Source organism: Pseudomonas sp. GW821-FHT02H06, from assembly GCF_059421525.1.
The window spans coordinates 229,910-287,580 of the sequence record NZ_JBWKVD010000006.1 but is presented as its reverse complement, the minus strand read 5'-3'; the positions used below and the strand labels follow the sequence as shown (position 1 = coordinate 287,580).

Annotated in this window: 47 protein-coding genes (2 of these 47 running past the window's edge); 23 read left to right on the top strand and 24 right to left on the bottom strand. The window is 60.5% G+C overall.

The window, feature by feature from the left end:
• The 4 genes from prpB to prpF form a co-directional block, all read left to right on the top strand.
• On the top strand, positions 1–656 hold the 3' portion of the coding sequence (gene prpB, locus AC07VF_RS13115; protein ID WP_282371831.1) for a methylisocitrate lyase. It extends 235 nt beyond the left edge of the window; the window shows 656 of its 891 coding nt (coding positions 236–891); its start codon lies beyond the left edge, outside the window; the stop codon is at positions 654–656.
• 54 nt (positions 657–710) lie between these two features.
• The gene (gene prpC / locus AC07VF_RS13110) at positions 711–1,838 is read left to right on the top strand and encodes a bifunctional 2-methylcitrate synthase/citrate synthase (RefSeq protein WP_282371832.1); all 1,128 of its coding nucleotides are present in this window, start codon (positions 711–713) and stop codon (positions 1,836–1,838) included.
• Between the two features lie 62 nt (positions 1,839–1,900).
• Positions 1,901–4,495: a Fe/S-dependent 2-methylisocitrate dehydratase AcnD gene (acnD, locus tag AC07VF_RS13105; RefSeq protein WP_495009578.1), complete on the top strand. Its 2,595-nt coding sequence runs from the start codon at positions 1,901–1,903 to the stop codon at positions 4,493–4,495.
• A 51-nt stretch (positions 4,496–4,546) separates the two neighbouring features.
• Complete coding sequence (prpF, locus tag AC07VF_RS13100; RefSeq protein WP_495009579.1) at positions 4,547–5,737, top strand: 2-methylaconitate cis-trans isomerase PrpF; 1,191 nt, start codon at positions 4,547–4,549, stop codon at positions 5,735–5,737.
• Positions 5,738–5,800: 63 nt separating this feature from the next.
• Here prpF and ppsR read toward each other — a convergent pair whose 3' ends face one another.
• Positions 5,801–6,619, bottom strand: coding sequence for a posphoenolpyruvate synthetase regulatory kinase/phosphorylase PpsR (gene ppsR / locus AC07VF_RS13095; protein WP_074887131.1), 819 nt, complete (start codon positions 6,617–6,619; stop codon positions 5,801–5,803).
• Positions 6,620–6,768: 149 nt separating this feature from the next.
• Here ppsR and ppsA point away from each other — a divergent pair, with 149 nt between their 5' ends.
• The 8 genes from ppsA (at position 6,769) to AC07VF_RS13055 (ending at position 15,073) form a co-directional block, all read left to right on the top strand.
• Positions 6,769–9,144 carry a phosphoenolpyruvate synthase gene (ppsA, locus tag AC07VF_RS13090; RefSeq protein ID WP_495009580.1) on the top strand — a complete coding sequence of 792 codons (2,376 nt, stop codon included), beginning with the start codon at positions 6,769–6,771 and terminating at the stop codon, positions 9,142–9,144.
• Between the two features lie 171 nt (positions 9,145–9,315).
• Entirely contained in the window at positions 9,316–10,311 is a 996-nt protein-coding gene (locus AC07VF_RS13085; protein ID WP_495009581.1) for an alpha/beta fold hydrolase, read from the top strand.
• A gap of 221 nt (positions 10,312–10,532) precedes the next feature.
• The gene (gene rraA, locus AC07VF_RS13080) at positions 10,533–11,021 is read left to right on the top strand and encodes a ribonuclease E activity regulator RraA (RefSeq protein WP_172612638.1); all 489 of its coding nucleotides are present in this window, start codon (positions 10,533–10,535) and stop codon (positions 11,019–11,021) included.
• A 51-nt stretch (positions 11,022–11,072) separates the two neighbouring features.
• Complete coding sequence (locus AC07VF_RS13075) at positions 11,073–12,068, top strand: zinc transporter ZntB (protein WP_423572454.1); 996 nt, start codon at positions 11,073–11,075, stop codon at positions 12,066–12,068.
• 86 nt (positions 12,069–12,154) lie between these two features.
• A complete protein-coding gene (locus tag AC07VF_RS13070) occupies positions 12,155–12,424 on the top strand; it encodes a CrfX protein (protein WP_423572455.1) in 270 nt (89 codons plus the stop codon).
• A 2-nt stretch (positions 12,425–12,426) separates the two neighbouring features.
• Positions 12,427–13,251: a mechanosensitive ion channel family protein gene (locus AC07VF_RS13065; protein WP_037011040.1), complete on the top strand. Its 825-nt coding sequence runs from the start codon at positions 12,427–12,429 to the stop codon at positions 13,249–13,251.
• Positions 13,252–13,340: 89 nt separating this feature from the next.
• Positions 13,341–13,931 carry an RNA polymerase sigma factor SigX gene (gene sigX / locus AC07VF_RS13060; protein WP_065988497.1) on the top strand — a complete coding sequence of 197 codons (591 nt, stop codon included), beginning with the start codon at positions 13,341–13,343 and terminating at the stop codon, positions 13,929–13,931.
• A gap of 107 nt (positions 13,932–14,038) precedes the next feature.
• On the top strand, positions 14,039–15,073 hold the full coding sequence (locus AC07VF_RS13055; RefSeq protein WP_037011036.1) for an OmpA family protein: 1,035 nt from the start codon (positions 14,039–14,041) through the stop codon (positions 15,071–15,073).
• A 162-nt stretch (positions 15,074–15,235) separates the two neighbouring features.
• Here the strand turns inward: AC07VF_RS13055 and AC07VF_RS13050 are convergent, their stop codons facing one another.
• The 4 genes from AC07VF_RS13050 to AC07VF_RS13035 all read right to left on the bottom strand — a co-directional run bounded on the left by AC07VF_RS13050 (position 15,236) and on the right by AC07VF_RS13035 (position 20,271).
• The gene (locus AC07VF_RS13050) at positions 15,236–16,888 is read right to left on the bottom strand and encodes a bifunctional protein-serine/threonine kinase/phosphatase (protein WP_495009620.1); all 1,653 of its coding nucleotides are present in this window, start codon (positions 16,886–16,888) and stop codon (positions 15,236–15,238) included.
• Positions 16,889–16,939: 51 nt separating this feature from the next.
• Positions 16,940–18,151, bottom strand: a complete 1,212-nt coding sequence (locus AC07VF_RS13045; RefSeq protein ID WP_172612634.1) for a nitrate/nitrite transporter — start codon at positions 18,149–18,151, stop codon at positions 16,940–16,942.
• Positions 18,152–18,474: 323 nt separating this feature from the next.
• Positions 18,475–19,050, bottom strand: a complete 576-nt coding sequence (locus AC07VF_RS13040; protein ID WP_172612633.1) for an ANTAR domain-containing response regulator — start codon at positions 19,048–19,050, stop codon at positions 18,475–18,477.
• Positions 19,051–19,062: 12 nt separating this feature from the next.
• Positions 19,063–20,271: a CmpA/NrtA family ABC transporter substrate-binding protein gene (locus tag AC07VF_RS13035; RefSeq protein ID WP_495009582.1), complete on the bottom strand. Its 1,209-nt coding sequence runs from the start codon at positions 20,269–20,271 to the stop codon at positions 19,063–19,065.
• 273 nt (positions 20,272–20,544) lie between these two features.
• Between AC07VF_RS13035 and AC07VF_RS13030 the strand changes: the two genes are divergently transcribed.
• Positions 20,545–21,576: a quinone-dependent dihydroorotate dehydrogenase gene (locus tag AC07VF_RS13030; RefSeq protein WP_495009583.1), complete on the top strand. Its 1,032-nt coding sequence runs from the start codon at positions 20,545–20,547 to the stop codon at positions 21,574–21,576.
• Positions 21,577–21,723: 147 nt separating this feature from the next.
• On the opposite strand, the gene rmf is transcribed toward AC07VF_RS13030, so the two are convergent.
• On the bottom strand, positions 21,724–21,939 hold the full coding sequence (gene rmf, locus AC07VF_RS13025; RefSeq protein ID WP_074887169.1) for a ribosome modulation factor: 216 nt from the start codon (positions 21,937–21,939) through the stop codon (positions 21,724–21,726).
• A 571-nt stretch (positions 21,940–22,510) separates the two neighbouring features.
• Between rmf and rlmKL the strand changes: the two genes are divergently transcribed.
• A complete protein-coding gene (gene rlmKL, locus AC07VF_RS13020; RefSeq protein ID WP_192172447.1) occupies positions 22,511–24,781 on the top strand; it encodes a bifunctional 23S rRNA (guanine(2069)-N(7))-methyltransferase RlmK/23S rRNA (guanine(2445)-N(2))-methyltransferase RlmL in 2,271 nt (756 codons plus the stop codon).
• Between the two features lie 103 nt (positions 24,782–24,884).
• Here the strand turns inward: rlmKL and AC07VF_RS13015 are convergent, their stop codons facing one another.
• The gene (locus AC07VF_RS13015; RefSeq protein WP_423572464.1) at positions 24,885–25,277 is read right to left on the bottom strand and encodes a RidA family protein; all 393 of its coding nucleotides are present in this window, start codon (positions 25,275–25,277) and stop codon (positions 24,885–24,887) included.
• A 283-nt stretch (positions 25,278–25,560) separates the two neighbouring features.
• On the opposite strand from AC07VF_RS13015, the gene AC07VF_RS13010 reads away from it, so the two are divergent.
• Complete coding sequence (locus AC07VF_RS13010) at positions 25,561–27,105, top strand: EAL domain-containing protein (protein WP_495009584.1); 1,545 nt, start codon at positions 25,561–25,563, stop codon at positions 27,103–27,105.
• A 97-nt stretch (positions 27,106–27,202) separates the two neighbouring features.
• Here AC07VF_RS13010 and AC07VF_RS13005 read toward each other — a convergent pair whose 3' ends face one another.
• The 8 genes from AC07VF_RS13005 to AC07VF_RS12970 form a co-directional block, all read right to left on the bottom strand.
• Positions 27,203–27,469 (bottom strand): hypothetical protein, encoded by a 267-nt coding sequence (locus AC07VF_RS13005; protein ID WP_192172450.1) that lies wholly within the window; start codon positions 27,467–27,469, stop codon positions 27,203–27,205.
• A gap of 162 nt (positions 27,470–27,631) precedes the next feature.
• Positions 27,632–28,054: a cupin domain-containing protein gene (locus AC07VF_RS13000; RefSeq protein ID WP_346627759.1), complete on the bottom strand. Its 423-nt coding sequence runs from the start codon at positions 28,052–28,054 to the stop codon at positions 27,632–27,634.
• Positions 28,055–28,257: 203 nt separating this feature from the next.
• On the bottom strand, positions 28,258–28,572 hold the full coding sequence (locus tag AC07VF_RS12995) for a hypothetical protein (protein ID WP_192172452.1): 315 nt from the start codon (positions 28,570–28,572) through the stop codon (positions 28,258–28,260).
• Between the two features lie 102 nt (positions 28,573–28,674).
• Positions 28,675–30,105, bottom strand: a complete 1,431-nt coding sequence (locus AC07VF_RS12990) for a DUF2723 domain-containing protein (RefSeq protein WP_495009585.1) — start codon at positions 30,103–30,105, stop codon at positions 28,675–28,677.
• Between the two features lie 37 nt (positions 30,106–30,142).
• Positions 30,143–31,117 (bottom strand): lysylphosphatidylglycerol synthase transmembrane domain-containing protein, encoded by a 975-nt coding sequence (locus tag AC07VF_RS12985; protein ID WP_495009621.1) that lies wholly within the window; start codon positions 31,115–31,117, stop codon positions 30,143–30,145.
• Between the two features lie 8 nt (positions 31,118–31,125).
• Positions 31,126–31,866 carry an SDR family oxidoreductase gene (locus AC07VF_RS12980; RefSeq protein WP_495009622.1) on the bottom strand — a complete coding sequence of 247 codons (741 nt, stop codon included), beginning with the start codon at positions 31,864–31,866 and terminating at the stop codon, positions 31,126–31,128.
• A gap of 8 nt (positions 31,867–31,874) precedes the next feature.
• The gene (locus AC07VF_RS12975) at positions 31,875–33,191 is read right to left on the bottom strand and encodes an FAD-binding oxidoreductase (RefSeq protein ID WP_495009586.1); all 1,317 of its coding nucleotides are present in this window, start codon (positions 33,189–33,191) and stop codon (positions 31,875–31,877) included.
• A complete protein-coding gene (locus AC07VF_RS12970) occupies positions 33,188–34,639 on the bottom strand; it encodes a UbiA family prenyltransferase (protein ID WP_192172456.1) in 1,452 nt (483 codons plus the stop codon). Before AC07VF_RS12970 ends, AC07VF_RS12975 begins: the two co-directional genes overlap by 4 nt.
• A 377-nt stretch (positions 34,640–35,016) precedes the next feature.
• On the opposite strand from AC07VF_RS12970, the gene norR reads away from it, so the two are divergent.
• Positions 35,017–36,573, top strand: a complete 1,557-nt coding sequence (gene norR, locus AC07VF_RS12965; protein WP_495009587.1) for a nitric oxide reductase transcriptional regulator NorR — start codon at positions 35,017–35,019, stop codon at positions 36,571–36,573.
• Positions 36,574–37,463: 890 nt separating this feature from the next.
• Here the strand turns inward: norR and hyoA are convergent.
• Positions 37,464–41,849: an NACHT domain-containing antiphage protein HyoA gene (gene hyoA, locus AC07VF_RS12960; protein WP_495009588.1), complete on the bottom strand. Its 4,386-nt coding sequence runs from the start codon at positions 41,847–41,849 to the stop codon at positions 37,464–37,466.
• Positions 41,850–42,652: 803 nt separating this feature from the next.
• The gene (locus AC07VF_RS12955) at positions 42,653–44,086 is read right to left on the bottom strand and encodes an MFS transporter (protein WP_495009589.1); all 1,434 of its coding nucleotides are present in this window, start codon (positions 44,084–44,086) and stop codon (positions 42,653–42,655) included.
• A 114-nt stretch (positions 44,087–44,200) separates the two neighbouring features.
• On the opposite strand from AC07VF_RS12955, the gene AC07VF_RS12950 reads away from it, so the two are divergent.
• A complete protein-coding gene (locus AC07VF_RS12950) occupies positions 44,201–45,520 on the top strand; it encodes an Nramp family divalent metal transporter (RefSeq protein WP_463584143.1) in 1,320 nt (439 codons plus the stop codon).
• Between the two features lie 48 nt (positions 45,521–45,568).
• Here the strand turns inward: AC07VF_RS12950 and AC07VF_RS12945 are convergent, their stop codons facing one another.
• Together AC07VF_RS12945 and AC07VF_RS12940 are read right to left on the bottom strand one after the other, a co-directional pair.
• Positions 45,569–46,027, bottom strand: a complete 459-nt coding sequence (locus AC07VF_RS12945) for a DUF2214 family protein (RefSeq protein WP_282373354.1) — start codon at positions 46,025–46,027, stop codon at positions 45,569–45,571.
• 353 nt (positions 46,028–46,380) lie between these two features.
• Positions 46,381–47,511 (bottom strand): peptidase C39 family protein, encoded by a 1,131-nt coding sequence (locus AC07VF_RS12940; protein ID WP_495009590.1) that lies wholly within the window; start codon positions 47,509–47,511, stop codon positions 46,381–46,383.
• Positions 47,512–47,600: 89 nt separating this feature from the next.
• Between AC07VF_RS12940 and AC07VF_RS12935 the strand changes: the two genes are divergently transcribed.
• On the top strand, positions 47,601–49,184 hold the full coding sequence (locus tag AC07VF_RS12935) for a RimK family ATP-grasp domain-containing protein (RefSeq protein WP_192172462.1): 1,584 nt from the start codon (positions 47,601–47,603) through the stop codon (positions 49,182–49,184).
• 4 nt (positions 49,185–49,188) lie between these two features.
• Positions 49,189–50,121 (top strand): magnesium transporter CorA family protein, encoded by a 933-nt coding sequence (locus tag AC07VF_RS12930; protein ID WP_192172463.1) that lies wholly within the window; start codon positions 49,189–49,191, stop codon positions 50,119–50,121.
• 44 nt (positions 50,122–50,165) lie between these two features.
• Here AC07VF_RS12930 and pbpG read toward each other — a convergent pair whose 3' ends face one another.
• The 3 genes from pbpG to AC07VF_RS12915 form a co-directional block, all read right to left on the bottom strand.
• Complete coding sequence (gene pbpG, locus AC07VF_RS12925) at positions 50,166–51,122, bottom strand: D-alanyl-D-alanine endopeptidase (protein ID WP_407073228.1); 957 nt, start codon at positions 51,120–51,122, stop codon at positions 50,166–50,168.
• Between the two features lie 331 nt (positions 51,123–51,453).
• Entirely contained in the window at positions 51,454–51,636 is a 183-nt protein-coding gene (locus AC07VF_RS12920) for a hypothetical protein (protein ID WP_122538145.1), read from the bottom strand.
• Positions 51,637–51,878: 242 nt separating this feature from the next.
• Entirely contained in the window at positions 51,879–52,226 is a 348-nt protein-coding gene (locus AC07VF_RS12915; protein WP_192172466.1) for a hypothetical protein, read from the bottom strand.
• 227 nt (positions 52,227–52,453) lie between these two features.
• Here AC07VF_RS12915 and AC07VF_RS12910 point away from each other — a divergent pair, with 227 nt between their 5' ends.
• Positions 52,454–53,266, top strand: a complete 813-nt coding sequence (locus AC07VF_RS12910; protein ID WP_346628943.1) for a shikimate 5-dehydrogenase — start codon at positions 52,454–52,456, stop codon at positions 53,264–53,266.
• Positions 53,267–53,475: 209 nt separating this feature from the next.
• On the opposite strand, the gene AC07VF_RS12905 is transcribed toward AC07VF_RS12910, so the two are convergent.
• Positions 53,476–54,165, bottom strand: a complete 690-nt coding sequence (locus AC07VF_RS12905) for a YceH family protein (protein ID WP_495009591.1) — start codon at positions 54,163–54,165, stop codon at positions 53,476–53,478.
• A gap of 109 nt (positions 54,166–54,274) precedes the next feature.
• On the opposite strand from AC07VF_RS12905, the gene AC07VF_RS12900 reads away from it, so the two are divergent.
• Both AC07VF_RS12900 and AC07VF_RS12895 read left to right on the top strand, forming a co-directional pair.
• Positions 54,275–54,784 (top strand): DUF1993 domain-containing protein, encoded by a 510-nt coding sequence (locus AC07VF_RS12900; RefSeq protein ID WP_192172469.1) that lies wholly within the window; start codon positions 54,275–54,277, stop codon positions 54,782–54,784.
• A gap of 157 nt (positions 54,785–54,941) precedes the next feature.
• Positions 54,942–56,099 (top strand): MFS transporter, encoded by a 1,158-nt coding sequence (locus AC07VF_RS12895; RefSeq protein WP_495009592.1) that lies wholly within the window; start codon positions 54,942–54,944, stop codon positions 56,097–56,099.
• Here the strand turns inward: AC07VF_RS12895 and nhaR are convergent.
• Positions 56,096–56,992, bottom strand: a complete 897-nt coding sequence (gene nhaR, locus AC07VF_RS12890; RefSeq protein WP_122538157.1) for a transcriptional activator NhaR — start codon at positions 56,990–56,992, stop codon at positions 56,096–56,098. The genes AC07VF_RS12895 and nhaR overlap by 4 nt on opposite strands.
• Positions 56,993–57,110: 118 nt before the next feature.
• Between nhaR and AC07VF_RS12885 the strand changes: the two genes are divergently transcribed.
• Positions 57,111–57,671 carry the 5' portion of a TerC family protein gene (locus tag AC07VF_RS12885; protein WP_192172472.1) on the top strand. Its footprint extends 204 nt past the window's final position, so only the first 561 of its 765 coding nucleotides appear in the window; its start codon is at positions 57,111–57,113; its stop codon lies off the right edge, out of view.

Genomic DNA, 57,671 nt, shown 5'->3' with positions numbered 1-57,671 from the left:
GCGACCTGCCGCTGTTGGTGGACGTCGACACCGGCTTCGGTGCCTCGGCGTTCAACGTGGCGCGCACGGTGAAGTCGATGATCAAGTTCGGCGCGGCGGCGATGCACATCGAGGACCAGGTTGGCGCCAAGCGCTGCGGTCACCGGCCCGGCAAGGAAATCGTCTCGCAGCAGGAGATGGTCGACCGCATCAAGGCGGCGGTTGATGCGCGAACCGACGACAGTTTCGTGATCATGGCGCGCACCGATGCGCTGGCGGTGGAAGGGCTGGAGTCTGCTCTGGACCGCGCCGCTGCGTGCATCGAAGCGGGCGCGGACATGGTTTTCCCGGAAGCGATCACCGAGCTTGAGATGTACAAGCTGTTTGCCTCCCGGGTGAAGGCGCCGATCCTCGCCAACATCACCGAATTCGGCTCGACGCCGCTGTTCACCACCGACGAGCTGAAGTCCGCTGAAGTGGCGCTGGTGCTGTACCCGCTGTCGGCGTTCCGGGCGATGAACAAGGCGGCGGAAAACGTTTACACCGCGATTCGTCGCGACGGCACCCAGAAGAACGTCGTCGACACCATGCAGACGCGCATGGAGTTGTACGAGCGCATCGACTACCACGCATTCGAGCAGAAGCTCGATGCCCTGTTTGCGCAGAAGAAATCGTAGAAAAGCCGCAAATGAATTGCCGATTCCCACACAACTACAAGACTGGAGACAGCAATGGCTGAAGCAAAAGTATTGAGCGGCGCAGGCCTGCGAGGCCAGGTAGCCGGACAGACCGCGTTGTCCACCGTCGGCCAGGCCGGCGCCGGATTGACCTACCGCGGCTATGACGTGCGTGAACTCGCCGCCGACGCCCGATTCGAAGAAGTCGCGTACCTGCTGCTGTACGGCGAACTGCCAACCCAGGCGCAGCTCGACGGTTACCTGAAGAAACTTCAGGGCCTGCGTGACCTGCCCCAGGCGCTGAAAGAAGTGCTCGAGCGCATTCCCGCCGACACCCACCCCATGGACGTCATGCGCACCGGCTGCTCGATGCTCGGCAATCTCGAGCCCGAAGCCGGTTTCGCCCAACAGCTCGATTCCACCGACCGCCTGCTCGCCGCGTTCCCGGCGATCATGTGCTACTGGTACCGCTTCAGCCATGACGGCAAGCGCATCGATTGCGTCACTGACGAGGTGTCCATCGCCGGGCACTTCCTGAAGCTGTTGCGGGACAAGGCGCCGAGCGAACTGCACCGCAAGGTCATGGACGTGTCGCTGATTCTCTACGCCGAGCACGAATTCAACGCCTCGACCTTCACCGCCCGGGTCTGCGCGTCGACCCTGTCCGATCTGTTTTCCTGCATCACCGCAGCCATTGGCACGTTGCGCGGGCCTTTGCACGGCGGCGCCAATGAAGCGGCGATGGAGATGATCCAGAAGTTCTCGTCGGCCGAAGAAGCCACCCAGGGCACCTTGGCGATGCTCGAACGCAAGGACAAGATCATGGGCTTCGGTCACGCGATCTATAAGGACAACGACCCGCGTAACGAGGTGATCAAGGGCTGGTCGAAAAAGCTCGCGGAGGAGGTGGGCGACACGGTGTTGTTCCCGGTCTCCGAAGCCATCGACAAGACCATGTGGGAGCAGAAGAAGCTGTTCCCCAACGCCGACTTCTATCACGCCTCGGCGTACCACTTCATGGGCATCCCGACCAAGCTGTTCACCCCGATCTTCGTCTGCTCGCGCCTGACCGGCTGGGCCTCCCACGTGTTCGAACAGCGCGTCAACAACCGCATTATCCGACCGAGCGCCGAATACATCGGCGTCGAACAGCGCAAATTCGTGCCCATCGAACAGCGCTGATGGGGAAAGGAGAGTTCCACGGGGCTCTCCACCCGTAACTTTTCCGTGATCGAGTCCTGACGATGAACACTGAATACCGCAAAGCCCTGCCCGGCACTGCGCTGGATTACTTCGACGCCCGCGCGGCGGTCGATGCGATCAAGCCCGGCGCCTACGCCACGCTGCCGTACACCTCCCGCGTGCTCGCTGAAAACCTGGTGCGCCGTTGCCATCCGACGACGCTGACGGCCTCGCTCACGCAATTGATCGAACGCAAGCGCGACCTCGACTTTCCGTGGTTTCCGGCGCGCGTGGTCTGCCACGACATCCTCGGTCAGACCGCGCTGGTGGACCTCGCCGGCTTGCGCGATGCCATTGCCGACATGGGCGGCGACCCCGCGCAGGTCAATCCCGTGGTGCCCGTGCAGTTGATCGTCGACCACTCGCTGGCCGTCGAATGCGGTGGCTACGACCCGGACGCGTTCAGCAAGAACCGGGCGATTGAAGACCGTCGCAACGAAGACCGCTTCCACTTCATCAACTGGACCAAGCAGGCGTTCAAGAACGTCGAAGTGATCCCGCCGGGCAACGGCATCATGCATCAGATCAATCTGGAGCGGATGTCGCCGGTGATCCAGACGCTGAATGGCGTCGCCTTCCCGGATACGCTGGTCGGCACTGACAGCCATACGCCTCACGTGGATGCGCTGGGCGTCGTCGCCATTGGTGTCGGCGGCCTTGAAGCCGAGAACGTCATGCTCGGCCGCGCCTCGTGGATGCGCCTGCCGGACATCATCGGCGTCGAACTGTCAGGCCGTCCGCAGCCGGGCATTACCGCCACCGACGTGGTGCTGGCGCTCACCGAATACCTGCGTCAGCAAAAGGTCGTTGGCGCGTACCTTGAGTTCTACGGCGAAGGGGCCCGCGCGCTGACCCTCGGCGACCGTGCGACCATCTCGAACATGGCCCCCGAATACGGCGCGACCGCCGCCATGTTCAGCATCGATCAGCAGACGATCGACTACCTCAGACTGACCGGTCGCGAAGACCAGCAAGTGCAGTTGGTCGAGACCTTCGCCCGCCATACCGGGCTGTGGGCCGACAGCCTGGTCACGGCCGAATATGAGCGCGTGCTGCGTTTCGACTTGTCCAGCGTCGTGCGCAACATGGCCGGGCCGTCCAACCCACACGCACGTGTAGCCACTTCTGATCTCGCCGCCAAAGGCATTGCAGCGCCGTGGGAGGAAACCCCGGGCGAAATGCCGGACGGCGCGGTGATCATTGCCGCCATCACCAGTTGCACCAACACCAGCAACCCGCGCAACGTCATCGCCGCAGGTTTGCTGGCGCGCAACGCCAATCGCCTGGGTCTGACGCGCAAACCCTGGGTCAAGTCGTCCCTCGCGCCCGGATCGAAAACCGTCGCGCTGTACCTCGACGAAGCGGGGCTGACCGGCGAGCTGGAGCAACTGGGTTTCGGCATCGTCGCGTTCGCCTGCACCACCTGCAACGGCATGTCCGGCGCGCTGGACCCCGTGATCCAGCAGGAAATCATCGACCGCGACCTGTACGCCGCGGCGGTGCTGTCGGGCAACCGCAACTTTGACGGGCGCATTCACCCTTACGCCAAACAGGCCTTTCTTGCCTCGCCGCCGCTGGTGGTGGCCTACGCCATCGCCGGAACGATCCGCTTCGATATCGAGAAAGATGTGCTGGGTCTTGGCCCGAACGGCGAAGAAATCCGCCTGAAAGACCTCTGGCCGAGTGACGCCGAGATCGATCAGGTGGTGAAGGCCTCGGTCAAGCCGGAGCAGTTCCGTCAGGTGTACATCCCGATGTTCGCCATCCACGAAGATACCGGGCCGAAAGTCGCGCCGCTGTACGACTGGCGCCCGATGAGCACCTATATTCGCCGACCGCCGTACTGGGAAGGCGCCCTGGCCGGGGAGAGAACCCTCAAGGGCATGCGTCCGCTGGCGGTGTTGCCGGACAACATCACCACCGATCACCTGTCGCCGTCCAACGCAATCATGCTCGACAGCGCGGCCGGCGAATACCTGGACAAAATGGGCCTGCCGGAAGAGGACTTCAACTCCTACGCCACCCATCGCGGCGACCATCTCACAGCCCAACGCGCCACGTTTGCCAACCCCAAACTGTTCAATGAAATGGTGGTGGAGAACGGCAAGGTCAAGCAGGGTTCCTACGCGCGGATCGAGCCGGAAGGCCAGGTCACGCGGATGTGGGAGGCCATCGAAACCTACATGGCGCGCAAGCAGCCGCTGATCATCATTGCCGGCGCCGATTACGGCCAGGGTTCGTCCCGGGACTGGGCCGCCAAGGGCGTGCGCCTGGCGGGTGTCGAAGTCATCGTCGCCGAAGGCTTCGAGCGCATCCACCGCACCAATCTGGTGGGCATGGGCGTGCTGCCGCTGGAGTTCAAGCCGGGCACCAATCGCCTGACCCTGGGCATCGATGGCAGTGAAATCTACGACGTGATCGGCGCGCGCACGCCGGGTGCCACGCTGACGCTGATCATCCAGCGCAGGAACGGCGAGCGCGTTGAGGTGCCGGTGACCTGCCGCCTCGACACGGGGGAAGAGGTGTTGATCTACGAAGCCGGGGGCGTATTGCAACGCTTCGCCCAGGACTTCCTCGAATCCTCGGCCGTCGCCTGAGCCGACGCGCGCTCTGCTCTCTATATAAGAAAGGACAAGAAGGAACAGTTCATGGCTTCCACAGCACAGATCAAGATTCCCGCGACCTACATGCGCGGTGGCACCAGCAAGGGCGTGTTTTTCCTCCGGGACGATCTGCCCGAAGCCGCGCAAACCCCCGGCGCTGCCCGTGACGCCTTGTTACTGCGGGTGATCGGCAGCCCCGACCCCTACGCCAAGCAGATCGATGGCATGGGCGGCGCGACGTCGAGCACCAGCAAAACGGTCATTCTGTCGAAGAGCGAGAAAGCCGATCACGACGTCGATTACCTGTTTGGTCAGGTCGCCATCGACACGCCTTTCGTCGACTGGAGCGGTAATTGCGGCAACCTGTCGGCGGCGGTCGGCCCGTTCGCCATCAGCAACGGTCTGGTTGACCCGTCGCGCATCCCCCGCAACGGCGTGGCGGTGGTGCGCATCTGGCAGGCCAATATCGGCAAAACCATCATCGCCCACGTGCCGATGACCGACGGCGCGGTGCAGGAAACCGGCGATTTCGAGCTCGACGGCGTGACCTTCCCGGCGGCGGAAGTGCAGCTGGAGTTCATGGACCCGGCCGCGGACGAGGAGGGCGCTGGCGGCTCGATGTTCCCAACCGGCAATCTCGTGGATGAGCTTGAGGTGCCGGGTGTAGGGACGTTCAAGGCGACGATGATCAATGCCGGCATCCCGACCATCTTCGTCAACGCCGCTGACATCGGCTATAAGGGCAGCGAGTTACAGGACGCGATCAACAGCGACCCGAAAGCCCTGAGCATGTTCGAAACGATCCGCGCCTATGGGGCCGTGCGCATGGGGCTGATCGGCACTGTCGAGGAGGCAGCGACGCGTCAGCACACGCCCAAAGTGGCGTTCGTGGCCGCGCCCGCTGAATACCTGTCTTCCAGCGGCAAGCGCGTCACACCCGAAGATACTGATTTGCTGGTCCGCGCCATGTCCATGGGCAAGCTGCACCACGCCATGATGGGCACCGCGGCAGTGGCCATTGGCACGGCGGCAGCGATTCCGGGGACGTTGGTCAACCTGGCAGCGGGCGGCGGCGAACGCAGCGCCGTGCGCTTCGGCCACCCCTCCGGAACCCTGCGCGTAGGCGCTGAAGCGGTGCTGGTCGACGGCGAATGGCAAGTCAAAAAAGCCATCATGAGCCGCAGCGCACGGGTATTGATGGAAGGTTGGGTGCGCGTGCCGGGTGACAGCTTCTGACCGAACGGCAAGGCCTGACTCCGTCAACTTGCAGCTTGTAGCTTCAAACTTGCCGCTGCTCAGCTACTTAAACCGCCGCTCGACGCCTTTCTCCACCAAAACCTTCGCCGAGATTTCCTCGACCGAAAAATGCGTGGAGTTGATGTGCGGGATGTTTTCGCGGCGGAACAGGCCCTCGACTTCGCGCACCTCGAACTCGCACTGGGCGTAGCTGGCGTAGCGGCTGTTGGGTTTGCGTTCGTGGCGGATGGCGGTGAGGCGGTCGGGGTCGATGGTCAGGCCGAACAGCTTGTCCCGGTGCAGCTTCAGCGCAGCAGGCAACTGCAGGCGCTCCATGTCGTCTTCGGTCAGCGGGTAATTGGCCGCGCGGATACCGAATTGCATGGCCATGTACAGGCAGGTCGGGGTTTTGCCGCAGCGTGACACGCCCACCAGAATGATGTCGGCCTTGTCGTAATAATGGGTTCTGGCGCCGTCGTCGTTGTCCAGCGCGAAGTTCACCGCCTCGATCCGCTCCATGTAGTTGGAGTTGTGCCCGATGGAGTGGGATTTCCCCACCGAGTAGGACGAGTGTGAACTAAGCTCCAGCTCCAGCGGGGCGAGAAAGGTCGAGAAGATGTCGATCATGAAGCCGTCGGAGGTCGCGAGAATCTCGCGGATGTCCTGATTGACGATGGTGTCGAAGATGATCGGGCGGGCTTCGTCCTTCTCGGCGGCCTTGTTGATTTGCTGCACCATGGCCCGCGCCTTCTCGACGCTGTCGATATAGGGGCGCGTGAACTTGTTGAATGTAATGTTTTCAAATTGCGCTAGCAGGCTCTGGCCAAGGGTTTCGGCGGTGATGCCGGTGCCATCGGAGATGAAAAAAGCGGATCGTTTCATTTGCGCCCCGGGGCCTTAAGCTGAAGACAATTTGTGGATATGATAGGCCGGCTTGCGGGCCATGACTGGCCGCAGTCTACCCGTTTTCAATCGCCGCGATTCCCGCACCAAAGCATTTCCAACAATAACCGGTTAGTGGAGAGATCACCTTGGTAGAGTACGTAGTTTCCCTCGATAAGCTCGGCAAACATGATGTTGAGCACGTGGGGGGCAAGAACGCATCCCTCGGCGAGATGATCAGCAACCTGGCGGGCGCAGGCGTGTCCGTTCCCGGTGGCTTTGCCACTACCGCTCAGGCGTACCGTGACTTTCTTGAGCAGAGTGGCCTGAACGATCATATCCATCAGGCCCTCGACGCGCTGGATGTCGACGACGTCAACGAGTTGGCCAGAACCGGCGCCAAGATCCGTCAGTGGATCATGGAAGCTGAATTCCCCGAGAAGCTCAACGCCGAAATCCGCACCGCCTTCGCCGAGCTCTCGGCGGGCAACCCGGACATCGCGGTGGCCGTGCGCTCTTCCGCTACCGCTGAAGATTTGCCGGACGCCTCCTTCGCCGGTCAGCAGGAAACCTTCCTGAACATCCGTGGCGTCGAAAACGTGATCCGCGCGGCGAAAGAAGTGTTCGCCTCGCTGTTCAACGACCGCGCCATTTCCTACCGCGTGCATCAGGGTTTCGACCACAAGCTGGTGGCGCTGTCCGCTGGCGTGCAGCGCATGGTGCGTTCTGAAACCGGCAGCGCTGGCGTCATGTTCACCCTGGACACCGAATCCGGTTTCCGCGACGTGGTTTTCATCACCGGCGCCTACGGTCTGGGCGAGACGGTCGTCCAGGGCGCGGTCAACCCGGACGAATTCTACGTTCATAAAAACACCCTTGAAGCCGGTCGCCCGGCGATCCTGCGCCGCAACCTGGGCAGCAAGGCGATCAAGATGATCTACGGCGAAGAAGCCAAGGCCGGCAAATCGGTCAAGACCATCGACGTCGACCTGGCCGACCGCGCGCGTTTCTGCCTCAGCGACGAGGAAGTCAGCAACCTGGCACGCCAGGCCATGATCATCGAAAAGCACTACCAGTGCCCGATGGACATCGAGTGGGCCAAGGACGGCGACGACGGCCAGCTGTACATCGTGCAGGCGCGTCCGGAGACCGTGAAAAGTCGCAGTTCGTCCAATGTCATGGAGCGTTACCTGCTGAAGGAGAAGGGCACCGTTCTGGTGGAAGGCCGCGCCATCGGCCAGCGCATCGGCGCCGGCAAGGTACGGATCATCAAGGACGTGTCCGAGATGGACAAGGTCCAGCCCGGCGACGTGCTGGTCTCCGACATGACCGACCCGGACTGGGAACCGGTCATGAAGCGCGCCAGCGCTATCGTCACCAACCGCGGCGGGCGCACCTGCCACGCCGCGATCATTGCCCGCGAGCTGGGCATTCCGGCCGTAGTGGGTTGCGGCAATGCCACCGAACTGTTGCAGGAAGGTCAGGGCGTCACCGTGTCCTGCGCCGAGGGCGACACCGGTTACATCTTCGAAGGCGAGCTGGGCTTCGACATCAAGCAGAACTCCGTCGACGCCATGCCTGACCTGCCGTTCAAAATCATGATGAACGTCGGCAACCCCGATCGCGCGTTTGATTTCGCCCAGCTGCCCAATGCCGGTATCGGCCTGGCGCGTCTGGAATTCATCATCAACCGCATGATCGGCGTGCACCCCAAGGCGCTGCTGAACTACGCCAACCTGCCCCAGGACATCAAGGAAAGCGTCGACAAGCGCATCGCCGGTTACGACGATCCGGTTGGCTTCTACGTCGAGAAACTGGTGGAAGGCATCAGCACCCTGGCCGCGGCCTTCTCGCCGAAGAAAGTCATCGTGCGCCTGTCGGACTTCAAGTCCAACGAATACGCCAACCTGATCGGCGGCAAGCTCTACGAACCGGAAGAAGAAAACCCGATGCTGGGCTTCCGTGGCGCGTCGCGTTACATCAGCGAAAACTTCCGCGACTGCTTCGAGCTGGAGTGTCGCGCCCTCAAGCGCGTGCGCAACGAGATGGGCCTGACCAACGTCGAAATCATGGTGCCGTTCGTCCGCACCCTGGGCGAGGCGAGCCAGGTTATCGATTTGCTTGCTGAGAACGGTCTGGCCCGTGGCGAGAACGGTCTGCGCGTGATCATGATGTGCGAACTGCCGTCCAACGCCCTGATGGCCGATGAATTCCTCGAGTTCTTCGACGGTTTCTCCATCGGCTCCAACGACCTGACTCAGCTGACCCTGGGCCTGGACCGTGACTCCGGGATCATCGCCCACTTGTTCGACGAGCGTAATCCTGCGGTCAAGAAGCTGCTGTCCTACGCCATTCAGGCCTGCAACAAGGCCGGCAAATACATCGGCATCTGCGGCCAGGGCCCGTCCGATCACCCGGATCTGGCGCGCTGGCTGATGGAACAGGGCATCGAAAGCGTTTCTCTGAACCCCGATTCGGTACTGGAAACCTGGTTCTTCCTGTCCGAAGAGGACGCTCCAACCTGATGCAGATCGAGTAAGATGCCGGCCCGTTTCCATGGGCCGGTTTCCCGAGAGGGCGGTTTTTAACGAATCCGCCCTTTTTTGTGGGTGATTTTCAGCGCGCAGGCAGCGTCAACCTGCTGTTCCGCGCAACCGCCATTCACCCATCCACCAAGAGCGTCCAGCAAAAGCACCATGCAAAGCAGCAGTCATCTCTTTCCCGTGGCCCTGATCAGTGCCGAGCGTCGTGGCGACCTGACCGAGGACGTCTACCGTTTGAAACCCGGCAACAGCCCGGATTTCACTGTCGAAATCGCCGTCACCCGGCTGGGTCTTGTGGCTGCACCGGATGCCCGAGGCGTGCCGGTGGTCCTGCTGCACGGCAGCTTTTCCAATCGGCGCTTCTGGTACTCGCCCAAGGGCATCGGCCTGGGCGCGTATCTGGCCCGCGCCGGGTTCGATGTGTGGATCCCGGAAATGCGCGGTCACGGCCTGTCGGCGCGCAACAGTGCGTACAAAACCAATTGCGTGGCCGATTACGCACGCTTTGATCTGCCGGCCATCGCGGCGTTCGTGCGCGAGCAGACCGGCGAGGCGCCCCACTGGATCGGCCACTCCCTGGGCGGCACGACCCTGGCTGCAGCATTCGGCGGGCAGTACCTGACGGCGGACGACGCGGCCTCGGTGGCTCTGTTCGGCAGTCAGGTCACCCGAAGCCACTGGCCGCTGAAAGTACCGCCACTGCAATGGGCTGCACGGCTGCTGCTCAAGCGCTTCGAGCACGTGGCAGGCCCGCGTTTCAAGCGCGGCCCGGAAGACGAGCCCATGGGCGTCCTGCTGGAAAGCATGCGCTGGCATAGCCTGTTCGGCGGCTTCGGGCACAAGAAGGAGGACTGGTGGGCCGGGCTGCAACAGGTGACGGTCCCGCTGCTGTGCGTGGCTGGCGCTGGCGATCATCAGGACCCGGCATGGGCCTGCCGCGAGCTCTTCGAGCGGTTCGGCAGCGAAGACAAGACGTTTCTCGTCCTGGGCCGCGAACAGGGTTTCAGTGAAGACTTCGGCCACGTGCCGATGCTGGTCAGCAAAGCCGCGCAAACCCAGGTGTGGCCTCGCGTGGCGGACTGGTTGAACCGCCATGTTCCGGTGGTAAAGGCTGAATCAACGCTGAACATGATGGCAACTCCGTCATAGTCACGGTTTCAGCCATTCCTTGGACGCCGACTTGTCGCTAAGCTGCACCCATTCTTCATCACCGGGGCCGAACGGCAGGTGGCGACTCGTTGGTCAGGTTTGTGTTCTGTATGAGGTGCTTTATAAGGATGCAGCCCGTTGAAGCGTCGGCCGTTGACGCAGGCCGTCTATCCTTGTAGTTGTTTTCCCTCATCACAGAGCTTTCCTGACAGGAGTTACCCATGCATTACATCACCCCGGACTTGTGCGACGCCTACCCTGAGCGGGTTCAGGTGGTGGAGCCGATGTTCAGCAACTTTGGTGGCCGTGATTCATTCGGCGGCGAGATCGTCACGCTCAAGTGCTTCGAAGACAATTCGCTGGTGCGCGAGCAGGCCGAACAGCCTGGCCACGGAAAAGTATTGGTCGTGGACGGCGGAGGCTCGCTGCGTTGCGCATTGCTCGGCGACATGATTGCCGAAAAAGCAGCGAAAAACGGTTGGGAGGGCATGGTGATCTTCGGCTGCGTCCGCGACGTCGATGTACTTGCACAGACCGACCTCGGCGTGCAGGCATTGGCCAGTCACCCCCTCAAGACCGAAAAGCGTGGCCTCGGTGACCTGAACAAGGTGGTGACCTTCGGCGGTGTGACGTTCAAGCCGGGCGAATTCATCTATGCCGACAACAACGGAATCATCGTCTCGCCCAGCGCACTGAAGATGCCGGACTGATCGGTTTTATCCCTCTTCACGCTGGTAGCCATTCACTCAGCAAGGACACGAATGTTCGACGAAACAAACGCGCAGTGGGGGCTGGTTCATGCCCTTGTGTTGGACGGGAAGGGCGGGGCGCGTTCAATCCCCCGAACTGCACTGGATGGCCTGCAGCTGGAGCCCCACGAAAGTGTGTGGCTCCACTGGGACCGCAGCCATCCGCAGACCCAGACCTGGCTGCGCAAGACCAGCGGTCTCAGCGAATTCGTTTGTGACCTGATGCTGGAAGAAAACACCCGGCCACGGCTGCTGGCCTTGCCCGACAACGAGCTGTTGCTGTTCCTGCGCGGGATCAACCTGAACCCTGGCGCCGAACCGGAAGACATGGTCTCGGTACGCATCTTTGCCGCCGCCCAGCGCGTTATCTCGTTGCGATTGCGCTCGCTAAGGGCAACCGATGAGCTGATCACTTCACTGAATGAGGGCAAGGGTCCTAAAACCGCGTCCGAATTGCTGCTGTACCTGGCTCAGTTTCTGACCGACAAGGTTCAGGCAGTGGTCAGCGAGCTGACCGAACTGGTCGATGACATGGAAGAACGCATAGATGCCGACGAGCGGTATCTGCCCGAGCACGGCAACATGGTGCACATCCGTCGGCGAGCGGCAGGACTGCGTCGGTTCCTTGCACCGCAGCGCGAAATCTACGCCCAGCTGACGCGCAGCAAGATGCCGTGGTTCGTGGAAGACGATGCCGACTACTGGAACGAATTGAACAACAGCCTGACGCGCTATCTCGAAGAGCTGGAATTGACCCGAGAGCGCGTGGGGCTGGTGCTTGAGGCGGAAGACAGGCGCCTCAACGAGCGAATGAACAGGACCATGTATCGGTTTGGGATCATCACTGGGATCTTCCTGCCGATGAGCTTCCTGACAGGATTGTTGGGGATCAACGTGGGGGGCATCCCGGGGTCGGAAAATCCCTACGGATTTGTGTACGCTTGCGGCCTGATGCTCATTGTGGCCGTCGGCCAGATGTGGCTGTTCAAGCGTTTGCGCTGGGTGTGAGGATGAAAAATCGGAAGGCGTTCATGTGTGTCGTGTGACTCAGGCAGAATTGGCTGCGTCTTTCAGTGACATTGCGTGAGGTGCCTATGCACGACCCGTTTGAAGAATCACTGCGAGACATGCTCAACTCGTCGTCCAGCAGCCGGGACGACGATGCCGTTCTGGGCCGAGTGTTGAAGACCGCCAACCGTCAGGTGGGCGCCGGTGATCTGTTCAGTCTTCTGGGTCGTTGCACGCAGGCTTTGATGATCGCCGTCAATAACGGCTCCGCTCACGTTTCACCCGTTTCCCGCCGCAAAGCGACACGCGCCGGTACTACGTTTCCCGGTGCGGGTACACAAGAAAAGGCTGATTGAATATGGAATTGGATCTCTGGACGCAGAGCCTGGTTACCGCAATGACTGCGCTGTGGACCAAAGTCGCGAATTTCATCCCGAATCTGTTCGGCGCGCTGGTCGTAGTGCTTTTGGGCTTCGTGGTGGCAAAGCTGCTCGACACCCTGCTTTCGAAGTTGTTGGCCAAACTCGGTCTGGATCGCCTGATGGGCGGCACCGGTTTGACCAAGCTGATCAGCCGCGCGGGCATTCAGGTCCCGATTTCGACCCTGATCGGCAAGATCGTTTATTGGTTCGTGCTCTTGATTTTTCTGGTGTCGGCGGCAGAATCGCTGGGGCTGGAGCGGGTTTCGGCGACGCTGGACATGCTGGCGCTCTACCTGCCGAAGGTGTTTGGCGCCGCGCTGGTGTTGCTGGTGGGTGTCTTGCTGGCGCAGTTGGTCAACGGTATTGTGCGGGGCGCTGCCGAAGGGGTGGGCCTGGATTACTCGGCTGGCCTGGGGCGAATCGCCCAGTGGCTGGTGATCATCATCAGTATTTCGGTGGCGATCAGTCAGCTGGAGGTCAAAACCGACCTGCTGAACCACGTTATTGTTATCGGATTGATTACCGTTGGTCTGGCCGTTGCGCTGGCCATGGGCCTGGGAAGCCGCGAAATCGCGAGCCAGATCCTGGCAGGAATTTATGTACGTGAGCTGTACCAGGTAGGGCAACAAGTGCGTGTGGGTGAGGTCGAAGGGCAGATCGAAGAAATTGGCACGGTGAAGACCACCCTGCTGACCGAGGAAGGCGAGTTGGTGTCTTTGTCCAACCGGATCCTCCTCGAGCAGCGAGTGAGCAGCCGTTGAGCCGGCGAATCTGCTAATGTATGCCGCCGCGAAACCCGGGCGATTCCCGGACGCGGCGGACATCTACCCGACTGTCGGCACGACTTGTTTTGAATAACGTTCAAACGCCCTCTCTGCGCTACGACCCACGCGAGCTCTCCGATGAGGAGCTGGTTGCGCGTTCGCACGCCGAGCTGTTTCATGTGACGCGTGCCTACGAAGAGCTGATGCGTCGTTACCAGCGGACACTTTTTAACGTCTGCGCACGGTATCTGGGGAACGATCGCGATGCTGACGATGTCTGTCAGGAAGTGATGCTTAAGGTGTTGTATGGCTTGAAGAACTTCGAGGGTAAATCGAAGTTCAAAACCTGGCTCTACAGCATCACGTACAACGAATGCATCACGCAGTACAGGAAGGAGCGGCGAAAGCGTCGGTTGCTGGACGCTTTGAGTCTTGACCCCCTCGAGGAAGCGTCGGAAGAAAAGACGCCGAAACCAGAAGAAAAGGGCGGGCTTGATCGTTGGCTTGTGCATGTGAATCCGATCGACAGGGAAATTCTGGTGCTACGATTTGTCGCAGAGCTGGAATTTCAGGAGATCGCTGACATCATGCACATGGGCCTGAGTGCCACGAAAATGCGTTACAAACGGGCACTTGATAAATTACGTGAGAAATTTGCAGGCGTTACCGAAACTTAACTCGGTGCAAATATCTCTAACGAGCAGGCAAGTTCTGATAGACTTGCCGACGAGTTGTCTCTCGCTAAGGGGGACTGCTTTACAATCACCAGATGGGGATTTAACGGATGAAACTGAAAAACACCTTGGGCTTGGCCATTGGTACTATTGTTGCCGCAACTTCGTTCGGCGCTCTGGCTCAAGGCCAAGGCGCAGTCGAAATCGAAGGCTTCGCCAAGAAAGAACAGTTCGACAGCGCTCGTAATTTCAAAAACGACGGCAACCTGTTCGGCGGTTCTGTTGGCTACTTCCTGACCGACGACGTTGAATTGCGTCTGGGCTATGACGAAGTGCACAACGTCCGTAGCGACAATGGCCAGAACATCAAGGGCGCGAACACCGCTCTGGACGCTCTGTACCACTTCAACAACCCGGGCGACATGCTGCGTCCATACGTTTCGGCTGGTTTCTCCGATCAGAGCATCGATCAGAACGGCAGCAACGGTCGTAACCGCTCCACCTTCGCCAACATCGGCGGCGGTGCCAAGCTGTACTTCACTGACAACTTCTATGCCCGTGCTGGCGTTGAAGCTCAGTACAACATCGACCAAGGCGACACCGAGTGGGCGCCAAGCGTCGGTATCGGTGTGAACTTCGGCGGCGGTTCGAAGAAAGTTGAAGCAGCACCGGCTCCAGTAGCTGAAGTGTGCTCCGACAGCGACAACGACGGCGTTTGCGACAACGTTGACAAGTGCCCTGACACCCCAGCAAACGTGACTGTTGACGCTAACGGCTGCCCAGCTGTTGCTGAAGTCGTACGCGTTGAGCTGGACGTTAAATTCGACTTCAACAAGTCGGTTGTGAAGCCAAACAGCTACGGCGACATCAAGAACCTGGCTGACTTCATGAAGCAGTACCCACAAACCACCACCACTGTTGAAGGTCACACTGACTCCGTCGGTCCTGACGCTTACAACCAGAAGCTGTCCGAGCGTCGTGCAAACGCCGTTAAGCAAGTTCTGGTTAACCAGTACGGTGTTGGCGCTAACCGCGTAAACTCGGTTGGCTACGGTGAAACCCGCCCAGTTGCTGACAACGCAACTGACGCTGGCCGCGCTGTAAACCGTCGCGTAGAAGCACAAGTAGAAGCCCAAGCTAAGTAATTAGCCTCGCTTCACGAAAAACCCGGCTCCGGCCGGGTTTTTCTTTGCCTGCGATTTAACCTCCTCTCGTCCCCATTCATTCCCGGTCTGATCGTCTAAGCGAATAGACAGAGATGAACCTGGATCCATCTAAGCAGATGCCCTTGAACGACTAAGTCCAGACTAGCGTTTGAGCAGCAAACCCCACAAAACCAGATTGATCAGCAGCGACATCAGCGCAACTGCGCGCCAAACCTTGAGCGGCTCGCGCTCCAGCAGTGGGACAGTGCGTTTATCCAGCGGCGAAAGTTCGCCCTGTTGAAAATGCACGAGCCAGTGCTCCGCAGTCTCGAAACGCTTCAGCGGATCAGCCAGCAGCGCGCGTTGCAGATGCTGCTCTAGCCACTCCGGGACATCCGGTCGGTAACGACTAACCGACAGCGGTTTGCCAAAGCGGCGGCGCTGGAAGGGCTCGATCTCGCCGTAGGGGTAATGACCGGTCAGCAGGAAATACAGCGTGACGCTGGCGGCATACAGGTCGAAACCCGGGCAGGGTTCTGCGCCTTCGAAGACTTCAGGCGCCATGAAGCTGGGTGTACCAGGCACGTCGCCGTCTTGATCCACTGACAGACCCGGGCTGTAGGCGAGCCCGAAATCCAGGAGGCGCAAACCTCCCGCCTGCTCGAGCAGCAGATTTTCCGGCTTGATGTCGCGGTGAATGATGTTGCGCCGGTGCAGCAGACCAACGGCAGCGATCAACTCCCTCGCCAGACTCAGCCACGGCGACAGCGCCATCGGCCCTTCCTGCTCAAAGATCTCAGCCAGGGTCTGCCCGGGGTACTCGCGCATGACGTAGTACAAATGCTGGCGCTGTCCGAGTGGGTGCAGCTCGGGAAAGAAGCGACCCGCGACGCGACGCAGGAACCATTCTTCGAGCAACAAGGCCTCTGCCGCGCCGGCCTCGTTAACCCGTGAGGGCGGCAGCGTCTTCAGTAGCCACGGTTGCTGTTGGCTGTCGCGTACGCGGTAGAGCAGGGACTGTCGCGAGTCGCTCAAGCGCGTTTCGACCTGCCAGCCTTCGAACGTCTGGTCTGCTTTGAGAAGGGGCGGGGCAGGCCATTGCTGCAGTTGCAGCAGCGTTTCACCCAAGCTGTCCGAGCCCAACTGATCCACCTGGATCAGCAAGGCGCTGGCATTATCGGCGCTGCCCGAAAGATGCGCGGCGTTGACCAGCGTTCGGACAGCTGTGTCCAGATCTGCCTGTTCGTTGAGGATCGAGCCGATTCGGTCATCGCCCAGCGTTGCCCACACGCCGTCGCTGACCAGCAGCAAGCGCTCGCCGGGCCGCAGTTCGCCGTCCAGGTAATCCATGACCACGTATTGATCCAGACCCAGCGCGCGTTTCAGCACGTGCTGCATGTCTGTCTGTTCCCAGACGTGGTCCTGGCTGATTCGCTGCAGCAGCCCTGAGTGCCAGCGGTACACACGACAGTCGCCGACATGGGCGAGGGTGAATCGTCGCCCACGCAGGACCAGCGCACTGAGGGTGGTCAACAAGCCGTTGGCCAGCAGCCAGCGGTTCTGTGCCAGCAGCAGGCGGTCAAGGGCCTGGGCGACGCTCCAGGTTTCCGGCGTCGCGTAGTAGTGCATTGCCAGCGCTTGCAGCGTGGCCCGGGAGGCCAGACCGCCATCGGCGCATTGGCTGACGCCATCGGCAAGGGCGAACAGATAGCCTTTGCTGGCCGCGAGCGCCGGAGCAGGAGTGACCACGCGAAGGGCGTCCTGATTCTCCGCCCGCGGCCCGGTGGCGCTGAATTCGGCGACGCGCAGTTGCAAACCGGTCGCAGTGGGCGTGACCGGCGTCAGCCCCGGATTGACGCTCACGGCCTAGACACGGGCGGCGGTGACCGCGGCCGAGCCCCAAGTGGTTCTCCAGCGACGCTTGACGTTCATCAGGCCGAACCAGGCCAGCACGCCAAGGAATGCGAACAGCCACAGGCCCAGTTGGTACTCGCCAGTGTTCTGCTTGATCGCGCCAAGCCCGGCGGCGAGCAGGAAGCCACCGATGCCGCCGGCCATGCCGATCAGGCCGGTCATCACGCCGATCTCCTTGCGAAAGCGTTGCGGCACCAGCTGGAACACCGCGCCGTTACCGGCACCGAGGCCGAGCATGGCCGCGACGAACAGCGCCAGTGCGGCCCATGAGCTGGGCAGGTTAAACCCGACGGCGGCGATGCAGATGGCGGCGACGGCGTACATGCCCGACAGCGTGCGAATCCCGCCGAAGCGATCGGCAAGGGCGCCGCCCAGTGGCCGCATCATGCTGCCGCCGAAGACGCAGGCGGCGGTGTAGTAACCCGCCGTCACCGGACTCAAGCCGTATTGATCGTTGAAGTAGCCGGGCAGGGCGCTGGCCAGGCCGATGAAGCCGCCGAAGGTCACGCTATAAAAGAACATGAACCACCAGCTGTCGCGGTCGCCCAGGGCTTTGAAATAGTCAGCCATGGATTTGGCTTTGGGGCGTTCCGGGGCGTTTTTCGCCATGAGCGAGAACGCGATGAGGGTCAGCAGCAATGGCGCGACGGCAAAGCCGAACACGTTGTTCCAGCCAAAGCTGGCGGCGAGGACGGGCGCGATCAGTGCGGCGAACACAGTGCCGGAGTTGCCGGCGCCGGCGATGCCCATGGCTTTGCCCTGATGCTGCGGCGGGTACCACTGGGAGGCCAGCGGCAGGGCCACGGCGAATGAGGCGCCCGCCATGCCAAGGAATACGCCGAGCAGCAGCGCCTGTTCATAGCTGTGAATGCCCAGTTGCCAGGCGCCCAGCAGCGCGGTGATGACGATGACCTGGCCGATGATCCCGGCAGTTTTTGGCGACAACTGATCGGCCAGCATGCCCATGATGAAGCGCAGCACCGCACCCGCGAGAATCGGCGTGGCGACCATCAGGCCCCGCTGCTGGGTGGTCAGGTGCAGGTCGGCGGCAATCTGCACGGCCATCGGGCCGAGCAGGTACCAGACCATGAAGCTCAGGTCGAAATACAGGAACGCTGCGAACAGTGTCGGTTTATGGCCGGCTTTCCAGAAACTCGTGTTCATCTACCACCTCATCTGCAGGGATTCGTGTTCGGTGGAGATGTCGCTCGCACCGCTACGGGTCAGGTCATGCAGGCGAAGCACCAGACCGGCACTCCACCCGCCCCGATGTGTTCAGGGCAAAAACGAAAAAACGCCGCAGCCCTGTGCGCTTTCGCGAAGGGGTGCGACGTCTTTGTCGTGAGTGGGCAACCGCCGTTGGCTACCTGTGATGTGTAGCTAGCAATACATGGGCCAAATGTGCGCCGCGAGCTGCGGGCTGGAGAGACGGGCTGGATGAAACCGTCTGGATCGAACAAGCACGCGCGGCTCGGATAAGGAAAAGCTCAGCCCAGCAATTCACTCATGGCAATGATTTGTTCCGCCACCTGAATCAGTTTCTGCTGCCGGCTCATGGCCTGGCGTCGCATCAGGGTGTAGGCCTCTTCTTCGTTGCACTGCTTCATCTTCATCAACAACCCTTTGGCCGTTTCGATGCGCTTGCGTTCGGCCAGTTGCTGGTCGCGGGCATGCAGTTGCGCGCGCAGGTCCTGATCGCTTTCGAAGCGGGCCATGGCCACGTCCAGAATCGGCTGCAGGCGCTGCGCGTGAATGCCTTCGACGATGTAGGCGCTGACCCCGGACTTGATCGCCTGGCGCATCACGACCGGGTCGTGCTCGTCGGTGAACATCACGATGGGGCGCGGCAGATCGCGGGTCACCAGCACCACTTGCTCCAGCACATCACGGCCCGGCGATTCGGTGTCGATGAGGATCACGTCCGGGCGCACGGCCTGAACCCGGGCGGGCAGGTCGATGATCAGCCCGGATTCGTCGATCACCTCGAAGCCGGCCTCGGTCAGCGCCGCTTTCAGGCGACCGACCTTCTTGGGGGTGTCATTGATCAGCAGGATTCGCAGCATCTTGGCGTCTCCTCAGCGATCAGCATGAACGAGGGCGGCATCGGCCAGCGCGTGCAGCTTGAAGCTGCGGGCGTAACGCGCCGGGTCGCTGCCGTCCCAGATTTTGCCGTCGATCAACTGGCTGCTGCGCATCGGCGACGGCGGGACGGCGATGCCCAGTGCGTCGGCGGCCTTGCGGTACAGGCCGAGCTGCTGGACGCTGCGGGCGATGCCGAGATAATCCGGGTCTTCGCGCAGCAATCCCCAGCGGCGGAACTGGGTCATGAACCACATGCCGTCGGACAGCCAGGGCATGTTCACCTGACCGTCTCCATGGAAGCGGATCGCGTGGTGGTCGTGCCATCGGTTGCCGAGCCCGTCGTCGTACTCGCCCAGCAGCCGGGATACGATGGCGCCCACAGGTGCATTCACGTACTCGGCGGCGCTGAGCAGCTGCGCGGTGCTGCGCCGGTTGTCGGTGCTCTCTTCGATGAAACGGCTGGCTTCAAGCACCGCCATCACCAGCGCCCGCGCCGTGTTTGGGTACTGCTCGGCGAATTCCAGGCTGCACCCCAACACCTTTTCCGGGTGATCCGGCCAGATGGCCTGGGAGGTCGCCAGGGTGAAACCCAGGTTCTGCTGAACCGCGCTGGCACCCCACGGCTCACCGACGCAAAAGCCGTCGATGCGCCCGGCCTGCAAGTGCTCGACCATCTGCGGCGGTGGCACCACCACGCTGTCGACGTCGCGCAACGGATGAATGCCCTGGCTCGCGAGCCAGTAATACAGCCACAACGCATGATTGCCGGTGGGGAAGGTTTGGGCGAAGGTCAGTTTTGAGTCGCATTGGTGCGTGCGCCGATCGAGTGCCTCAGGAGTGGTCACGCCGGCATCCTGCAGCGCCCTCGACAGGTTGATGCTCTGGCCGTTCTGGTTCAGCCCCATCAGCACGGCCATGTTTTTTGCCGGCCCGGCCAGCCCCAGTTGCACGGCATAGACCAGACCGTAAAGGCTGTGGGCGGCGTGAAGTTCGCCGCTGACCAGTTTGTCGCGCAGGTTGGCCCACGATGTCTGGCGGTGCAGGTTGATGTGCAGGCCATAGGGCTGAGCGAAGCCCTGGGTCGCGGCGACGATCAGTGAGGCGCTGTCGGTCAGCGCCATGAAGCCGAGGTCGACACTGATCAGTTCCGGTGCATCGCTGCCGTTGACCCAGGCCAGCGAGGGGGTAAGCGTTTCAGTCATGGTTGCCATTCCGCGCGGAGGCCGACGCGCTGGTCAGCGCTGCCGATCGTCCAAAAAAAACGCCGCCTCGCCCCGATTGAACTGGGGCGCCAGCGACGTCGTTGTCCTGTGGCTCGCTCCGCCATTGGATCGAGTCGATACAGGACGCCAAGCAAGCCATATGCCAGCGGGAGCCGAGGTTGTAAGCAAAGTTCTCGACATGCCTCGCGCTTCGCCCGCACCGGCGTTTATAATCCGCCGCTGATCCCAGCCGCAATCGAGCCGCCCCCGCCCATGTATAACCTGGCCCGCCAGTTACTGTTCAAACTCTCCCCGGAAACCTCCCACGATCTGTCCATTGACCTGATCGGAGCGGGCGGGCGTCTGGGGCTCAACGGCCTGTTCAACAAGGCGCCGATGCAGTTGCCGGTGACCGTCATGGGCCTGCGCTTCCCCAACCCGGTCGGGCTGGCGGCAGGGCTGGACAAGAACGGCGCGGCCATCGACGGCTTCGCCCAACTGGGCTTCGGTTTCGTCGAGATCGGCACCGTCACGCCGCGCCCGCAGCCGGGCAATCCAAAACCGCGCGTATTCCGTCTGCCCCACGCCCAGGCGATCATCAACCGCATGGGCTTCAACAACCTGGGCGTCGACCATCTGGTGAGCCGGGTGCAGGCCGCGCAGTACAACGGCGTGCTGGGCATCAACATCGGCAAGAACGTCGACACGCCGGTCGAGCGCGCCGTGGATGACTACCTCATCTGCCTGGACAAGGTGTACGCCCACGCCAGTTACATCACCGTCAACGTCAGCTCGCCCAACACGCCGGGACTGCGCAGCCTGCAATTCGGCGATTCGCTCAAGCAACTGCTCGGAGCCCTGCGGGTGCGTCAGGAAGCGCTGACGCTGATCCACGGCAAGCGCGTGCCGCTGGCGATCAAGATTGCCCCGGACATGAGCGACGAAGAGACCGTGCTGGTGGCCAGCGCGTTACTGGAATCGGGGATGGACGCGGTGATCGCGACCAACACCACCCTCAGCCGCAAGGGCGTCGAGGGCTTGCCCCACGGTGACGAAGCGGGCGGGCTTTCGGGCGCGCCGGTGCGCGAGCAGAGCACGCACATCGTCAAGGTGCTGGCGGGTGAGTTGGGTGGGCGCTTGCCGATCATTGCCGCTGGCGGCATCACCGAAGGCAGGCACGCAGCCGAGAAGATCGCGGCGGGGGCGAGTCTGGTGCAGATTTATTCGGGCTTTATCTATAAAGGGCCGGCGCTGATTCGCGAGTCGGTGGACGCGATCGCAGCGATGACTCACCAAGCGGTCTGATCACTAACGGCGTAAACGAAAAGAGGGGTTCCGACTGGAACCCCTCTTGGGCTTTAGCCCGCCGCCCGGGTGGGGCGTGCGTGGTCATGATGAAGCGATCAGGAATGTCGAAGAAGCTTTAGGTCAGGCTGTAACGTGAGGGTGGCGTCAGCCGACCGCGTGAAGTTCGTTGAGTCTGTGAATGCCCGCAGTGCCGGTCATACCGTCCCAGTTGTCGCCGCGTCCTTCTCGCCAGCCATTGATCCAGGCTTGACGCACTGACGGTAGAGTAAATGGGCAAAGCTCACGGGATTTACCGGATACGCCGTACTGGTATCCGCGCGAAAATGCTCTTTCCATCGGATCACGCTTAAGTCTTCTCATAGGGTGTTGCCCTCGTTTGTTGACTGTAATGTCCCTGGAGACCTCAGGTTGAGGTCCGGCAGAAAATCCTCTGCCGTTAGCAGCCCGCTGCCGGCGTCGCGGGCTTGCGGCCACCGCCGTTGCGGCGATGACCTTGGGTGATTTCTAACCAATGAGGGATACGCTGTGAATGATCGTTTTGTCATAAGAACGTAACCATTCCGGCATTACGACCATAAGCGCTGACGCGTTTCAGCGCAGTTTTGTAAGAGCGCCCCCTTGAACCGGGGCTTTCACGTGGCAGTGCAAGTGTTTCGCAATTGAGAGTGCTGGCCGTTTGCGGTCAGTGGAAAAACGACGAAGGGTCGGCGATGTGACTTTTTATTGCAGCCACCGTCGTGCTGAATAGTGGTTTTTTAACATCAAAACGTCGGCGTTGATGCGTTGGCGGACCGTCGCACTCGAAATGTATCGGTGCGAGGGACAGGCACAAACTGTGTGCCGCGCAGGCGTCCTCCTTGAAAGGCGTCTGTTGGAATCGGGCCGGACAATGCGTTGTCCGGCCGCTATGGCCTTAGGCTCTGGAATACTCATGTCGGACCGTTACGAACTTTTCCTCACCTGCCCAAAAGGCCTCGAAGGCTTGCTGGCGGAGGAAGCCACCGCCCTCGGTCTCGAGGAAACCCGCGAACACACTTCCGCCATCCGCGGCACCGCCGACATGGAGACCGCCTACCGGCTGTGCTTGTGGTCGCGTCTGGCCAACCGGGTGCTGCTGGTGCTCAAGCGTTTCCCGATGAAAGATGCCGAGGACCTCTACCACGGCGTGCATGACATCGAGTGGGCTGACCATCTGGAAGCGGAAGGCACGCTGGCCGTTGAGTTCAGCGGTCACGGTTCGGGCATCGACAACACCCATTTCGGCGCCTTGAAGGTCAAGGACGGCATCGTTGACCGCCTGCGCACGGCAGACGGCGTACGCCCGTCGGTGGACAAGCTCAACCCGGATCTGCGCGTGCACCTGCGTCTGGACCGCGGCGAAGCGATTCTGTCCCTGGACCTCTCCGGCCACAGCCTGCACCAGCGCGGCTACCGTCTGCAGCAAGGCGCCGCGCCGCTCAAGGAAAACCTGGCCGCCGCGATCCTGATCCGTTCCGGCTGGCCGCGCATTGCCGCTGAAGGCGGCGCGCTGGCTGACCCAATGTGCGGCGTGGGGACTTTCCTGGTCGAAGCGGCGATGATTGCCGCCGACATCGCGCCCAACCTCAAGCGCGAGCGCTGGGGTTTCTCCGCCTGGCTGGGCCACGTGCCGGCGATCTGGCGCAAGCTGCATGACGAAGCGCTGGAGCGTGCGCAAGCGGGTCTGGCCAAGCCGCCGCTGTGGATTCGGGGTTACGAAGCCGATCCGCGTCTGATCCAGCCGGGCCGCAACAACGTCGAGCGCGCCGGCCTGAGCGAGTGGATCAAGATCTACCAGGGCGAAGTGGCGACCTTCGAGCCGCGTCCCGATCAGAACCAGACCGGTCTGGTCATCTGCAACCCGCCGTACGGCGAGCGTCTCGGTGACGAAGCCAGCCTGTTGTATCTCTACCAGAACCTCGGCGAGCGCCTGCGTCAGGCCTGCCTGAACTGGGAAGCGGCGGTGTTCACCGGTGCGCCTGACCTGGGCAAGCGCATGGGCATTCGCAGCCACAAGCAGTACGCGTTCTGGAACGGCGCACTGCCGTGCAAGCTGTTGTTGATCAAAGTGCTGCCGGATCAGTTCGTCACCGGCGAGCGTCGCACCCCAGAGCAACGTCAGGCCGAGCGTGAGCAAGCCGCCTACGATCAGGCGCCGGACGAGCCCCAAGAGCGCCAGTACAACAAGAATGGCAACCCGATCAAGCCGACGCCGGCCCCCGCGCCGGTCATCGAGCAACCGCGCCTGAGCGAAGGCGGGCAGATGTTCGCCAATCGCCTGCAGAAGAACGTCAAGGCGCTGAGCAAGTGGGTCAAGCGCGAAGGCATCGATTGCTACCGCGTCTACGATGCGGACATGCCCGAGTACGCCATGGCCATCGACCTGTACCACGACTGGGTCCATGTTCAGGAGTATGTGGCGCCGAAGTCCATTGATCCGGAAAAGGCTTCGATCCGTATGTTCGATGCGCTGGCGGCCATCCCTCAGGCGCTGGGCATCGACAAGAGCCGCGTGGTGGTGAAGCGGCGCGAACGCCAGAGCGGCACCAAGCAGTACGAGCGCCAGAGCGCCCAGGGCAAATTCAACGAGGTCAACGAAGGCGGCGTGAAGCTGCTGGTCAACCTCACGGATTACCTGGACACCGGCCTGTTCCTCGATCACCGGCCGATGCGCATGCGGATCCAGCGCGAAGCGGCGGGCAAGCGGTTCCTCAACCTCTACTGCTACACCGCGACCGCCAGCGTGCACGCAGCCAAGGGCGGCGCGCGCAGCACCACCAGTGTCGATCTGTCGAAAACCTACCTGGACTGGGCGCGTCGCAACCTGTCGCTGAACGGCTTCTCGGACAAGAATCGTCTGGAGCAGGGCGACGTGATGGTGTGGCTGGAAGCCAGTCGCGAAGAGTACGACCTGATCTTCATCGACCCGCCGACCTTCTCCAACTCCAAGCGCATGGAAGGCGTGTTCGACGTGCAGCGCGATCAGGTTCAACTGATCGACTTGGCCATGGCACGTCTGGCGCCGGGCGGCGTGCTGTATTTCTCCAATAACTTCCGCAAATTCCAGCTCGAAGAGACGCTGGTAGAGCGTTATGCGGTGGAGGAGATCACCCAGCACACCGTCGACCCGGACTTTGCACGCAACGGCAAAATCCACCGCGCGTGGAAGATCACCGCGCGCTGAGGGTGACTGGCAGGCTGAAGCGTCGGGATAACTGACGCATCAGCCTGGGTTTCCCGAAGCCGATGCGCCTGCGCGTCGCTCACACTGGCCACGCCGCTGATGATCAGCGCTGCACCGCCACGCACTTGATTTCCACCAGCAGGCCGGGGCGGGCCAGTTCGCTAACGCCGAGGCATGTCCATGGGCAGGCGCCGCGGGGGAAGACGCTGTCCTTCACTGCCCTGAACACGGGCATGTGATGGTGCAGATCAATGTGATAAGTCGTCAGGTCGACGACGTCTTCGAAGGTGCATCCTCCAGCGGCCAGCACGAGCCGCAGATTTTCCCACGCTGCCAGGAATTGCTGCTCCGGGTCTTCGATGACTGTCAGCTCAGGGGTGCGACCGACCTGACCGGCGCAGTAAAGCGTTTTGCCGACCTTGACGGCAGGGGCATAGCCCGCGCGCTCGGCGAGTAGACGCATTTCGTCCGGGACGATGAGTTGACGGTCGGTCATGGGGTGGGCACTTTGAGTTTCGTTGGAGGCGCACGCTATCCCAGGTGGTTGATGTCCGTCCAGAGCGGTGGTGGCCTCTCGGTTTTCGAGAGGTGATGTGTGGCTGGCCCGAACTTCAGCGTTTTTCCGTTTTGCATTGAGCGCCCGGAAAGAACGTCGGCGCAGAGTGTTCGGGTGGCAAAACCTTCCACGCCTACTTGCCCGGTAGTCCAGGATAAATCAAACTCCGAACGCCAGGTCATGATCATCGGTAAAGGATGAGTCCATTTTTTGAGGCAAGGGAATGCGTAAATCAAGAGTCGTCATAATAGCCACCCTGTCAGGGCTGATAGGGGCTGTTTTGCCCATGATAACCATGGCTTACATTTCTTGGGAAAGGGCCCTGGCCAAAGAACGAACGCATTTGGAGACCTACTCCGAGCGGGCTCTCAAAAATATTAGTTTGTCATTGCAGCAAGGACTCAACGTTATATCGGACATGGAGAACTGGTCCGGAACTCCGTGCTCTGCCGAGCATATTTCGTTGATGCGAAAAACAACGGTGAACACCCGTGCGGTGGAAGAAATTGATTATCTTGAGCAAGGGTCGCTTGCTTGTACCTCATGGGGAGTCACGTCGATACTGTCTGGATCGACGACGTCGACCTATACCGATGCGGGCGGCTATAAAATCAATGTTCGCCTCATCCCGCGTGACCATGGGATCCAGCCGATTACCATCATTCATCGTGGCGCCTACAACGTACTTATAAATGCAGAAAGGCTGAGCGACATCATTCTGGATGATCGAATGCAGCTCGGGGTTTTTTACCAAGGCCAGTTAGTGAATATCTCTCGGGGCGCGGATGAGAAGACGATTTCCCGACTTGCATCAAGTCAAGATCGAAATAATAAAGACTATCTCCATGCGGCTTCCACTCAGGACGACTGGTCCGCGCTTGTGATGGAGCCCATTACCAGCGTCGACACAAGCTTTTACAGCGAGCTGGCCTGGATGCTGCCGATTGGCATAGGTATCGGTTTCGTCGTCGTGCTATCCGTCATCCGAATCATGCGCATCAGACTCTCGCCGATGGCGGAGATGCAGATCGCTATCGCCCAGCGGGAGTTCACTGTTCACTATCAACCGATCATTGATCTTGAAACAGAACAATGTACAGGGGCCGAGGCGTTGGTCCGATGGCTGAGGCCGGACGGAACGGTTGTGGCCCCTGATCAGTTCATTCCGCTGGCTGAAGAAACAGGGCTGATTTTGCCCATCACTGACCAAGTCATCCAGGGCGTCGTCAGAGACATGGCGCAACTTCTGCGAGATAACCGTCATCTTCATGTCGCCATCAACATATGTGCAGATGATCTGAAATCCGGGCGTTTTCTTGACACGCTTGATCATGCATTGAAAGGCTCCATGATTGACAACAATCAAATATGGATAGAGGCAACTGAGCGAGGCTTCATTGATGTTGAATCGGCCGTTGCGACACTTGAAAGAGCTCGGGCGCTGGGGTTCAAGATTGCAATCGATGACTTTGGTACGGGGTACTCCAGTTTGCAATATCTGGAGCGCCTTCCTGTCAATGTGCTCAAGATAGATAAATCTTTCGTGGACGCCATCGATAAATCTTCAGCGTCCAGCTCGGTGGTGACGCATATTATTGCAATGGCTAAAACACTGGGTTTGGACATTGTTGCCGAGGGGGTCGAGAGCCCCCATCAAGCAGATTACCTGCGAACGCATAAGGTAGATTACGCTCAAGGTTGGCTGTACTCGAAAGCATTGCCCTCCCATGATTTTCTGAACTTCATCAATGCCCAAAAAAACCGCTAGGGCATCTCCGCGATTTCACACAGGTCGAGGACTGGACATTGCCAGAAGCGGGGCACCTTGGTGGTGCCCGCTAAGCTGAGTTTCTGCTCAACAGGGATTAATGCACCGCCCACGAACGGGGTGCCGGAGTGTGGCTGAATTTGGAGATGCCTTTGACCCAGAATCGTCGATGAGGATTCTGGTCCGGCGGCAGCAACGGCTGACTCGACCACTGGTGATGACGCTTGGCTTCATCGCGATACGCTTTCCACTCCATGGCCTCGGCAGTGTCCTGCGCGGCGCGTTCGTCATCGAACCAGCCCAAAACAGAAACTTCACCTTGATCGCGGCCATGCTCTACCAGCAGAAAAATGTTTGTGTACATACCTGTGCCTTTCACTGATCCGGTCCGACCCGACATTTCGGGCTCTACGAATAGCGTATCGACAGCGGCGGCGGAAAATTTAGCCCCGGGTTTCTCTGCCGGCTTTTGCGGTGTGACGCCCGGCGGTTTCCCGGCTAAAGCCGGTCCCACGGGACAGCAGCATCACTTCGGCAGGGGTGTGAGGATGTCGGCCTTGTCGTCCAGCAGAATGAACACCAGCAACTTCGCAGGCTGGGTGGCGCTGGCATTTCGCGATTCGTAGTGCTTGGAGCCAGCCGGCTCGTACCACGTCTGGCCCGCCTTATAGGTGTTCGCCTTGCCGTCGTTGACTCTCGAGATCACTTCGCCTTCCAGCACGTAAGCAATCGCGCTGCCGCTGTGGCTGTGGGCGATGGAGGCCTGGCCCGGCGTGTAATCGACGGTCAGGACCATAGCTTTTTTGCCCGGTGCATTGAGCATCGGGTGCTCTTCCAGCACGGTGACCTTTTCCTGCTCGGCATCGTGGGCCTGGACGCTCCCCGCGGACAGCAAGCCGGCGAAGGCCAGCCAGCAGAGCGGGGCGGTGAGGGGATTGAGGGGTTTCATGAGCGGATCATCCGGCAGCGATTGATGATCACTACGCTAAGCCCGCCGATGCAACGCGGCTACGTCCAATTGCCCAGAAGATCACGGGACCAATGGCTGATCCCCAGAAACGAAAAAAGGGCCGATCAGACTCGGCCCTTTATCGTATTCAGCGTCGCATTGGCGCAATCGCGCTCAAGGGCACACGGTCAGCACAACAGCGATTACTTGCTGCCGCTGGAGCCGCTTGCGCCACCGCCAGTACCGCCGCCGCTGCCGCCCATGCCGTTGCCGTTGGTCATGCCACCGCCATCAGCGTCGGTGCGGTTGGTGCCGTTGGTGCTGCCCATGCCTTTGGTGCCTGGGGTCGACGTGCCTGGCGAGCTGCCGTCGCTGCTCTGACCGCTGGTGGAGGTGCTTGGCTTAGGACCGTTCTTGTCGATCGGATCGGTTGGGCCTGTGGAACCTGCAAATGCGGAGCCAGTAGCAACAGCCATCAGGCCAGCGAGTGTCAGGGCAGTCAATTTTGTCTTGATCATGATGTGAATCCCTTTGTTGTCATGGATACCTATTGGTCAGTCGGGGAATGCAAGAGGTGCATTCGTCCCGACGAACGGTCATCCACGATCACTCAGGTTTGGCTATTTCGCGCGCAGCTCGTATCCCACCGCCAACGTCTGCAGATCAAAACGATCGGAAATGCTCGAGCAGTAGCTGGTCCGCGCCAGGAAGGCCCCGGGGCCGTTCAGATACGACTCGATGTCCTGCGCGCCTTCACACAGCGCGATTGTTCGACCCTTGAGCAATCCGCTGGCCTGCGCCGAGCGCAGCGCACCGTTGGGCGTCCAGTCGGCGACGATCAGCGCGCCTTCCGGAGCCGATTGTTCGTAACTGTGCACGAAGGTTTCCGCCGAGCGATCCCGCAGGTACGGCGCCATGAAGTAATGGATGTCGTCACGGAACGGCAGCGCTTCCTTGTGGGTCGGCAGCGCAACGGCCCCGCTGGCGTAAATCGCGTACACCGCCAGAATGGTCACCGGGCCGCTGAAGGGCAGGGCGTAAGCGACCACGGCGGCCTTGCGACGCGCCAGCCACGCCTGCACAAGGATCACGCCGATGATGCTCAACAGCACCGCACCCGGCAGGAAAAACGTGAAACGATCGGTGACGTTGTACGACACCGCAAAGATGAAGTTCAGCACCGCCGCGCACCACAGCAGTCGCAGGCGCCGGCTTCTGGGGAACAGCACCAGCGCCACCAGTTGCGGGCCAAGCAACGACAGCATCAGCAGCGCCACCGAGTTCTTTTCGTGCCACATGTCGTCGAAGCGAAACAGCGAGCCCTGCCAGCTTTGCTCGGTGGGGTTGTCGGGGATGCCGATCAGGTAACGATGGCCGATATCAATCAGGCTCAGGCCGTTCTGCATCTCCTGCAGAACACCGGGAATCGCCACCGCAAAGCCCAGCACAAACCCCGGAATCGTCACCAGAACCCGCGCCCTGTGCTGCCACACCAGTTGCACATACAGCGGGAATAACACGATGAACGTCAGTTGATGAATGGCCGCAGCCAGCCCGGTGAGGATGCCGATGACGAACAATGCGGTGAGCAGGCCCAGACGCGATTTATCGCGAAAATGCACCATGTACGCCAGGGTCACCAGCAGCGTGTGTAGCAGGTAAACCTCGGCCTTGGTCGAGACCCAGAACACGCAATGGCACAACACCGCAGCGGCAATCGCCAGCAAGGCCTGCTGCGACGTGGCGCCGACGCCCTTGGCCAGACGGAAGATCGCCCAGCCCAGCGGGATCAGCAGCATCGAGTTCATGAAACTCAGCACCAACGGGCCGAAATTCGCGAACAGCGCCGTGGTGACGAACAGGTACAGCGGGTGATCCAGCGGCCCGAGGGTGTCGCTGAAGTAGCGGCCCTCCGAGGCGTCGGCGATGAAGATGCCGTTGTCCATCCATTGGATGGGTCCGCTGGATGCCATAAAACTCCAGAGGACGGCGGCCACCGCCAGCAACAGGGGAATGCCAAACAACGCTCGATAACGTACTGCTGCCACCATGACTTGCACTCCTGTCCCTTAATCCCGTCGAAAAGCGTTATTGAATCGGTTGAGCCTGAGGCGCCGACGCCTCGCCTTTGAGCCTGACCAGCATCACCGCGCCGATGGCCACGGCGAACCACAGCGTCGCCAGCCGAATCAGCACGGTGGCGGCCACGGCGTCGGCGCTGTTCATGCCTTTCCACACCAGCAGCCCGACCATTACCGCCTCCGCGCCGCCGAGGCCGCCGGGCATGAAGCTCACTGCGCCGGCCAGCATTGCCAGGGCGTAGACGAACACCGCGAAGGTCAGCGGGATGTCGGCGCCCATCCATTTCAGAATCCAGTCGAACGCCAGCGCCTCGGCGCTCCAGGCGACGAGGCTGAGGGCGGTCAGGCCGAGCATCAGGCGCAGGCGATGGCATTGCTGCGCATGCACCAGCACCTGCAGCAGATGGCGCAGCAGCCCGAGCACCTTGCCGCCACCGGCCGGCACTGTTTCGGTGATCCGCTCAAGCAGGCGACGTTGCGACAGCACCACCAGCCCGACCGCCACCAGCGCCACGCCGACCACGATCATCGGCCACGCCTGGGGGTACAGCGACAGGCCGAACAGGGTCAGCAACACCACCGCAAACAGGTCCGAAAGCCGTTCGCTGAAAAACGCCGCGAAGCTCTGCGGGTAGGGCACGCCCCAGCGTTTCAGCAGCACGCCGCGCAAGGCTTCACCGGCCTTACCCGGCGTGGTGGTCAGGGCAAAGCCGGCCAGGTAAATGTTCAGGCTCGGCCGCCACCGCATCGGATGGCCGAGCACCTTCAGGTAGGTCTGCCAGCGGACAAAGCGCAGGCCATAATTCACAGACGACATGAGCAGCGCGATGCCGATGCCGACCAATCCGACCTCACTCACCGCGGCGCCCACCGCCTGCCAGCCGCCCCACAGCGAAAAGCCCAGATACCCCAGCGCCGAACCGACCACCGACAGCACCACCGCGCGGTAGCGCCAGCCAGACAGGTGCGAAGGCTCTGTCACGGCTTCGCTCATAGATTCAGCCTCTTGAACACCGGCTGCGGAATCGAACGAATGACCAGCATGATCAGCGCCCAGAAACCCGGTGCGTACAGCGTCGGCACTTTGTTGGCGATGCCCTTGACGATGCGCTGGGCAACCTGCGCCGGTTGCGCCAGCAAGGCTGCCGGCAACGACAGGCCCTGGGTCATCGGCGTGTCGACGAAGCCCGGCTTGATGGTCGTGACGTGGACGCCGACCTTGAACAGCCGCGCCTGCAAGCCTTCGCAGTAGGTCGAGACCGCCGCCTTGGCGCTGCCGTAGAGGTAATTGGAAGGGCGGCCTCGGTCAGCCGCCACCGAAGAAATGATCGCCAGGCTGCCGCAGCGCTGGGTTTCGAACTGCATCGCCAGCACGGTCAGCAGGGCGATCACCGAGGTGCAGTTATTGGCAAATTCCTTCAGGGCCATGTGCACGTCGCGCTCGCAGGCCTTCTGGTCCGGCAGCGTGCCGTGGGCGATCAGGGCGATGTCGATCTGACCCAGGGCGGTCAGGCAGCGCCCCATCATCAGCGGGTGCGCCTCGATGTCGTTGGCGTCCATCTCGTGCAGCGTGACGTGGGTCGCCCCGCGCGCCTTGAGGTCATCGGCGGTCTGCTGCAGCTTCTCGACGTTGCGCGCCACAAGGAAAAAATCGCTGCCCTCTGTTGCCCACAACCGCGCGCAGGCACTGGCGATGGCGGAGGTGGCGCCGATGATCAGGACTTTCTTCACGGCAGTTTTCATAGGATCACACGGCTCCAGAAACGGGACATCAAAGAGGGATCGCGCAGCGCTTCCAGCTGCTCCCAGGCGGGGTAGGCACGACGGAAATCGGCGCCACTCATGTGGGCGTCCTTGGCCGGGTACAACCGCCCGCCGGCAGCGCGAACAATGTCGTCCAGACGTGGGAACAGAACGTTTTCCAGCGCCTCGCTCTGGGCAAAATCCAGCGCCAGCGAAGTGCCCTCCAGCGGGAATGACAGCAGACCCGGCGAAGCAATGTCGCCACAGCGCTTGAGCACGGCGAGGAACGAACCCTGGCCGGCGTCGGCGATGGCGCGCAGCAGTTCGCCCATGGCCGCTTCGGCGTTCGCCGCAGGCACCACACACTGGTATTGCTGAAACCCCCGGCGGCCATAAATACGGTTCCAGTGCAGGATCCCGTCGAGGGGGTAGAAGAAGGGTTCGTAAGCGCTGCGGCCCTGCTTGCGCTGGCAGGGGTGCAGGCGCCAGTAGAGGCTGTTGAAGGCGCTGAGGGAGATTTTGTTGATCAGCGACACCGGCGGCGTCAGCGGCACGCTGAGCTTCTTGCGCTGACCGACGTCGAGGGAGCCGTACTGCGCGTGATCACCAACGATGAACACCCCGCGTCCGGTCTCGGCGCCCTTGGCCAGGCAGTCCACCCAGGCAACGCTGTACTCATGACGCGCGTCGAGCTCGGTCGACAGCGCAAAAAACTCGGCCAGATTGGCGAAGCGCACGGTGGTGGTGTCGATCTGGCTGGCGCGGATCGGCATCAGCTGAATCCGCGCCCAGTGAATGACCCCGGTCAGGCCGAGGCCACCGATGCTCGCGGCGAACAGGTCGGGGTGGGCATCAGGCGAGCAGATCACTTCCGGCTCGCCATGGCGCAACAGGCCGAAGCCCAGCACATGACGGCCGAAGGTGCCGCGCACGTGATGGTTCTTGCCGTGAACGTCATTGGCGATGGCGCCGCCCAGCGTGGCGAACTGAGTCCCGGGCGTCACCGGCAAAAACCAGCCTTGAGGGATGGCCACGGCCAGCACTTCCGCCAGGGTGATGCCGGCTTCGGCCTTGATCACGCCGGTGGTCCAGTCGGCGTCGATCAGCCGGTCGAGCGAGCGCATGTGCAGCACTTCGTCGCTGGTGGCCAGGCAACTGTCGCCGTAGCTGCGGCCGTTGCCGTAGGGCAGGCTGCTACGATGGGCGCCGATCACGCGGTCCATCTGCGCCGGCAGTTCGTCCAGCCACACGCAGCCGTGACCGCGTTGCGGTCGATGGGGGAAACGTCCCCAGGAATACAACGGTGCGCTCATGCGGCGATCCAGAACATCATCAGAAATGCGGCGCCGATGAGTTGGCTGGTGCGGTCACGGATGGCGAACACCACCGGGTCTTCGTTCATCTGCCCGCGATGGGTCAGCATCCACACCCGCGTCACCCAAAACAGCAGCAGCGGGCAGGCCAGCCAGATGATGTGCGGCGTGACGTACAGCTCGGTGGTTTTCGCGTCCTGGATGTACAGCGCCAGCACCATCACCGCGAGGTAACCCGACGACGCCCCCAGCGAGGCGATCATGTCCAGGTCGCCGGGGTGGTAACCGCGCCCGCGGGCCAGGGTATTCACCTCCCGGGCGCGGGCATCGCGCAGCTCGGCGTAGCGCTTGACCATCGCCAGGCTGAGGAAGATGAACATCGAAAACGCGAGGATCCAGAACGTCAGGGTCAGGCTGAACGCCGCGACGCCGGCAATGATCCGCGCGGTGTAGAGCATCGCCAGGGCAATCACGTCCCAGGCCATCAGGCGTTTGAGCCTCAGCGAATACGTCAGCGTCAGGCCGTAGTAGGCCGCCATCACTGCCGAGAACTGCCAGGGCAGGAGCAACAGCGCGGCGCCAAAGGCCAGCGCCAGCAGCGTCGGCACCATCACCAGCCCGGTCTTGATCGACAGACGCCCACTGGCGAACGGCCGGTTGCATTTGCTCTTGTGGTGGCGGTCGTCGCACAGGTCCAGCAGGTCGTTCAGGATGTAGACGCTGGAAGCGCACAGGCCGAAGCAGAGGAAGGCGATGACCCCGTCGCGCATCAGCTCGAATTGCGCCAGGCGATGGGACGCCAGCAGCGGCACGAAGATCAGCGCGTTCTTCAGCCACTGGTGAAGGCGCAGGGCCCTGCGCCAGTCGCGCAGGCTTGGCGTGTTGCTATGAATGGTCGGTTCGACGCGCACTTGCGCGTTTACTTTTGCTTCCACACCGCGATCGGGGTTGACCACATAGGCGTGGCGGGACACATCCCATATGGGCAAATCATCTTTCGAGTTGCCGACGTAATCGAAACCGCCCTCGCCGAAGTGCGCAACTAACAGGTCGCGCTTGTTGTTGCCGGACAAGTTGCGGTTGGTATTGGAGGCCAGCACCAGATCAAATAACTGCAGATGTTCGGCGATGCGCTCGGCCAGGCTTACATGACTCGCCGTCGCCAGCACCACCATCCGGCCGGTGTCGCGTTCGCGCTGGATCATCTCGAGGATCTGCGGATCGTACGGGAGCACTGATACGTCTATTTCGGAGTTGAGGGCCAGGCCTTCCTTGAGCGCGGCCTTGCTTTTGAACAGCCACCCCAGCATTTTCAGGGCTTTCAGCGGCTGGCCTCGAACAAACGCCATGGCCGTTTCCATGAGCAGATCCGAGCGCAATAACGTGCCGTCGAGATCAACTACCAACGGTGGGGAAGTTTCGAGAACTCGTCCCTGAATTCTGGCCATAGTGAGTGCTCCTGTAGGGTCACAGGACTATAAACAAAATAGGATTTTCACAACTTCATTTAAATTAAAGGGGCTCGCCCGGCACGTCGGCGAAGTGGCGTCAGAATAAAATGGCGTGTTTTTGAGGGAAGTCTGCGGGATTGTTTCTTATTAATAAGTCGAGCGCTGCCGGGGAATTGGCGACCAACTAATGACTTCTCGAGAGTGACGGTTTAGTGCCGTATTCAATTCGTCGATTCTCGTCTGTCTGGGTTCAGCGTGCTCCCAGTGGCAGCGCCAGAGCCTGACCCGGGAACGGCGCTGTCGTTTCGACTCACATCGCAGTCATAATGACTCGGCCCTTGCACCCCTTTCCCATGCCATGACCGGGAGCTTCCATGACCCATCCTTTGCTGCTGGCGCTGATTCCGCTGGTTGCCGACCTGTCCCGGGACCTGCCGGACGATGAGCGCTACCGCCGGTTGCTGCGGTCGCTGCGCCAGCTTTTTCCGTGTGACGCCGTGGCGTTGCTCAAGCGGGAGGATGAGGTGCTGGTGCCTTTGTCCGTCGAGGGCTTGAGCCCGGACACACTGGGACGACGATTTCGGCTGGGGGAGCACCCGCGGCTGGACATCATTCTGCAAAACCGCGAACCCAAGCGTTTTTCCACCGACTGCGATCTGCCGGACCCTTATGACGGGCTGGTCGAAGGCGTGCATGGCGATCTGGAGGTGCACGATTGCCTGGGCTGCCCGCTCTACGTGCAGAACACGCTGTGGGGGGTGATCACGCTGGATTCTGTTGATCCGGCGCGCTTTGGCCGGGTTGATCTGGGCGATCTCCAGGCGTTCGCCAGCCTGGCGGCGGCCACCGTGATGGCCAGCGAGCGGATCAGCCAACTGGCGCGCGGGTTTGAGGATCAACGCCACTTGGCCGAGGTGTACAAACGTGCCGCAGGCGGACGCGGGCCCCGGGAGCTGATCGGGCAAAGCCCGGTGCACAAACGTTTGCAGCAGGAAATCCAGTTGGTGGGCAACAGCCCGCTGACGGTCTTGATCACCGGCGAAACAGGTGTGGGCAAAGAGCTGGTCGCTGAGGCCATTCACCTGCAGTCACCCCGGGCACGAAAGCCGCTAATCAGCCTTAACTGCGCCGCGCTGCCGGAGCTGTTGGTGGAAAGCGAGTTGTTCGGTCACGTCAAAGGGGCGTTTTCCGGCGCGGTCAGTGGGCGCAGCGGCAAGTTCGAGCTGGCCCACGGCGGTTCGTTGTTCCTCGATGAGGTGGGCGAGCTGCCGCTGCCGGTGCAGTCGAAGTTGCTGCGGGTGTTGCAGAGCGGCCAGTTGCAGCGGGTAGGGTCCGATCAGGAGCATCGCGTGGACGTGCGCATCATTGCCGCGACCAACCGTGATCTGGCGGAAGAGGTGCGGGCCGGTCGCTTCCGCGCGGATCTCTATCACCGCCTGAGCGTTTACCCGCTGGTGGTGCCGCCGTTGCGCGAACGGGGTCGCGATGTGTTGCTGCTGGCGGGGTATTTTCTGGAGGAGAACCGGGCGCGGATGGGGCTGCGCAGTTTGCGCATGAGCCCGGCGGCGCAGGCGGTGCTGTTGGCGTATCCGTGGCCGGGGAACGTGCGGGAGCTGGAGCATCTGATCAGCCGCGCGGTGCTCAAGGCGCTGTCGGGGCACGGCGAGCGGCCGCGGATTCTGACGATCGAAGCGGAGGTGTTGGGGCTTGATGAGTTGCGGGTGGCGGCACCTGCTTTGGCGCAGGTGCACGGCGCCATGCCGGTGATTCAGCCGGGGGAGGGGTTGAAGGAGGCAGTGGACGGGTTTCAGAAGTGGTTGATTGGTGAGGCGCTGGAGCGGCATCAGGGGAAATGGGCGGACGTGGCGCGGGAGTTGGGTGTTGATCGGGCTAACCTCAGTCGCCTGTCCCGGCGACTGGGGATTCGGTAGGTTTTTTCGGATCAAGATCCTTAGGATCAAGAGCGTCTGCCTGGGGGCAGACTGTTTCGCCTTCGGCGAGTTACTTGATAAAGCCCCAAGTAACCAAGGGCTTGTGCTCCTGGTTGGGCCCTTCCTTCGTCAGGGTTCCTTCACTCCGGTCTCGCTCCGTGGGCCCGCGCCGAACGGACATCCATGTCCTGACGGCGCTCTCGCCGCATCCATGCGGCTCGGCCCACTCCGCGAGACCTGCGTTCAGCCTGCACCCAAGTCGCGATTGGCGGCGTCTGAGCTTCTTGTGCATGAAGATCAAAAGCATGGAGCAGATCAAAAGCTTCCCGGCTGAAGCCGGTCCTACAGTCGAGGTCGCCGCCACTTTTACTGAATACACGCGCTGCTGTTTAGTGGGACCGGCTTCAGCCGGGAAGACGCCAGCCCGGGCGCCAACAATTTTGATGACTACACCCCCTACCTGTGGGAGCGAGCTTGCTCGCGAATGCTTTATCAAAAACACCAGATATCCGGTGGATGTACCGATCCCTTCGTGAGCAAGCTCACTCCCACAAGTCCCCGGGCTTGATCTGCTCCTGATCTGCTTTCTGATCGTTCCCACGCGGAGCGGGGGAACGATCAAGCAGATCCCACTGAATGCACGCGGTGTCCTGTAGGACCGGCTTCAGCCGGGAAGCGTTTGATCTGCCTATGATCTTCAGACGCAAAAAATCCGGTCACCGCCAATCGCGACTTGGGCGCAGGCTGAGTGTCGTTGGAGATCCCGTATCCGCTGCTGCTTAGCATCCACTCCAGCTGTTGTTCAATTCCACTAAATCTTCCGCGTTCTGACATAGGTGCTGAGTCAGTCTGCCAGCAAGTGAGATGTTGCTCCATCAGCGCCTTCCATCCTATGAGTTAGGCTTGGATGGTCGAGGTTTTCTCACTGCTACCTTGTCAATCTTTGCCCGGCGTTGGAGTGACGCTGTCTTCACATCTACGCCTCGTTTAGTGAGATCGATCCCGATAACCCTAATGCCATTTACGTTAGGAAATTGGTGAGCGAAGTCCATCCAGGCCTTCTGAAGAGCATCCTCAAGGTCGTCGAAGGGAAGCCGCTGGTTGTTGGGTAATACCGTCCAAGACTTTCTGGATCGGGTACCTTGGTACACGAGGAGAAAGACACCGTAGCTCGAACGCCGATCACGCATGTAGTCGCCACACAGCTGATTTTCCAAGCGCTCTTGTAGCTGAGCCCCCGACCAGTTATCAGCTAGTTTGAGCTCTACGGGTATCTGACCGTCGAACGTGTGCCCGTGGATTCGCAGGTCAGTCCGTTTCGCGTCTGACAACTCCTCTTCTTGAGGGGTGGAGTAGCGATTTCGAGCGCGGTCTCTTAGCCACCCGCCTATATAATTTCGGATTTCGGTTTCTTGATCCGATTTTTGGAGGATGGTCGCATTACTCGTGTCGCTCTCTTCGAGATCATGTTTCAGATCGAGCAATCGGTCGACGGCCAGCTCCCACAGCTCTCGATCATTGTTTGGAGTTCGTTCCAGGCAGCTGTGGAATTCCAACAGCTGTGCTATTGACCATGGAACGGCGTCAGCATCAAGGGTGGCTTTGTCTTTAGCCTGTCTTGCAATCCACTGTCGGGCACTCGGCACTAGGTGGTTCTGTGAAATATGCATCAGGGCGAGGAAGGCGTCTTTGCCAGGTGTCTCTCGGATAAAAGAAAGCAGGGCGTTGCGGGCGTCCTGAGCGGCGTCTCTCTCCCCGGGCGAATAAACTCCTGAGTTCGCACGATTAATGTCTTCTTCCTCTCTGATGTAGCGCTGCATGAGCAGGAACAGGTCGCTCATGATTGGGACAGTTCTGAATCCTTGACGCGCGCAGCGTTTCTCAAACCTACCTCCGACGAGAGTGGTGATAAAGTTCGTCGAAAAGCTGGTTTGCTCCTGAGCAGAGGTCATTGCGGCTAGGTGGGCCGAAACAGCCGCCAGGCCCGGACGCGGCGCGACCCCCACCCACGTTGCGAACCACACAGCTGCATACACGCTTTCAGCACCGGATCGAGCTTTTCGAGCAGCCAGTGAGGCCAGCTCAGAATCACCGAGCGGTGATCCCTGGACAATACTCAGCAGTTGTCTGAGCTGAGAGATGTTGCGGTCTTTCTTGCACATGTAGGGAATAATCAATGGAGCTAACGCTGGCCACAGCCATTCTCCACTCCAGCTCACGTCGTATAAGACATAGCTATTTTCTGCTCCTTCTGCCGGCTTGTTGAGCTCGTAATCAATTTCGTTCAGCATGATCTCGATTACAGAATCGGGATGAGATGCGTAAAGCGAGGGCAGCCAGCTCGGAAAGCCATTCAATTCATGCATGGCGTAGCGCGTAGCCAACTTCGCTTCGCCGTCGGAAAGGCCCACTAGGGTCTGTGGTTCCTGTGACTCAATCAACAGACCAATCAACCCGAATATAACCGCGTATGGGGTCGTGTTTAGAGGGGCTCCTTCGGAGCGTAATTGGGGCGTATAGTGCCTCCAAAAATTGATTGCGCCATCACGGAATGCCAGAGCAACGTCTTGGCCGAATTCAGGTATCAGGCCTTCCCAGTTGGCGTCGCTCCAGTGGGTTTGGGTATTCGAGTTTTGTCGCATTTGATTCAACAGATAGAGCTGCCCATTTGTAATCTGTCCGAGAACATGCGGGTTGCGGAGCGACTCTATGTTTGATCTCAATCTGCTTTTCCAGCCGGTTGCCTGCACTTCACGCCGACTCTTCACCCGCTCAGCCTTTTTCTTCCATGCTGACTCTTGTTGAAGGAATTTCGCCATTTCATCTTCGGGAGGGTTCAAGTAGTTACTGAGCATTGTTTCGAGGGCTGGATCACCCGCTTTAACGCGCTGTAGTTCCTTGAGCCAACTCCCTGGCCTATCTGCTGCTTGGTAAAGAGTCCACGCCGCGGAAAGCCCTACAAGCCTATCGTGTGGCAATGGACGAGAAATTATGTCGTCACAGATGGTGGAAAACCCGATTGCTTGCAAGCTCCACAAACAGCCGAAAATGCCCACCTGATGAAAATTCACAAGGCCATCGTTGCGGCCGTTCACGTTCCGAATCCTGCACTCGTGAACATCGTGCCAAAACAACGCATGGTTAAGCGCGGGCCAATCGGCGATGTCGCTTCGAAGGGAATGCACCAGAGGCTGGATATCGTGTTCGTTTGATTTGTCCGCTGCTGGAATCATCCTGAGGAGAGAAAGCATCTCGGGTGCCAGGCATTGCTCGGCACGCGCCAGAACCATCTGAGAAATCGCACTAGTCGCCGGTTGGATCAGCCATTCATACCGTATTGAAATTTGGGCTAGGTATGTGTCATCAACTGGAGGTGTTTTTAGTAACGTGTAGTAGCCCTCGGCTAGAGCTCCAACAAGATGAGAAGGCCATCCCTTTACATGACTCACCAGCACGCGACCAAGACTGTCGGGGTGATATTGCTCCACGGGTGCGACACGTTCGGCGGCTGCCAATAGCCATGTCACGGAAGGTTCGTTTGCTGGTAGCCCACCGATCAGTTCAGCAAGCCAGGTGCGATCCAGCTCAGGAGACTCTTCGAGAAACCTGTTGCGGACTTCCTCCAAGTCAAGCTTCGCGTCCAGAGCTTCCAGTGCGGAGATCGCGGCCAGTCGAGTGTGCTTGTCCCGAGATTTACATGCGAAGCTCTTGACCTGGGCCAAGCATCCTGCAATTTCTCCCTGCCAGACCATAATCAGCAGAAACCAGCTTACTGTCTCGTAGTCGCGGTATTGTTCGAGCAACGCATTTATCTCGTCGGCGAGATCTGCGCTGGCGAATCTTCGCGCCGACGTCGAGTCAATCAATGAGCGATTGCCTGAGTCAGCCACGAGCTCGGCACATACTTGCCGCAAGATTTCGATCCTCACGTCTTTGTGTAGCAGGCTCGGATCCCCTCCTTCAAACACTACTTCCGGAGCTAGGCGGCGCACTCGCTCAAGGAGTTGAGTATCCATGACAGCGAGCCAGCTCAGTACTGGCCGCATCGTTGGAATGACCACTTCAATGTCGTACTGGTTACGGAAGAAAAGGCTTTCGACTCGCAGTCGTGAGGTGTCATTCATGATCAGTTGGTGCAGCCATTCTGCTGTCAAATACTCCCGTACTGATCGGTGGTGAAAGCGTACCGCTCCGTAGATATCTGGTTCGAAGATGGGCCTGCTCAGCAGCTTTTTGACGTCTTTGGATGTCCAGTCTGGCAGAACGTAAGCTGCCTGGATTCCTTTGATTTGAATCTCTATGTCTGGCAGGGCGATAGACGAGCGTTGTCCCAAGGTTGCGGCAGCTGCTAGCAGGCGAGCCCCTTTTCTCAGCTGATCAGGCGTTATCGGAAGCAGGTCATCGCGGTTTGAATCATGCTCCCTCAGCCTACGGTCGATGCTGTTTTGCATCAGCTCGGAGCTTGACCCAATGCGCCCGCAAGCTTTCCAAAACTCGATCAGTTCTGTCAGATCAATGGGCCGGGTAGTCAGTCTCCATGCTTCCTTTCGCGCCACAGCATCTTTGAAGGCCTTAATGTTATTGACGTTTTTTGCCTGCAAAAACTGGTCAATCTGGTCACCGTGCAGGTCGTCCAGGGCTACTATCTTGAAAACACTGGAAGAGCCGAGCGAGTCGGTGGGGCGCTCTGTGGCTGATTCCCCTTTTTCGTCAACACCTGTACCTTCTTCAGGAGCCCGATGAGCCGACGGGGAGGGGAACAGCGTTTCACAGAGAATCAGGTCCGTTTTCACGCGCCATGCTGTTGCACGGCCAGTGATGACAATGTGAACTGTCGGAAGAGCGTTTTTGAGCTGTTTTGCAATAGCCCTTATGGCGCGCTCAAAATCCCGCGGGTCGTGCAGCTTAGCTTCATCTACTGAGTCGAGGAATAGCCAGCCTTGCTTTCCGCTCTCAACCCAGTCGGTAAACTCTTCATAACATCCTTCATCGAACGCCTCCTCCATATCCGGGCGGACATTCTCTATTCGCATGAAGAAAGCATGCTTGCCCTCAGCACGAAGGGTCTTGGTGATGTGACGGATTTCAGCGGTTTTTCCTGAGCCTGCTTCGGATAGCAAAATGACTCGGTGCTCGTTCAGCAGCTCTGGCCAGCGAAGCTTTCCCGTATCAGAAAACCAGTGAGAAATGTCCGACTCGTCCGAATCTTTGGCTTTCACCTCAATCTTATGAAAAGTGCGAGCAATAGGGATGTGTTCGTCTGCGAGTCCGCTCATGAAAAAGCCTGCTTCGTCCTTTGAATTTTTGGCAATAGGCGCCGACAGTTGGTCTGGGCGTAGAGCATGCACGAATGGCAGGCCTCTGCGTAGTGGGGCGCCAGAGCAGCTATTGGCGCTCTCGCATTACTTTCTCTCAAACAGCCAACCCCAGAATCATTAGGCCACATTACCGGTGGCAACAAGGGATGAGTATCAGCTATGGCTCTTGATACAAATGATATGGCGCTGCGAACAGCGACTAGCAACTCCTTTTCGGCGAACATCAAGGGGCCGGCGAAAGCCGATCCTTGCCTGAGCTACCGCTACTCCCGGAATGCACGCGCTGCTGTCAGTTGGACTGGCTTCATCGAATAGAGGCAGGTGTAGGCGCCACCAGTTTTGCCATGTAACGATTGACGCTTTTCCGGCTAAAGCCGGTCCCACTGAATGCACGCTTTGCCCTGTAGGACCGGCTTCAGCCGGGAAGCCTTTGATCTGCTCTTGATCTTCATACGCAAAAAGTCCAGACACCACAAAGCGCGACTTGGGTGCAGGCTGAACGCAGGTCTCGCGCAGTGGGTCGAGCCGCATGGATGCGGCGAGAGCGCCGTCAGGACATGGATGTCCGTTCGGCGCGGGCCCACGGAGTGAGACCGGAGTGAAGGAACCCCGACGCAGGAGGGGCCCAACCAGGAGCACAAGCCCTTGGTTACTTGGGGCTTTATCAAGTAACTCGCCGAAGGCGAAACAGTCTGCCCCTAGGCAGACGCTCTTGATCTTGATCTTAGCCGCCGCACCGATTTCTCACGGAAACACCGCTGCTAATGAGCAATATCTTCGAGCGCCAGATTCCGCGTCTTCGGCCCAAACCCGCCAATCGTGATGATCACAATCAACATACTCATCACAATGAACGTCAACACCCCTGGCGTACCAAAGTGATCCAGAAACAACCCGATCAACAAACTGCTGAACACCGTCGACAGACGACTGAACGAATAACAGAACCCCACCGCCCGGGCGCGGATGTTGGTCGGGAACAACTCACTCTGGTACGAGTGATAACTGAAACTCAGCCACGCATTGCAGAACGTGATCATCACCCCGCAAAAAATCAGCCCCGCCGCCGTCGTCTGCTGCGCGAACAGCGTGCCGAAGATCATCGAGCCCAACGCCGAGCCGACAATCTGCCACTTATTCTCGAACCGGTTGGCGAATTTCACGAACAACAGCGGCCCCAGCGGATAGGCGAGGGTGATCACGAAGGCATACGCCAGACTGTGGGTCACGCTCACGCCCTGACCCGAAAGCAACGCAGGCAGCCAGTTGCCGAAACCGAAAAAGCCGATCGCCTGGAACACATGAAACACAATCAACATCAGCGCGCGACGGCGATAGGGCGGTTGCCAGATGTCGGCGAAACGGCCTTTGCCTTCGACCGCCACGTTATGGGTTTCCGGTTCGTCCAGGGCCTGACCGTGGTCCTTGATGCAGCGGGCTTCGAGGTCGTCCATGATCTTTTCCGCCTCGCTGAAGCGGCCGTGTTGCGCCAACCAGCGTGGTGATTCCGGCAGGCGCGAGCGCAGCCACCAGATGAACAGCGCGAACACGGCGCTGGCCAACACCACCCAGCGCCAGCCGGCGACGCCGAACGGGTCCTGCGGCACCAGCCACCAGGACATCAATGCCACTGAAGGCACCGACAGGAACTGTACGAAAAACGCGAAGGCGAACGCCGCGCTGCGCATCCGCTTGGGCACCAGTTCCGAGAGGTACGCGTCGATGGTCACCAGTTCGATGCCCAGGCCGATGCCCACCAGAAAGCGCATGCAGATGATGCCCAGTGCGGAGGTCTGTATGCCCATCAGCACCGTGGCGACGGTGTACCAGATCAACGCGAAGGTGAAGATCGCGCGGCGGCCGTAGCGGTCGGCGATCGGGCTCAGCAGGCTGGCACCGAGGAACAGCCCCAGAAAGGTCGCCGACGCGAACGCCGCTTGATCGGAAAAGCCGAACACGCCCTGCGCCCCGGTGGAGAACAGTCCGTCGCGGATCAGGCCGGGGCTGATGTAGGCGGTCTGGAACAGATCGTAAAGTTCGAAGAAGCCGCCAATGGACAGCAGCGCCACCAGTCTCCAGATCGTGGCGACGGCGGGCAGGCGGTCGATGCGGGCGGAAATCCGCGCCGCGCGTATCGGGTCGAGTCCGTCTTGGGTCGGGCGGGCGTTATCGGGGCTGTCAGAAGCGGCATGCATTATTGTTTTTTCCGGATCGGTGAGACGCAGCATGTTAGTGCCCCAGAGATTCAAGACAAAACATTTCTGCGCGTTTAAGCTCCGGGGCTGACCGCCACCACGTTTCGGATTCCCGTGAAGTACAAACTCCCGACCACCGCCACCGCGCCATTTTGCCCGTCGGCAACCACCGACAGCGTCGCCATTCCCGCCAATGCGTCTTTCCTGCGCAAGCTGATGCTGTTCGTCGGCCCCGGCCTGTTGATCTCCATCGGCTACATGGACCCCGGCAACTGGGCCACCGCCATCGAAGCCGGTTCGCGCTTCGGTTATTCGCTGTTGTTTGTGGTGGTGCTGGCAAGTCTGTCGGGCATGGTGCTGCAAAATCTGTGTTCACGCCTGGGCATCGCCACCGGCCGCGATCTGGCGCAGCTGTCCTCCGAGCACTACAGCCGCCGGGTCGGCATGGGCCAGTGGATTCTCGCCGAACTGTCGATCCTGGCGACCGATCTGGCGGAAGTGCTGGGTGCCGCGCTGGCGTTTCACTTGCTGCTGGGGGTGTCGATTACCACGGGGGTGGCGCTGACGGCGTTCGACACGGTCATCGTGCTGGCTTTGCAGGGCGCCAATTTCCGCCGTCTGGAAGCCATTGTGCTGGGGCTGATCGCGACCATCGCGACGTGCTTTTTCATCGAGCTGGTGCTGATCAAACCGTTCTGGCCGGACGTCGTGGCGGGGCTCAAACCGTCGTGGGAGATGCTGAGCAATCAAGAGCCGCTGTACATCGCCATCGGTATTCTCGGTGCGACGGTCATGCCCCATAACCTGTACTTGCATTCATCGGTGGTGCAGACCCGGGTCAACGGCACTTCGCTCGAAAGCAAGGCCAGCGCCATTCGTTACGCCCGGGTCGACACCATTGCCTCCCTGAGCTTGGCGCTGGTGATCAACGCGGCCATTCTGATTCTGGCTGCCGCCGCGTTCCACGGCACCGGCCACACCGACATCGTGGAAATTCAGGACGCCTACCACCTGCTCGATCCGCTGGTGGGCGGCGCCGTGGCCAGCGTGCTGTTCGGTGTCGCGTTGCTGGCGGCAGGGCAGAGCTCGACGTTCACCGGGACCATCGCCGGCCAAGTGGTGCTGGAAGGGTTTCTGAAAGCCAAGATCCCGTGCTGGCAACGCCGCCTGGCGACGCGCGGGCTGGCGCTGATTCCGGCGTTCGTCGGGGTGATCTGGTTTGGCGATGGTGCGGTGGGCAAGATGCTGGTGCTCAGCCAGGTCGTCCTCAGCCTGCAGTTACCGTTCGCACTGTGGCCGCTGATCCGCTTCACCAGCGACCCGCAATTGATGGGCCCGTTCGCCAACAGCCGCCTGACCAAAACCCTGGCCTGGGGGCTGTTCGGACTGATCTCGGGCGCGAACCTGACCCTGATGTTTTTCTGGGTGACCTGACGGTTTCGGGTCTGGGCGTGTCGCCTCAGACCCCCAACTCAGCTCAGCTCAGCTCAACAAGATCCCCCGCGCCATGCCCGTGGCGGCGATGACGATGATGACCATCAGCAGCGCCTCCATGTGGCTGATCCGCGCGAACCGCCGGGACAGGGAAGTATCAATGGGTTGGTTCTTCTTGAACGCGATGCGCCATTTGATCAGCGCGAACATCGGCACCACTTCCAGCGCCAGCATGGCCACGAACGCCGCCATTTTCAGGTGAAACAGTGGCTGATGCAGGTAGTAGTACGAGCCTTTTTCCAGCCCGCCGAACGCCCGAAACGCCCCGGTAATCAGCAGAACCCCTGCTGAAACGCCCCAGATATTGTCGACCACGAAGACATCCCTGAACGATCGCGGATCATCCGTGCGCAACCGCCGCAACGCCCGTCCCCTCGCCAGCACCGCCGCTATGGCAAAACCGAACGCCAGCAGGTGCAACGCAGCCAGTACCCATTTGATGAGCATGTTTCAACTCCCCCGAGCGATGTGCAAAGCAAGCGTCAACGGTTCAAGCTTAGCGGGTCGTTGGCGTTACGCCTTGATCGATGAAGTGGGGAAGGAAAAATAATCCGTCGGGGCGTCGCTCATCATTTCCGCGGGTGCTTGCCCTCGCGGTGCGGATGAACAAAATCAAAGTAGAACGCCGACACGCCAAACAGCGCTATCACCGAAAGAATTATCAAACCGATCACCGAGTTATCCATCACGCTCATCCAGTAAGTCGCCCAAAGGCCGAGCGACTATTCATTCCTTTTGCCGGTGCAACTGCAATCAATACGACGGGATCTTTACGCGAACAGTGCTTCACCTGACGCCATTTATATAAGCGCCTGTGCCTGCGGATCTTCTTGCGGATAAAGAACCACCGCCGCGCGAAGTTTGTCGGCGCCAAAGCAACTCATGCCGGCGAACTCTTTGTGGCTGACCGGCATGTATTGGCAGTCCATGGCCTGACGCTGTTGGCTGTGATCGATATCGGGGTCGTGCAAATACACGAAGTCATCATCGCAACCGGTGACCAGCACCCAGTGGGGTGCCTTGGAACGGGTCAACCGATAGCTGCTGATCAGCACCAGCGCCAAGCTGTTGTCCTTTTGCAGCTGCCAGAGATTGAGCGGCGCACTGCCCAGTTGACGGACCGCGCTTTCAGCCAGCTCGCGGCTGAATTCCTCATGCACCAGGCGCATGACTTCGCGCTTTTCTTCGCTGCGCACTCCAGCCAGAAACAACGGCCCGCGCACCGACACCTGCAGGCCGACCTCGAAACCCCGGCGCAATGCGGCAAGCGCCAAACCTTGCGGGCTGCAACCGCCGTGGCCTGAAGTCATGAACACCGTGGTCGCTTCGCGCCAGATCTGCAGCTCCTCGTGACGCTGCATGGCGCGTGGCGGTTGCAGGGCTTTCATCGCCATCAGCAGGCACGCCGGGCCGCAGCTGAAGTCCAGCGTTTGCGGGTAGTAGGGCACGTGGCGGGCAACGCCGGTGGCGTGTTCGCGGATGCGTTTTTCGTAGCGCAGCGCCGGGGCGTGGTCTTCGTAGTAATCGTCGATGCGGTCGAACAGGCGATAGCCGTTGCGCTCGTACAAGCGAATCGCCGGGGCGTTGTCCGGGCGGACTTCGAGCCGCAGATAGGCACACTCACGCTCAAGGGCATGCTGTTCGGCCTGGGCCAGCAGTTGCTGTCCGAGGCCCTGGCCCCGGGCATCGTCGCTGATCGCCAGGGAGTAAAGCCGGCCCAGAGACGTGCCGCGATGGAACAGCACCAGCGCGTAACCGGCCAGGCGTTGATCGGCCTGATCGCATAGCGCGACGATCAATCGCGCATTGGCCCGCGTGACCATCCAGTGAAAGCTGCGCGCATTCAGGCGATCGGATTCGAAGCACTGGTTTTCCAGCACCAACAGTTCATCCACATCGGCAGGCTGGGCGAGGCGATATATAAAGTTCATGTCCGACACCGTAAAGAGTGAGTAACGAAACGGGACATTTCTACAAAGCCATGTTTTATAGAAAGGACTGTTTCCCGAAGGATCAACTCATGAATGCGGTGCCGGTGAAGACCGACGAAGTATCAGCACAACCTCAGCGTTCGGCAACTTTTAATGTCAATCCGCTGAAACCTGTTTCAACCCGAAGCCAACTGTTGATTGTTGTGGAGCGGCTCGAAGACTGGTCGTCTTACTTGCCCAGCGAACACTTGATCAGCGCCCAGGACTACCTGGAAAACCCGCCCCAGAACACTGCCGGTCAACGGGTGCAGGTGATCAACTTGTGCCGCAGTTACCGCTACCTGGGCCACGGTTATTACTGCTCGCTGCTGGCCGAAGCCCGGGGTCACCACGTGATTCCGTCGGTCAAAACCATCAGCGAACTGACCCGGAAATCCCTTTACGGCCTGGCCCTGGATGACCTCGACAAGCGCCTCGAACACGCGCTGCGGGACCATCCGTATGACGAAACCGAAGGCTTCACCCTGAGCCTGTATTTCGGTCAGACCGATCTCGCTCCGTTGCAGGACCTTGCCCGTCAACTGTTCGAGGCGTTTCCGGCGCCGATCCTGCTGGTGGAGTTTCGCAAGCGCGACAACTGGCACATCGTCGGCATCAAAACCGGCGCCTTGACCCGCCTGCGTGATCACCAGCAGGACCAGTTCGCTCAGTCTCTCGACAGTTTCAGCCGCAAGATCTGGCGCCAGCCCCGTTCCCCCCGCACCTATCGCTACGACCTGGCGATCCTGCATGACCCGCAGGAGGCGTTGCCGCCGTCCAACCGCAAGGCGCTGGATAATTTCATCCGCGTCGGCCAGCAACTGGGCGTGGACGTCGAGCTGATCGAGAAGAAGGATTACTCGCGGCTGGCCGAATACGACGCGCTGCTGATCCGCGAAACCACCAGCGTCGACAATCACACCTACCGCTTCGCCAAGAAGGCCGAGAGCGAAGGGCTGGTGGTGATGGATGACCCGGCGTCGATCCTGCGCTGCACCAACAAGGTCTACCTGACCGACCTGCTCAAAAGCCACAAGCTGGGCATGCCGGCCACGGAAATCCTCTACAAGGAGCGACCGGATGATTTGGAGCACGTTGCGGCACGGCTTGGCTTTCCGCTGGTGCTGAAAATCCCCGATGGCTGTTTTTCCAAGGGCGTGATCAAAGTGCAGGACGCGCAGCAATTGCAGGAAGCGGCGCGGGAACTGTTTGAGCATTCGGTGCTGTTGCTGGCCCAGGAATACCTCTACACCGAATACGACTGGCGCATCGGCGTGCTCAATCGCAAACCGGTGTTCGCCTGCCAGTACTTCATGTCCAAGGGGCATTGGCAGATTTACAACCACAAGGCCATCGATGCGGAAATCAACGGCGAGTGCCGCACGCTCGCGGTTCACGACGCGCCAAAGGCCGTGGTGGATCTGGCGGTGAAGACTGCCAACCTGATCGGCGACGGGCTGTATGGCGTCGACTTGAAGCAGTCCGGCGATCGCGTGGTGGTCATCGAAGTCAACGACAACCCCAACCTCGACGCCGGCATCGAAGACGCCTGGCTGCAGGACGATCTGTACGCGCTGGTGCTGGAAGAGTTCATTCGCCGCCTCGACATCAAACGTCGCGGTCTGGCGGGTTAGGCCGGTGATCAAGGGCCACCGCCTGGAGGCGGGCAGGTTACGGGAATGCGCCGAAGCCGAGGCCAGCGTGCTCTGGTTCAGCGACCCGGACGCCGCCGAAAAGACGCTGCTGCTGGAGCGCTTCAACCTCGACGACCACGCTCTGGCCTCGGCGCTCGACCCCGACGAGGTGTCGCGCATCGAGTTTCATCCGGACGCGCTGTTCATGATCTGGAAGCGCCCGGAAAACTACTCGGGCAAGGACACGTTTTCCTTCGACGTGTCGTCGTTCGGAGTGCTGCTCAGCCCCCATCACATGGTGCTGATCTGTGCCGACAGCAAGCAGATCAGCGACCTCGGACAGCACCGGCCGATGCACACGCTGCTGGACGTGTTGCTGGAGGTGCTGTTCCATAACATCCATCATTATCTGGGTCACCTCAAGGTGATCAAGATGATCGCCCGGGAATTGCAGCAGCAGTTCAATGCGTCGATGGACAGCCGCCATCTGGTGCAGATGTTCAACCTGAGCGAAAGCCTGGTCTATTACATCAACGCCATCGACAGCAACGGTTCGGTGCTGACGCGCCTGCGCAATCATGCCCACAAGCATCAGTTTTCCGGCGACAGCCTGGCACTGATCGAAGACATGATCATCGAGAACGAGCAGTGCCACAAACAGGCGAACATCTATTCCACGGTGTTTGCCAGCCTGATGGACGCGCGGGGCAATCTGGTCAACAACAACACCAATAACCTGCTGCGCAAGCTGACGTTGATCAACGTGGTGTTCTTGCCATTGAATCTGGTGGCGGGGATTGGCGGGATGTCGGAATACAGCATGATGACCACGCCCATTGCGTGGTGGATCAGCTACCCGGCGTTGCTGGTCGGCATGGCCGGGCTGGGCGTGGGGATGGTGGTGATACTCAAGCGCATGGCGCGGGCGAGTCAGTGATCAGTGGGCGCCCGAGGGGTTCCCACTGAACGTTGCGCGACGTCTTATTCCGACGCCTGCAAACCCTTCTGCCTCATCACCTGATTCTTTTCTTTCTTGTACTGCAGCGCGACTTCCGGCGCCGGGCCGCTCTTGCCGGTTTCCATCCACAAGCGCATGCGGCTGGCATCGGCGAAGTGGGTGTATTTGCCGAAGGCGTCGAGAATGACCACGGACACCGGACGATTGGCCATGCTGGTCAACAGCACCAGACAGTGACCCGCCTGGTTGGTGAAGCCGGTCTTGGTCAGCTTGATGTCCCAGTTGGATTTACGCACCAGATGGTCGGTGTTGCTGAAGCCGAGGATGTAATTCGGCTTGCGAAAGGTCACGGTTTTCTCCGGCGTGGTGCTCAGCTCGCGCAGCATCGGGTAGTTGCGTGCGGCCAGGGCCAGCTTGGTCAGGTCCCGCGCGGTGGATACGTTGTACACCGACAGCCCGGTGGGCTCCATGTACACGGTATGGTTCATGCCCAGTGACTTGGCCTTGGCGTTCATCGCCCGGATAAACGCCGGATAGCCGCCCGGGTAGCTGTGGGCCAGACTCGCCGCTGCGCGGTTTTCCGACGACATCAGGGTGATCAGCATCATGTCGTGGCGGTTCAGCTCACTGCCCAGCTTGACCCGGGAGAACACGCCTTTCATTTCCGCGGTCTGGGAGATGTCGACCTTGATCATCTCGTCCATGGGCAGCTTGGCGTCGAGGGTGACCATCGCGGTCATCAGCTTGGTCACCGAGGCGATCGGCACGACGATGTCGGGGTTACTCGCATACAACACCTGACCCGTTTGCAGGTCGGTGATCATGGCGCTGCCGGAGGCCAGATGAAGATTGGCCGGGTCGCGATTGAACGCCGCCGGCTCTTTCGCCAGTGCGGTGGTGGAAAATGCGGCAGTGGAAAGTGCGCAGCCTGTAAGTGCAAATAATAGGCCGATGACGGTTGGGCGAATTTTCAAGAGCAAAGCTCACTAAAGGATGGAAATAGCGTGGAACGTCGGACTTTCTTCAAGCACGACAACAAGTTCGGCGCATTTTAGGAGCAAGTTTCTGAAGTTGTCGATGGGGCGTCGCCGGGTTTCGCTAATAAAGCGCTGTTGTATAGGTCAGGTTCAGGTGGCGGATCCAAAAAGCCTGTATTTAAAAGGGTCGAATTACCGATTATGGCCTGGCTGTTAAACGGCGCTGCGCCTCAACATCGGATCGTCACGCAAAAAAAAGCCCGCGTCATTAAAGAGGCGGGCTAAAGGGGTGTGCGGAGCAACGCACGATTCACAGGGAAGAGCGAATAGGAGTTCAGCTGTTGAGTGAGCGGCATTCAAGTTGCTGCGACAGGGCCTGCGCCGCTGGCAGTGAAGGCAAAGGACCACTGACGGGTTCGCCGTTCTGCATCAGGTACCAGCACGCTAACAGACCGCGCTCACGAAGCTGAGGGGGAACTGCGCTGCCGACAACCGACATGATTTGAACCTTGGTCATAAGTGCCTCCAACAATCTATGGCGCTACTTTAAGGCCCGACCGGTTGATGCAGAAATCACCGCTCTCGATAGTCGTCATTGATGAGCGGGTAGGGACAGTGATGGGGACACGTGCGCAAAGCGGTGCTGCGCTCCGGCATCAATACCCCTGAAACAAAAACCCCGCCGGGAAGGCGGGGGCTGTGTTGGGTGAGGGCTGGCGACCATGAATCGACAGCCCTGTGCTCAGGAGCAAACCGCTGTTACCAGCGACCGCCACCGTGGTAATAGCCCGGTGGTGGGCCGTAATAACGTGGCGGGCCGTAGTAACGCGGTGCGTAGACGACCGGGCGCTCAACGACATAAGCCGGCTGGTAGTAAACCGGCGGTGGAGGCGGTGGCGCGTAATAAACCGGCGCTGGGGCCGCGTACACGGGAGCGGGTGCTGCGTAAACCGGCCCGGACGCCACTGCCGCGCCGACAACACCGCCGACGACCGCACCGATTACGGCGGCTCCACCCCAGCCCGGGCCGCCGCCATGGGCTTCAGCCTGGCCTGCGAGGGCGAGGGCGCCTAACAACAAGGCAACTTTGGGGATCTGACGAATCATGACTGTTCCTCGGTGTTCAGTCCCGTTGTCGCGAGCCTGCGTTACTCTCAGGCACTGCCACGGGATAACTTCTCAGACAACGGTTTCGAAAATATCTGCGAGGCCGTTGCGTAAATTTTGTGTAAGGTATTCGACACTTTTAATGACAATGGCTTTGCCGCTTTCGGCGCAGCGTCGCGATTCTACGCCTTTCCCCAGGCGTCTTCTAATACCACTCGGGAGATTTCATGTTGGTCACTGCCAGTAAGGAAACGCTGTTGTGCATGTCGCTGGCCGGACGCCCGGGCAACTTCGGCGTGCGCTTCCACAACCACCTGTATCAACAGTTGGGCTTGAACTTCTATTACAAGGCCTTTTCGCCGAACGACCTGCCTGCAGCCATTGCCGGTATGCGTTCATTGGGCATTCGCGGGTGCGGCGTGTCGATGCCGTTTAAAGAAGCCTCTATTGCACTGGTCGATGAACTGGACGCGTCTGCCGACGCCATTCAATCCATCAACACCATCGTCAATACCGATGGCCACTTGAAAGCCTACAACACCGATTACATCGCCATCGCCCAACTGGTCGATACCCATGAAGTGCCGCGCACCCGCTTTGCCTTGCGCGGCAGTGGTGGCATGGCCAAGGCCGTCGCCTGTGCCCTGCGTGACGCCGGCTTTACTGACGGGCTGATCGTGGCGCGCAACGAGCAGGCGGGCAGGGCGCTTGCACAGACCTGCGGCTTCGCGTGGCAAGCCGAACTGGGCAGCGAGCGCCCACCGCTGCTGGTCAACGTCACGCCGTTGGGGATGGCTGGCGATCAGGCCGATGCGCTGGCCTTCGACGTGTCCGCCATCGAACAGGCCGACACGGCGTTTGACGTGGTCGCCACGCCGGCGCGCACGCCGTTCATTGTCGAGGCCGAGCGCCTCGGCAAGCGCCTGATCACCGGTGACCAGGTCGCGGCGATACAAGCGCTGGAGCAGTTCATTCTTTACACCGGCGTGACGCCCACCGAGGAGCAGTATCAGGCAGCGGCGGCGTTCGCGCGGGGTTGATGCTTGCGCTTGGGTAACGCCAGGGTGTGCTTGGCTACCGATCTTCAGGCAGCACGCTGTCCCGCGGCAGACGGGGGACATGTGGGAGTGAGCTTGCTCACGAAGACGGTATATCCGCCGCTGCACATGCAGTGGATATACCCGCCCCTTCGCGAGCAAGCTCGCTCCCACAGGTTTTGCACCAGGCTTAGGATTCCTCGGAGCCGCTCTCAACCTTCCAGCAATGCCAGCCGCTCTTCCAGGGCGGCGATGCGGGCTTCGAGGGCTTCGATTCTCTCCGCCATCGCCGAGCTGCCCGCGCTGCCTGAATGGCTGCCGCCGCTATTGCGCTCTGCCGGATGCGCGCGGGCGGCAAGCATTGTCTCCCTGTCAGCCGGATCACCCAGCGCATGCATATAGCGGTCTTCGCGCTGGCCTGCCTGTTTCGGGATCAACACCGCCAGCCCTCGGCCAATGAGCCGGTCAAGCTGATGCAGCACGGCGTCGGTGTCTTCGAAATCGTGCATGCGGTTGCTGCGGGTCAACAGCTCGTTGATGGTTTGCGGGCCGCGCAGCAACAGCAGGCCGGTGAGGATGAGTTGCGCCGGCACCAGCTCCAGGGTTTTGTCGACGCGGTGTTCCCAGCGGTCCGCCCGGCTGCCCATGACCAGACGCGTCAGTTGCAGGCTTTCCAGTGCGCGCAGGCTCTGGCCAACCTGGCCGGGCGTGAGGTTCATCACCGGCTCGCGACTGGTCTTCTGGTTACAGGCCAGCACCAGTGCGTTGAGGGTCAGGGGGTAGGTCTCGGGATGGGTCGCCTGCTTCTCGATCAGGCAGCCCAAAATACGCACTTCGGTGCCGCTCAGCTGCAGCGCATCCGAGGCTTCAACGGTGTTTTCGGAATCCAGCTCGTCAGACATGACCCATTCCCCAAGCGTTGAAAAGGCTATGAGGGTAGGGGCTGGATGAGGTAAAAGACAAGCCGCGTTCGCGTCCGCCTCCGTGCGACTCATTTCCCGAGGAACTGCCATGACCCTTTCTCTTTACGCCGCTTCGATCCCTGTCTTCAAGCAAATGCTCACTGCCCTCAGCGCCGTCCTGGCCAAAGGCGAAGCCCACGCCACCGCCAAGAACATTCAGCCGGATGCCCTGCTGCAGGCGCGTCTGTTCCCTGACATGTTCCCGCTGGTGCGTCAGGTGCAGATTGCCGTTGATTTCGCCAAAGGCGCCGGCGCACGACTGGCAGGTCTTGAGCCGCCGAAGTACGAAGACACCGAAACCACCTTTGCCGATCTGCAAGCGCTGCTGACCAAAGTGCTGGCGTTCCTCGACACCATCAAGGCCGAACAGGTCGATGGCAACGAAGCGCGGGAAATCGTCCTGCGCCCTGGCACCGATAAAGAAAAGCGTCTGAGCACCCAGACCTACCTGCTGCATTACTCGCTGCCGCAGTTCTTCTTCCACGTCACCACCACCTATGACCTGCTGCGCCACAACGGCGTGGAAGTCGGCAAGCGCGACTACATGGGCGCTTACTGACAGGCCTTGCTGCCCGGCTCTGCTCGGGCAGCGACACGTGGCTCGTCCGGCGCCTGGCTCCCAAGCGCCCGGCTCTGATAACCTCCGCGTCCTGATTTACGCCACATCCGATCGACCGCTCCGCGAGGACTGGTCGTTTCGTCGTTCTGGAGATTTCATGTTTTTCCCCATCTACCTGCTGTCGGCTGCTGGTTTTACCGTGCTGACCACAGAGTTCGTCATCGTCGGTCTGCTGCCCGCCATCGCCCGCGACCTGGCCGTCACCATCCCCCAGGCCGGCTTGCTGGTCACGCTGTTCGCCTTCACGGTGGCCTGCTTCGGACCGTTCCTGACGGCGTATTTCTCGCGCTTCGAGCGCAAGCGCCTGTTCATTTCGGTGCTGATCATGTTTGGCGTCTCCAACGCCGTTGCCGCGCTGGCGCCCAACATTTGGGTGATGGCCGCCGCGCGGCTGATCCCGGCCCTCGGGCTGCCGGTGTTCTGGGCCCTGGCCAGCGAAACCGCCGTAGACATCGTTGGCCCTGACCACGCCGGCCGCGCGATTGCCAAGATCGGTTTCGGTATCGTCTGCGCCACGGTGTTCGGTATCCCCGTCGGCACCTTGATCTCGGACGCCATCGGCTGGCGCAGCGCCTTCGCCGTCCTCGCGGTGATGGCGTTCGCCAAGGCGCTGCTGCTGTTCATTTACCTGCCCAGCAGCGTGCACAAGGATCAGGCCTCGTTCCGCAGCCAGTTCCGCATTCTGCGCAGCCCGTTGATGCAGGGCCACGTGCTGCTGTCGGTGCTGGTGTTCAGCGGCATGTTCACCGCCTACACCTATCTGGCGGACATGCTCGAGCGCCTCGCCGGCTTCAACGGCACGGTGGTGGGCTGGTGCCTGATGGGCTTCGGCGCGGTGGGCTTGCTGGGCAATTCACTGGGCGGGCGGCTGGTGGATCGCCACCCACTGATCGCCAGCCTGACCTTCTGTACCTTCATGATCGGCGGCATGGTCATGGTGGTGCCGAGCATGCATTCCCTGCCTGCGCTGGCCCTGGCGCTGGCCGTGTGGGGCGCAACCCAGGCGGCGCTGTTCCTGGTCAGTCATGTCCGGCTGATGAAAGCGGCGCCACAGGCCCCGGCCTTCGCCGCATCGCTGAACATCGCCGGGGCCAATCTGGGCATCGGCATTGGCGCAATCATCGGCGGGCGGGTGATCGATCATCTGGGCCTTGGCAGTCTGGGCTTCGCGGCGGCTGGCATTATTCTGCTGTCCATCGTGCTGGCCCTGCTGCTGATGACCGTCCGCCCAAACCCCGCAGCCTGCGACGCCTAGTCCGGGAACAGCTGCCGCCGTGCGCCTTCGGTAATCGCGACGATGCCGGGGTGCTTGACCTTGCGCTCGACCGAAATCGCGTAGAACGACTCGGTCACGGCATCGGTATGGCCGATCAATTCGACGTCGTATTGCTCGATCACTTCATCGGCGATCACGCTTGGCGCAATGAAAATCCCGCTGCCGGATTTGCCAAAGGCCTTCATCAGGGCGCTGTCGTCGAACTCCCCGACGATTTTCGGCTGGATATTCTGCTCGGCGAACCAGCGCATCAGGCGACTGCGCACCACCGTTTGCTGTCCTGGGACCAGCAGCGGCGCGCCTTGCATGCCGTGGGGGAAGTTCTCGCCGTACAGGGCGGCGAGGGCGCGGGTGGCGAAGAAACTCACGCCGCATTCGCCCAGCTTCTGGCTGTAGCCTTTAATGTCCAGATGAGAGGGCATCGGGCTGTCGGAAATCACCAGGTCCAGGCGCTGAATCGCGAGATCCGCCAGCAGGCGTTCGAGCTGGTCTTCCCGGCAACTGATGCGCACCAGCTCATTGAGCGCCATGCTCGGCGCGATGAGCCGGTAGACAATGGATTTGGGCACGACATCGGCGACGCCGACGCGGAAGAGGATTTGCTGCTCGTCGGGCTGTGCGCGCAACACCGCTTCTAGCTCGCCACCCAGCTGGAACATCTGCTCGGCGTAGGGCAGGGCGACGCGGCCTGTTTCGGTCAGCTCCAGCTGGCGGCCAACGCGCTTGAACAACTCGACGCCGTAGGTCTGCTCCAGCAGGCTGATTTGCCCGCTGATGGTCTGTGGTGTGAGGTTCAATTGCTCGCAGGCGCGAACAATACTGCCGGTCTTGGCCACGACCCAGAAATAATGCAGCTGTCGGTAATTGAGCATGGGCATCTTCACTTCGGGAAAACCGAAGTATACGCCTGAAAAATACGAATTTTGCTGAAGTGTTTCCGTCCCTAGAATGCCGCTCTATCCCCTGAACTGATCCTGGACACTCGCGTATATGGAATACCTTCTGGAACTGGCTGCAAGCCCAACGGCGTGGATCGCTCTGGCGACACTGGTCGTCATGGAAATCGTGCTCGGTATCGACAACCTCATTTTCATCTCGATTCTCACCAACAAGCTGCCGGTTCATCAGCGCACCAAGGCGCGCCGGATTGGTATCAGCATGGCGTTGATCCTGCGTCTGGGCCTGCTGACCACCGTGGCGTGGATTGTCCAGTTGACCGCACCGGTGATCGAAGTGTTCGGCCAGGCCTTCTCCTGGAAGGACATGATCCTGATCGCCGGTGGCCTGTTCCTGGTCTGGAAGGCAACCACCGAGATTCACCACAGCGTCGACGTCAAAAGCGAAGCCGAGAAAGCTGCGTCCAGCACCGTCACCCTGGGCATGGCCGCTGCGATCGGTCAGATCCTGATGCTCGACCTGGTGTTCTCCATCGACAGTATCGTCACCGCCGTTGGCATGACCGAGCACTTGCCGATCATGGTCATCGCCGTGGTGGCCGCCGTGGTCGTGATGCTGGTGGCGTCGGAGCCCCTGGCCAAGTTCATCAACGAT

Coding starts and splice junctions, on each gene's coding strand:
- AC07VF_RS13005 (WP_192172450.1), bottom strand. CDS start 27,469: ATGTACACAAACATTTTTCTGCTGGTAGAGCATGGCCGCGATCAAGGT.
- AC07VF_RS12915 (WP_192172466.1), bottom strand. CDS start 52,226: ATGATTCGTCAGATCCCCAAAGTTGCCTTGTTGTTAGGCGCCCTCGCC.
- prpF (WP_495009579.1), top strand. CDS start 4,547: ATGGCTTCCACAGCACAGATCAAGATTCCCGCGACCTACATGCGCGGT.
- AC07VF_RS12970 (WP_192172456.1), bottom strand. CDS start 34,639: ATGGCCAGAATTCAGGGACGAGTTCTCGAAACTTCCCCACCGTTGGTA.
- AC07VF_RS13030 (WP_495009583.1), top strand. CDS start 20,545: ATGTATAACCTGGCCCGCCAGTTACTGTTCAAACTCTCCCCGGAAACC.
- AC07VF_RS12920 (WP_122538145.1), bottom strand. CDS start 51,636: ATGACCAAGGTTCAAATCATGTCGGTTGTCGGCAGCGCAGTTCCCCCT.
- rmf (WP_074887169.1), bottom strand. CDS start 21,939: ATGAGAAGACTTAAGCGTGATCCGATGGAAAGAGCATTTTCGCGCGGA.
- AC07VF_RS13010 (WP_495009584.1), top strand. CDS start 25,561: ATGCGTAAATCAAGAGTCGTCATAATAGCCACCCTGTCAGGGCTGATA.
- rlmKL (WP_192172447.1), top strand. CDS start 22,511: ATGTCGGACCGTTACGAACTTTTCCTCACCTGCCCAAAAGGCCTCGAA.
- acnD (WP_495009578.1), top strand. CDS start 1,901: ATGAACACTGAATACCGCAAAGCCCTGCCCGGCACTGCGCTGGATTAC.
- AC07VF_RS12945 (WP_282373354.1), bottom strand. CDS start 46,027: ATGCTCATCAAATGGGTACTGGCTGCGTTGCACCTGCTGGCGTTCGGT.
- AC07VF_RS12995 (WP_192172452.1), bottom strand. CDS start 28,572: ATGATCAAGACAAAATTGACTGCCCTGACACTCGCTGGCCTGATGGCT.
- AC07VF_RS12910 (WP_346628943.1), top strand. CDS start 52,454: ATGTTGGTCACTGCCAGTAAGGAAACGCTGTTGTGCATGTCGCTGGCC.
- AC07VF_RS12905 (WP_495009591.1), bottom strand. CDS start 54,165: ATGTCTGACGAGCTGGATTCCGAAAACACCGTTGAAGCCTCGGATGCG.
- AC07VF_RS12975 (WP_495009586.1), bottom strand. CDS start 33,191: ATGAGCGCACCGTTGTATTCCTGGGGACGTTTCCCCCATCGACCGCAA.
- AC07VF_RS12955 (WP_495009589.1), bottom strand. CDS start 44,086: ATGCATGCCGCTTCTGACAGCCCCGATAACGCCCGCCCGACCCAAGAC.
- ppsR (WP_074887131.1), bottom strand. CDS start 6,619: ATGAAACGATCCGCTTTTTTCATCTCCGATGGCACCGGCATCACCGCC.
- hyoA (WP_495009588.1), bottom strand. CDS start 41,849: ATGAGCGGACTCGCAGACGAACACATCCCTATTGCTCGCACTTTTCAT.
- AC07VF_RS13075 (WP_423572454.1), top strand. CDS start 11,073: ATGTTCGACGAAACAAACGCGCAGTGGGGGCTGGTTCATGCCCTTGTG.
- AC07VF_RS12935 (WP_192172462.1), top strand. CDS start 47,601: ATGAATGCGGTGCCGGTGAAGACCGACGAAGTATCAGCACAACCTCAG.
- AC07VF_RS13085 (WP_495009581.1), top strand. CDS start 9,316: ATGCAAAGCAGCAGTCATCTCTTTCCCGTGGCCCTGATCAGTGCCGAG.
- AC07VF_RS13040 (WP_172612633.1), bottom strand. CDS start 19,050: ATGCTGCGAATCCTGCTGATCAATGACACCCCCAAGAAGGTCGGTCGC.
- norR (WP_495009587.1), top strand. CDS start 35,017: ATGACCCATCCTTTGCTGCTGGCGCTGATTCCGCTGGTTGCCGACCTG.
- AC07VF_RS13070 (WP_423572455.1), top strand. CDS start 12,155: ATGCACGACCCGTTTGAAGAATCACTGCGAGACATGCTCAACTCGTCG.
- AC07VF_RS13000 (WP_346627759.1), bottom strand. CDS start 28,054: ATGAAACCCCTCAATCCCCTCACCGCCCCGCTCTGCTGGCTGGCCTTC.
- AC07VF_RS12895 (WP_495009592.1), top strand. CDS start 54,942: ATGTTTTTCCCCATCTACCTGCTGTCGGCTGCTGGTTTTACCGTGCTG.
- AC07VF_RS13055 (WP_037011036.1), top strand. CDS start 14,039: ATGAAACTGAAAAACACCTTGGGCTTGGCCATTGGTACTATTGTTGCC.
- AC07VF_RS13035 (WP_495009582.1), bottom strand. CDS start 20,271: ATGACTGAAACGCTTACCCCCTCGCTGGCCTGGGTCAACGGCAGCGAT.
- AC07VF_RS13065 (WP_037011040.1), top strand. CDS start 12,427: ATGGAATTGGATCTCTGGACGCAGAGCCTGGTTACCGCAATGACTGCG.
- nhaR (WP_122538157.1), bottom strand. CDS start 56,992: ATGCTCAATTACCGACAGCTGCATTATTTCTGGGTCGTGGCCAAGACC.
- prpC (WP_282371832.1), top strand. CDS start 711: ATGGCTGAAGCAAAAGTATTGAGCGGCGCAGGCCTGCGAGGCCAGGTA.
- AC07VF_RS13045 (WP_172612634.1), bottom strand. CDS start 18,151: ATGAACACGAGTTTCTGGAAAGCCGGCCATAAACCGACACTGTTCGCA.
- AC07VF_RS13015 (WP_423572464.1), bottom strand. CDS start 25,277: ATGACCGACCGTCAACTCATCGTCCCGGACGAAATGCGTCTACTCGCC.
- AC07VF_RS12990 (WP_495009585.1), bottom strand. CDS start 30,105: ATGGTGGCAGCAGTACGTTATCGAGCGTTGTTTGGCATTCCCCTGTTG.
- rraA (WP_172612638.1), top strand. CDS start 10,533: ATGCATTACATCACCCCGGACTTGTGCGACGCCTACCCTGAGCGGGTT.
- AC07VF_RS12900 (WP_192172469.1), top strand. CDS start 54,275: ATGACCCTTTCTCTTTACGCCGCTTCGATCCCTGTCTTCAAGCAAATG.
- AC07VF_RS12940 (WP_495009590.1), bottom strand. CDS start 47,511: ATGAACTTTATATATCGCCTCGCCCAGCCTGCCGATGTGGATGAACTG.